Source organism: Helicobacter kayseriensis (genome assembly GCF_021300655.1).
In the GTDB taxonomy this organism is placed as follows: Bacteria; Campylobacterota; Campylobacteria; order Campylobacterales; family Helicobacteraceae; genus Helicobacter_G; species Helicobacter_G kayseriensis.
In genome coordinates, this window is the sequence record NZ_JAJTNB010000009.1 from 1 (window position 1) to 53,461 (window position 53,461).

At 38.0% G+C, this 53,461-nt stretch carries 54 protein-coding genes and 6 tRNA genes; 31 read left to right on the forward strand and 29 right to left on the reverse strand.

Features of this window, described 5'->3' with window-relative positions:
• Positions 1-845: cytochrome-c peroxidase (locus LW137_RS05925; protein ID WP_233034217.1), on the reverse strand; the 845-nt coding region annotated here is incomplete at its 3' end.
• Between the two features lie 189 nt (positions 846-1,034).
• Here LW137_RS05925 and LW137_RS05930 point away from each other — a divergent pair.
• The 19 genes from LW137_RS05930 (at position 1,035) to LW137_RS06020 (ending at position 19,543) form a co-directional block, all read left to right on the forward strand.
• Positions 1,035-1,859 carry a peptidyl-prolyl cis-trans isomerase gene (locus LW137_RS05930; protein ID WP_233034219.1) on the forward strand — a complete coding sequence of 275 codons (825 nt, stop codon included), beginning with the start codon at positions 1,035-1,037 and terminating at the stop codon, positions 1,857-1,859.
• 1 nt (position 1,860) lies between these two features.
• Positions 1,861-2,922, forward strand: coding sequence for a tetratricopeptide repeat protein (locus LW137_RS05935; protein ID WP_233034221.1), 1,062 nt, complete (start codon positions 1,861-1,863; stop codon positions 2,920-2,922).
• Positions 2,897-3,319: a ribonuclease HI gene (gene rnhA / locus LW137_RS05940; protein WP_233034223.1), complete on the forward strand. Its 423-nt coding sequence runs from the start codon at positions 2,897-2,899 to the stop codon at positions 3,317-3,319. Before LW137_RS05935 ends, rnhA begins: the two co-directional genes overlap by 26 nt.
• A 2-nt stretch (positions 3,320-3,321) precedes the next feature.
• Entirely contained in the window at positions 3,322-3,990 is a 669-nt protein-coding gene (rnc, locus tag LW137_RS05945) for a ribonuclease III (RefSeq protein ID WP_233034225.1), read from the forward strand.
• Entirely contained in the window at positions 3,987-5,027 is a 1,041-nt protein-coding gene (gene aroC / locus LW137_RS05950) for a chorismate synthase (RefSeq protein ID WP_233034227.1), read from the forward strand. Before rnc ends, aroC begins: the two co-directional genes overlap by 4 nt.
• Positions 5,028-5,053: 26 nt before the next feature.
• Entirely contained in the window at positions 5,054-5,383 is a 330-nt protein-coding gene (locus tag LW137_RS05955) for a DMT family transporter (RefSeq protein ID WP_283092253.1), read from the forward strand.
• Entirely contained in the window at positions 5,384-5,695 is a 312-nt protein-coding gene (locus LW137_RS05960) for an SMR family transporter (RefSeq protein WP_233034235.1), read from the forward strand.
• A gap of 8 nt (positions 5,696-5,703) precedes the next feature.
• On the forward strand, positions 5,704-6,720 hold the full coding sequence (ruvB, locus tag LW137_RS05965; protein ID WP_233034237.1) for a Holliday junction branch migration DNA helicase RuvB: 1,017 nt from the start codon (positions 5,704-5,706) through the stop codon (positions 6,718-6,720).
• A gap of 9 nt (positions 6,721-6,729) precedes the next feature.
• Positions 6,730-7,758: an AI-2E family transporter gene (locus LW137_RS05970; protein ID WP_233034239.1), complete on the forward strand. Its 1,029-nt coding sequence runs from the start codon at positions 6,730-6,732 to the stop codon at positions 7,756-7,758.
• A gap of 108 nt (positions 7,759-7,866) precedes the next feature.
• Positions 7,867-9,510 carry an L-lactate permease gene (locus LW137_RS05975; RefSeq protein WP_233034240.1) on the forward strand — a complete coding sequence of 548 codons (1,644 nt, stop codon included), beginning with the start codon at positions 7,867-7,869 and terminating at the stop codon, positions 9,508-9,510.
• Positions 9,511-9,522: 12 nt separating this feature from the next.
• The gene (locus LW137_RS05980; protein ID WP_233034242.1) at positions 9,523-10,251 is read left to right on the forward strand and encodes a (Fe-S)-binding protein; all 729 of its coding nucleotides are present in this window, start codon (positions 9,523-9,525) and stop codon (positions 10,249-10,251) included.
• An 11-nt stretch (positions 10,252-10,262) separates the two neighbouring features.
• Positions 10,263-11,684: a LutB/LldF family L-lactate oxidation iron-sulfur protein gene (locus tag LW137_RS05985; RefSeq protein WP_233034244.1), complete on the forward strand. Its 1,422-nt coding sequence runs from the start codon at positions 10,263-10,265 to the stop codon at positions 11,682-11,684.
• The gene (locus LW137_RS05990) at positions 11,677-12,300 is read left to right on the forward strand and encodes a LutC/YkgG family protein (protein WP_233034246.1); all 624 of its coding nucleotides are present in this window, start codon (positions 11,677-11,679) and stop codon (positions 12,298-12,300) included. Before LW137_RS05985 ends, LW137_RS05990 begins: the two co-directional genes overlap by 8 nt.
• A 90-nt stretch (positions 12,301-12,390) precedes the next feature.
• Positions 12,391-14,295 carry a methionine--tRNA ligase gene (gene metG, locus LW137_RS05995; protein WP_346344797.1) on the forward strand — a complete coding sequence of 635 codons (1,905 nt, stop codon included), beginning with the start codon at positions 12,391-12,393 and terminating at the stop codon, positions 14,293-14,295.
• A gap of 9 nt (positions 14,296-14,304) precedes the next feature.
• Entirely contained in the window at positions 14,305-15,297 is a 993-nt protein-coding gene (locus LW137_RS06000; protein ID WP_233034256.1) for a hypothetical protein, read from the forward strand.
• The gene (gene cmoB, locus LW137_RS06005; protein ID WP_233034258.1) at positions 15,290-16,174 is read left to right on the forward strand and encodes a tRNA 5-methoxyuridine(34)/uridine 5-oxyacetic acid(34) synthase CmoB; all 885 of its coding nucleotides are present in this window, start codon (positions 15,290-15,292) and stop codon (positions 16,172-16,174) included. The genes LW137_RS06000 and cmoB overlap by 8 nt, the downstream gene beginning before the upstream one ends.
• Positions 16,174-16,599, forward strand: coding sequence for a PaaI family thioesterase (locus LW137_RS06010; protein WP_233034260.1), 426 nt, complete (start codon positions 16,174-16,176; stop codon positions 16,597-16,599). Before cmoB ends, LW137_RS06010 begins: the two co-directional genes overlap by 1 nt.
• Positions 16,600-16,762: 163 nt before the next feature.
• Positions 16,763-18,184 (forward strand): aspartate ammonia-lyase, encoded by a 1,422-nt coding sequence (gene aspA / locus LW137_RS06015; RefSeq protein WP_233034261.1) that lies wholly within the window; start codon positions 16,763-16,765, stop codon positions 18,182-18,184.
• Positions 18,185-18,214: 30 nt separating this feature from the next.
• Complete coding sequence (locus LW137_RS06020) at positions 18,215-19,543, forward strand: anaerobic C4-dicarboxylate transporter (RefSeq protein WP_233034262.1); 1,329 nt, start codon at positions 18,215-18,217, stop codon at positions 19,541-19,543.
• A gap of 18 nt (positions 19,544-19,561) precedes the next feature.
• Here the strand turns inward: LW137_RS06020 and LW137_RS06025 are convergent, their stop codons facing one another.
• The 8 genes from LW137_RS06025 to fabD are packed head-to-tail and all read right to left on the reverse strand — an operon-like array spanning position 19,562 to position 25,763.
• Complete coding sequence (locus LW137_RS06025; protein ID WP_233034263.1) at positions 19,562-20,533, reverse strand: Gfo/Idh/MocA family protein; 972 nt, start codon at positions 20,531-20,533, stop codon at positions 19,562-19,564.
• Entirely contained in the window at positions 20,533-20,985 is a 453-nt protein-coding gene (locus LW137_RS06030; protein ID WP_233034264.1) for an acyltransferase, read from the reverse strand. Before LW137_RS06030 ends, LW137_RS06025 begins: the two co-directional genes overlap by 1 nt.
• Complete coding sequence (locus LW137_RS06035) at positions 20,982-22,568, reverse strand: N-6 DNA methylase (RefSeq protein WP_233034265.1); 1,587 nt, start codon at positions 22,566-22,568, stop codon at positions 20,982-20,984. Before LW137_RS06035 ends, LW137_RS06030 begins: the two co-directional genes overlap by 4 nt.
• A gap of 29 nt (positions 22,569-22,597) precedes the next feature.
• Positions 22,598-23,260: an outer membrane beta-barrel protein gene (locus LW137_RS06040; protein WP_233034266.1), complete on the reverse strand. Its 663-nt coding sequence runs from the start codon at positions 23,258-23,260 to the stop codon at positions 22,598-22,600.
• A gap of 30 nt (positions 23,261-23,290) precedes the next feature.
• Positions 23,291-23,719: a pilus assembly FimT family protein gene (locus tag LW137_RS06045; protein WP_233034267.1), complete on the reverse strand. Its 429-nt coding sequence runs from the start codon at positions 23,717-23,719 to the stop codon at positions 23,291-23,293.
• A complete protein-coding gene (locus tag LW137_RS06050; RefSeq protein ID WP_233034268.1) occupies positions 23,685-24,113 on the reverse strand; it encodes a type II secretion system protein in 429 nt (142 codons plus the stop codon). Before LW137_RS06050 ends, LW137_RS06045 begins: the two co-directional genes overlap by 35 nt.
• Positions 24,114-24,134: 21 nt before the next feature.
• Positions 24,135-24,824, reverse strand: a complete 690-nt coding sequence (locus LW137_RS06055; protein ID WP_233034269.1) for a 5'-methylthioadenosine/adenosylhomocysteine nucleosidase — start codon at positions 24,822-24,824, stop codon at positions 24,135-24,137.
• Positions 24,825-25,763, reverse strand: a complete 939-nt coding sequence (gene fabD, locus LW137_RS06060; protein WP_233034271.1) for an ACP S-malonyltransferase — start codon at positions 25,761-25,763, stop codon at positions 24,825-24,827. It lies immediately after the preceding gene.
• A gap of 137 nt (positions 25,764-25,900) precedes the next feature.
• On the opposite strand from fabD, the gene LW137_RS06065 reads away from it, so the two are divergent.
• Positions 25,901-25,991: transfer RNA gene (locus LW137_RS06065), tRNA-Ser, on the forward strand.
• Here LW137_RS06065 and LW137_RS06070 read toward each other — a convergent pair.
• Entirely contained in the window at positions 25,992-26,849 is an 858-nt protein-coding gene (locus LW137_RS06070) for a DMT family transporter (protein WP_233034273.1), read from the reverse strand. It abuts the tRNA gene before it with no gap.
• A 471-nt stretch (positions 26,850-27,320) separates the two neighbouring features.
• Here LW137_RS06070 and LW137_RS06075 point away from each other — a divergent pair, with 471 nt between their 5' ends.
• Positions 27,321-28,136 (forward strand): ADP-ribosyltransferase, encoded by an 816-nt coding sequence (locus LW137_RS06075; RefSeq protein ID WP_233034280.1) that lies wholly within the window; start codon positions 27,321-27,323, stop codon positions 28,134-28,136.
• A 62-nt stretch (positions 28,137-28,198) separates the two neighbouring features.
• On the opposite strand, the gene LW137_RS06080 is transcribed toward LW137_RS06075, so the two are convergent.
• From LW137_RS06080 to guaA, 4 genes are all read right to left on the reverse strand, one after another.
• Positions 28,199-28,846: a DNA-methyltransferase gene (locus LW137_RS06080; protein WP_233034281.1), complete on the reverse strand. Its 648-nt coding sequence runs from the start codon at positions 28,844-28,846 to the stop codon at positions 28,199-28,201.
• Between the two features lie 8 nt (positions 28,847-28,854).
• Positions 28,855-29,556 carry a hypothetical protein gene (locus LW137_RS06085; RefSeq protein ID WP_233034282.1) on the reverse strand — a complete coding sequence of 234 codons (702 nt, stop codon included), beginning with the start codon at positions 29,554-29,556 and terminating at the stop codon, positions 28,855-28,857.
• 115 nt (positions 29,557-29,671) lie between these two features.
• Positions 29,672-30,427, reverse strand: coding sequence for a DpnI domain-containing protein (locus LW137_RS06090; RefSeq protein ID WP_233034283.1), 756 nt, complete (start codon positions 30,425-30,427; stop codon positions 29,672-29,674).
• Positions 30,428-30,430: 3 nt separating this feature from the next.
• On the reverse strand, positions 30,431-31,975 hold the full coding sequence (gene guaA, locus LW137_RS06095; protein WP_233034284.1) for a glutamine-hydrolyzing GMP synthase: 1,545 nt from the start codon (positions 31,973-31,975) through the stop codon (positions 30,431-30,433).
• A gap of 233 nt (positions 31,976-32,208) precedes the next feature.
• On the opposite strand from guaA, the gene LW137_RS06100 reads away from it, so the two are divergent.
• Positions 32,209-33,267, forward strand: coding sequence for a type II asparaginase (locus LW137_RS06100; protein WP_233034287.1), 1,059 nt, complete (start codon positions 32,209-32,211; stop codon positions 33,265-33,267).
• Between the two features lie 20 nt (positions 33,268-33,287).
• On the opposite strand, the gene LW137_RS06105 is transcribed toward LW137_RS06100, so the two are convergent.
• From LW137_RS06105 to LW137_RS06175, 15 genes are all read right to left on the reverse strand, one after another.
• Positions 33,288-34,127: a hypothetical protein gene (locus LW137_RS06105; RefSeq protein ID WP_233034291.1), complete on the reverse strand. Its 840-nt coding sequence runs from the start codon at positions 34,125-34,127 to the stop codon at positions 33,288-33,290.
• 9 nt (positions 34,128-34,136) lie between these two features.
• On the reverse strand, positions 34,137-35,210 hold the full coding sequence (locus tag LW137_RS06110) for an N-acetylmuramoyl-L-alanine amidase family protein (protein ID WP_233034293.1): 1,074 nt from the start codon (positions 35,208-35,210) through the stop codon (positions 34,137-34,139).
• A gap of 33 nt (positions 35,211-35,243) precedes the next feature.
• Entirely contained in the window at positions 35,244-36,326 is a 1,083-nt protein-coding gene (locus LW137_RS06115; protein WP_233034295.1) for a nitronate monooxygenase, read from the reverse strand.
• A gap of 1 nt (position 36,327) precedes the next feature.
• On the reverse strand, positions 36,328-37,533 hold the full coding sequence (gene tyrS / locus LW137_RS06120; protein ID WP_233034297.1) for a tyrosine--tRNA ligase: 1,206 nt from the start codon (positions 37,531-37,533) through the stop codon (positions 36,328-36,330).
• A 13-nt stretch (positions 37,534-37,546) separates the two neighbouring features.
• Positions 37,547-39,670 carry a RelA/SpoT family protein gene (locus LW137_RS06125; protein ID WP_233034299.1) on the reverse strand — a complete coding sequence of 708 codons (2,124 nt, stop codon included), beginning with the start codon at positions 39,668-39,670 and terminating at the stop codon, positions 37,547-37,549.
• Position 39,671: 1 nt separating this feature from the next.
• Positions 39,672-39,896, reverse strand: coding sequence for a DNA-directed RNA polymerase subunit omega (locus LW137_RS06130; RefSeq protein WP_233034301.1), 225 nt, complete (start codon positions 39,894-39,896; stop codon positions 39,672-39,674).
• A 35-nt stretch (positions 39,897-39,931) separates the two neighbouring features.
• Positions 39,932-40,639, reverse strand: a complete 708-nt coding sequence (gene pyrH, locus LW137_RS06135; protein WP_233034302.1) for a UMP kinase — start codon at positions 40,637-40,639, stop codon at positions 39,932-39,934.
• A gap of 57 nt (positions 40,640-40,696) precedes the next feature.
• Positions 40,697-41,965, reverse strand: coding sequence for a sensor histidine kinase (locus LW137_RS06140; protein WP_233034303.1), 1,269 nt, complete (start codon positions 41,963-41,965; stop codon positions 40,697-40,699).
• Positions 41,958-42,599, reverse strand: coding sequence for a response regulator transcription factor (locus tag LW137_RS06145; protein ID WP_233034304.1), 642 nt, complete (start codon positions 42,597-42,599; stop codon positions 41,958-41,960). Before LW137_RS06145 ends, LW137_RS06140 begins: the two co-directional genes overlap by 8 nt.
• 25 nt (positions 42,600-42,624) lie before the next feature.
• Positions 42,625-43,164, reverse strand: coding sequence for a PepSY-associated TM helix domain-containing protein (locus LW137_RS06150; RefSeq protein ID WP_233034305.1), 540 nt, complete (start codon positions 43,162-43,164; stop codon positions 42,625-42,627).
• Between the two features lie 78 nt (positions 43,165-43,242).
• A tRNA-Glu gene (locus LW137_RS06155) sits at positions 43,243-43,318 on the reverse strand.
• A gap of 29 nt (positions 43,319-43,347) precedes the next feature.
• A tRNA-Asp gene (locus LW137_RS06160) sits at positions 43,348-43,424 on the reverse strand.
• A gap of 9 nt (positions 43,425-43,433) precedes the next feature.
• A tRNA-Val gene (locus LW137_RS06165) sits at positions 43,434-43,509 on the reverse strand.
• 32 nt (positions 43,510-43,541) lie between these two features.
• Positions 43,542-43,616: transfer RNA gene (locus LW137_RS06170), tRNA-Glu, on the reverse strand.
• A gap of 22 nt (positions 43,617-43,638) precedes the next feature.
• Positions 43,639-43,714, reverse strand: a tRNA-Lys gene (locus LW137_RS06175).
• 191 nt (positions 43,715-43,905) lie between these two features.
• On the opposite strand from LW137_RS06175, the gene LW137_RS06180 reads away from it, so the two are divergent.
• The 9 genes from LW137_RS06180 to LW137_RS06220 form a co-directional block, all read left to right on the forward strand.
• A complete protein-coding gene (locus tag LW137_RS06180; RefSeq protein WP_233034306.1) occupies positions 43,906-45,096 on the forward strand; it encodes a potassium/proton antiporter in 1,191 nt (396 codons plus the stop codon).
• Positions 45,097-45,153: 57 nt separating this feature from the next.
• Positions 45,154-45,981 (forward strand): flagellar hook-basal body protein, encoded by an 828-nt coding sequence (locus tag LW137_RS06185; protein ID WP_233034311.1) that lies wholly within the window; start codon positions 45,154-45,156, stop codon positions 45,979-45,981.
• Positions 45,982-45,999: 18 nt separating this feature from the next.
• The gene (gene flgG / locus LW137_RS06190) at positions 46,000-46,788 is read left to right on the forward strand and encodes a flagellar basal-body rod protein FlgG (protein ID WP_233034317.1); all 789 of its coding nucleotides are present in this window, start codon (positions 46,000-46,002) and stop codon (positions 46,786-46,788) included.
• A 179-nt stretch (positions 46,789-46,967) separates the two neighbouring features.
• Complete coding sequence (tssJ, locus tag LW137_RS06195; RefSeq protein ID WP_233034318.1) at positions 46,968-47,435, forward strand: type VI secretion system lipoprotein TssJ; 468 nt, start codon at positions 46,968-46,970, stop codon at positions 47,433-47,435.
• Positions 47,432-48,823 carry a type VI secretion system baseplate subunit TssK gene (gene tssK / locus LW137_RS06200; protein WP_233034319.1) on the forward strand — a complete coding sequence of 464 codons (1,392 nt, stop codon included), beginning with the start codon at positions 47,432-47,434 and terminating at the stop codon, positions 48,821-48,823. The genes tssJ and tssK overlap by 4 nt, the downstream gene beginning before the upstream one ends.
• Before the next feature lie 8 nt (positions 48,824-48,831).
• Positions 48,832-49,662 (forward strand): type IVB secretion system protein IcmH/DotU, encoded by an 831-nt coding sequence (gene icmH, locus LW137_RS06205; RefSeq protein ID WP_233034321.1) that lies wholly within the window; start codon positions 48,832-48,834, stop codon positions 49,660-49,662.
• 76 nt (positions 49,663-49,738) lie between these two features.
• Positions 49,739-50,248, forward strand: a complete 510-nt coding sequence (locus LW137_RS06210) for an Hcp family type VI secretion system effector (RefSeq protein WP_233034322.1) — start codon at positions 49,739-49,741, stop codon at positions 50,246-50,248.
• A 78-nt stretch (positions 50,249-50,326) separates the two neighbouring features.
• The gene (locus LW137_RS06215) at positions 50,327-52,702 is read left to right on the forward strand and encodes a type VI secretion system Vgr family protein (RefSeq protein WP_233034323.1); all 2,376 of its coding nucleotides are present in this window, start codon (positions 50,327-50,329) and stop codon (positions 52,700-52,702) included.
• A gap of 22 nt (positions 52,703-52,724) precedes the next feature.
• On the forward strand, positions 52,725-53,461 hold a 737-nt coding region (locus LW137_RS06220; RefSeq protein ID WP_233034324.1), incomplete at its 3' end, for a BspA family leucine-rich repeat surface protein.

The window sequence follows — 53,461 nt, forward strand, 5'->3', positions numbered from 1 at the left end:
GGCATCGTTTCTGCTACATTGCGCAATGTTGGAACTTTAATCAATCCATCTTGATCCCCCTTAAATCCTCCAATATCTGCAAATTTATATGGCTTTGCCACAGCAAAAGCTTGCATTGTTCCGCCAAGATTAACACCGCTATGACAGCTCGCACAACCCTTTTGAACAAAAAGTTCCAACCCTTCTTGCTCCTCTTTATTGAGAGCTTTAAGATTGCCCGACATAAATTCATCATAACGGCTTGGTGTCACAAGGCTAGCCTCAAAAATTGCAATTGTATTTGTGATTAACTCAAAATCAATTTTAATATCTTTACCATAAGCTTTTTGGAAGGCCTGCACGTATTCTGGAATTGAAGTAATTTTTTGTACCACTAAATCAGCAGGTGCAGACATTTCAACATCACTCTGGATTGGTCCTTGAGCCTGATCTCCAAGATTATGCACTCTTCCATCCCAAAATTGCACAGCATTAAAAATAGAGTTATAAACAGTAGGGGAATTTAACGCCAAGGGATTTGCTTTCCATCCATGTCCAATAGCCGCAGGCACAAGGTCGGCTCCTCCCAATGCTAGATTATGACAAGTGTTACAAGAAATAAGATTAGATGATGAAATCCGAGGATCAAAATAGATCATTTTTCCTAGCTCAATTTGCTCTTGCGTAAAAACTTTCTTTGCCTTAATTCCAAGCTCTTTAATTTTTTGAATTTGAAAATTTTTCAACTCTTTGCCCTTTGGCATTGCTTCAAGACCAGAATCTTTGGCCATTTTTAAAATTTGATTTGGACTTGTTGCAAATAAAGTCGCCATAAACAAAACCATAAATCCGATTAATCTTTTCATGTTCCCTCCTTATAAATATAAAGTATTCGATATTTAATGCCTTGCTAAAGCATATGATATTATATATCAAATAATAATTTTTATCTTATTGCTTTGGAATCAAATCTCAATTGCCACAGTCTATCGAGCATTATCATTAATTAAGATAAAATTATTTAAGGTTTTATTTTGTAATTATTAAGGATTGCTATGCGAATTATGCTCATTTTTTTGCTCCCTATCTTTCTTTGCTCTTCTAATATTATTGATGGCATTGCTTTTAAAGTCAATAATTACCCCATCACCCTTTTTGAGCTTACGCAACTCCAAAAAGAAAAAAACATCTCAAGAAGCGAAGCAAAACGCCTGCTAATCCTTAAGGCAATCAAACTCCAAGAAGCTGAACGCCTGCAAGTTTTTGCCGATGAGATTGCGATTGATAAGCAAATTGAGGCAGCAGCCTCTATGCAAGGGATCAGTCGCGATCAGTTTGTTGCAAATATGATCAGCAATGGCTACTCCTATGAAGAATTGCGACAATTTTATAAAGAACATGTTCAAGAGGAGCTTCTTACACAGAGAATTCTTTCAACAAATCTCAAGATCATAGATGAAAAAGAACTCAAAAAATACTATGATGAGCACACAAAAGAATTTACATTGCCTAAAGAAGTCATCGTTATTCAATATGCCGCACAAAATGAAAAAATGCTCGCTCAAGCGATTAACAACCCTCTAATCCAAACATCGGGGGTCAACAAAAGAGAAGAGCGCGTTTCTCTTTCTGGGATCAATCCACAGATTGCTCAAATGTTTGCTCAAACCAAAAAAGGCTCCTTTACGCCTATCATCAACAATGGTGGAGCATCACTTGCTTTTTATATTAAAGACAAAATCGGGAGCGTTTTAATGCCCTTTGATCAAATGAAACCAATGATCATGCAACAAATTATTCTTTCGCGTAAAGAATCAATCTTGCAAGAATATTTTGATCGGCTCATTACAAGTGCAGTGATTACAAATATCAGAGATTAAAATGAGCGACTTAAGTCACATATATCGTGATCCGCTTTTTGGAATCGCCGTTTTAATTGCAATTATTGCCTTTGCAATTTTAACCGACTACTATCGCAATCTTCATAGAAGACGCAAAAAAGAAAAGTCACTCAACGCTTTAGTGAAATCATATGAGCATAATGGATATTTTGATGGGATTGCAGAATTTCTAAAAGTTTCTAAAGACCCCATTCCAACCTTACTTTTGCTTGCAAAAGGACATGCTCAAAGCGGAGACAATCAACAGGCAATCAAGATCTATCTCACTCTCATCACGCAAACCAACGATGGCACTCAAAAATTAGAAATCCTAGAGCATCTAGGCGAAACCTATTTCCAAGCAGGCTTTCTGCACAAATCCAAAGAAATTTACCTAGAGATTCTCTCAAACAATCCAAGAAGCATCAATGCTCTCCTTAAGATTATTGAGCTTTATGAGATACTTGGTGAATACCAAAACGCACTTGATGCACTCAGTTGTCTAGAAGAAAATCTAGAAAACCCTTCCCAAAAAGAAAAAACTCAAATTACTCTATTGCAGCAATATCTTCAAACTCTTCAGCTCCTACAAGATCATCACAAAAGCGATGCTCAAAAAGCTCCAAAATTACTTGAGCTTCTCTCAAAACAGCCCCAACTTATGCGCTTAATTCTCACCCACTTCAAAACAACAAACCTTGCGTTATTTTGGGAGAGCTTTCCTTCTCAAAATTGGCAAAATTTCATTGATCTAATTTGGAATTTTTCTCTTGAACAAATCCCGCAGAAATTTGTCGCCCAATCCTCTGTAATAGAAGTTTTTCAAGCCAAAGGTTATTATCCAAGCAAAGGATGCTCAAACTTTGGTCTTGAAATTATGCGACTTTTCCATCAGCACTCTTCCATAAAGCTCCAATTAAGCTTTTCTTATAAATGCAAAGAGTGTCTCAATGAATTCCCATTTGATAATTTTAGATGCCCAACATGCGGAGCTTTGGGAATCATGGATTTAGTCTTAAAGCCTCAACAAGTACGCCATGAAAAAAATTTCTCTTTATTGTGATGGTTCCTCTCTTGGAAATCCTGGAAATGGTGGTTGGTGCGCTATCTTGCGCTATGAACAGCACGAAAGAGTCATTAGCGGAGGAGAAAAAAATGTGACAAACAATCAAATGGAGCTTAAAGCCGTTATTGAGGCACTCAAGATTCTCAAAGAGCCTTGTGATATAACGCTTTATAGCGATTCTCAATATGTGTGCAATGGAATAAATGCATGGCTACAAAATTGGATTCAAAAAAACTTCAAAAATGTCAAAAATCCGCATTTGTGGCAAGATTACCTCAAGTTAGCCCAATCTCACCAAATCAAAGCCCATTGGGTTAAGGGACATGCAGGCCATGCAGAAAATGAGCGATGTGATACAATCGCAAGATTAGAAGCAAGCAAACTAAAAGGATAAAGATGTTACAAAAACTCCAAGATACTATTTCCTATCATTTTAAAGACGCTTCTCTCCTAGAATGTGCCATGACACACAAAAGTTGCAAAAAACCTTTTAACAATGAACGATTGGAGTTTTTGGGAGATGCTGTTGTGGATTTAGTGATTGGCGAATATTTATTTGAACGCTTCCCTCACTATCAAGAGGGCAAACTCTCAAAAATTAGAGCTTCTATTGTTAGTGAAGAGGGATTGACAAAATTCGCAAAAGAAATTGGCCTTGATCAATGCATTTTTCTCTCCCCAGCAGAAGAAAGCAATCACGGGAGAGAAAAACCATCTATCTTGGCAGACGCATTTGAGGCACTTATGGGAGCGATTTTTTTGGAAGAAGGACTTATTGTGGTCAAAAGGATTATCAATCAACTCATCAAAATCACTTATGATCACATCAATTTTGAATTGATTATTTCTGACTACAAAACAAGTCTTCAAGAAGTTACTCAAGCTAGGTTTGGAGTTATTCCGGAGTATATCTTGATACAAGAAACAGGTCCAGATCACCAAAAAAGTTTTGAAATGGCAATCAAGATCGCTCAAAAAGAATATGCAAGAGCCATAGGAAGTAGCAAAAAACAAGCCCAGCAAGAATGCGCAAAACTCGCCTATGAAATTCTTCAAGCACAATGAACACCTTTGGCATCTCTCTTCGATTGACAACTTTTGGAGAATCTCATGGGATTGCCATAGGGGGAGTCTTGGATGGCATGCCCCCAAATCTAGAGATTGATTTTGAAAAAATCCAAACCCTCATTCAAAGGCGAAAAGGGGGGGAAAATACTTATGTTACTCCTAGATCTGAAGAGGATAAAGTTGAGTTTTTGAGCGGAATCTTTGAGGGGAAGACTACAGGATCACCTATTGCCTTTATCATTCACAATCACAACACGCAAAGTAAAGACTACCAAAGAGACATCTTGCGCCCCTCTCATGCGGACTTCACCTATTTTCATAAATACAAACACTATGATTATAGAGGAGGAGGAAGAAGCAGTGCAAGAGAAACCCTTGTCCGCGTTGTTGCTTCAGGACTTATATCCCCTATTCTTCAAGGGATTGAAGTCCAAAGTGGAATATATTCTATCGGCAAAGTGAAGGCAAAGCAGATTGACTTTTCTTATGCACAAACAAGTGAGATTTTTTCACTTGATCCTCAAATGGAAGATTCTCAAAAAGCCCTTATTCAAGAAATAAGATCTCAAGGAGATAGTATTGGGGGGGTTGTTTGGGCAAAAGCCAAAGGATCCAAACTGCTTGGACTAGGAGAACCCATCTATGGAAAACTTGATGCAAAACTTGCTGAAGCAATGATGGGAATCAATGGCGTCAAAGCTGTGGAAATTGGTGAGGGGATAGAATCTTCATACATGAAGGGATCAGAATACAATGATTGTATTACACCCCAAGGTTTTAAAAGCAATCACTCTGGAGGAATTTTGGGTGGCATAGGCAATGGTGATGAGATTTTAATCAAAGTCTATTTCAAACCCACAGCAAGCATCTCTCTTCCACAAAATTCCATCACCACATCCAACCAAGCCATCACACTCCAAATCAAAGGACGACATGATCCTTGTATTGCTATCAGAGGGAGCGTTGTAGTAGAGGCAATGATGAGATTAGTTATAGCAGATATGATCTTGCTTGCCAAAAAGGATTTTTGTTAGAATCGGCAAAAAGTATTGTGAAAAAGATGAGAGTAAAAAGCTGGTTTTTTTTATTGTTGGCAATTCTAACCGAAGTCCTTGCAACAAGCCTTCTTAAGTTATTTCATGGAGCTTGGTTTGGATACTTTGTGGTTTTTTCTTTAATTGGTGTTTCTTATTTTTTTATGGCCCTTTCTCTTAAAAGCATACCCGTAGGAGTGGCTTATGGGATATGGGAGGTATTAGGAGTTAGCTGTATTGTCTTGGTTGGCATATTTTTCTATGATGAGGCACTAAGTCCCTCCCAAATTGCTGGCCTCATTCTTGCGATTCTTGGAATCTTTTTGGTCAATCTCGGATATAAAGGTCATCACTAAATGCTGTATCTATATATTATTTTTTCTGCATTTCTAGACATTATTGCCAATATCCTCCTTGGTAAATCCAATGGATTTGCCAACAAAAAACTAGGATTTTTGGCCATCATTCTTGTATTTTTTGCCTTCTATATTCTTTCTCTTGCAATCACTCAAGGCGCTCATCTAAGCATTGCTTATGCCTCATGGGGTGCTTTGGGCGTCCTTGGAACAAGTCTTGGAGGGGCCATTATCCTAAAGCAAAACATGAATCTCATAGGATGGCTTGGTATGCTCTGCATCATTGCATCTGTTATTTTGCTTAATTTCTAGGATAAACAATGGAAAAAATCAGCTTAGATTCAAGGATTGTAGAAGTCGAAAAAATTTCTTTTGAAGAACAAAATGAAACTTCATTACGCCCAAGTGTATGGGAAGATTACATTGGACAAGAACAAATCAAAAAAAACCTTCAAATTTTTATCCAAGCCTCCAAGAAACGCCAAGAGTGTTTAGATCATATTTTATTTTTTGGACCTCCTGGACTTGGGAAAACAACGCTTAGTCATATTATTGCCTCAGAAATGGGTGCAGACATCAAAGTAACAGCTGCCCCTATGATCGAAAAAAGTGGAGATCTTGCCGCAATTTTAACCAACCTCAATCAAGGAGATATCTTATTTATCGATGAGATTCACAGACTAAGCCCAGCAATTGAGGAGATTCTCTATCCTGCCATGGAAGATTTTCGATTAGATATTATTATTGGCTCAGGGCCCGCAGCCCAAAGTGTCAAAATCGATATTGCACAATTCACACTCATTGGTGCAACAACGCGAGCAGGAATGCTAAGCAATCCCCTCAGAGATCGCTTTGGAATGAACTTTAGATTGCAATTTTACACACATCAAGAATTAGCTCAAATCCTCTCAAAAGCAAGCATAAAACTTGGGAAAGCACTTCATCCCAAAGGTGCGCAAGAGATTGCCAAACGCTCAAGAGGAACACCCCGTATCGCTCTTAGACTTCTCAAACGCGTAAGGGATTTTGCAGATGTTGCTGAAGAGCATGAAATTACCTTTGAGCGAGCCCAATTTGCTCTTACTGAGCTAGGGGTCAATGAATATGGCTTTGATGAGCTAGATTTACGCTATCTCAATATCTTGGCACAAAACCAAGGACGAGCCATTGGACTTAGTACGCTTTCTGCGGCAATGAGCGAAGATGAAAGTACCATTGAAGATGTGATTGAGCCCTATTTGCTTGCCAATGGATATTTTGAGCGCACAGCCAAAGGAAGGATGGCAACAGCCAAAACCCTTGGACTTTTTGGTAGCCATCAAGGAAGTTTATTTTAGGAGAAGATTTTGAAGCCAATTTATTTTTTTTGGATTATTTTTGTTGCTAGCGTTTATGCAATGGCGAATCTTTACAATGCCTTTTTACTCAATATGCTTATTGCTCTACTGCTTTGTGTTTCTACCTTTTTTCTCAAAAACTTTTTTGATCGATATCTCAAATTCAATTGGCTTTCTTCTCTTGCAAGCGTATTGGTTCTAGTGGTGCTTTTTGCCCTCCCTCTTTATTTTATTTTCAACGAAAGCCTAAATTTCATCACTCATCTTGATCAAAACAGCCTCAACCAATTTATCGAAGCTTCTAAGGCCAAAATTTTGCTTTGGTTAAGTGATTTTCCCGAAATCTCCTCAAGAATCAAACTCATTTTAAATGATTTTTCTGGTAGCTCCATTCTAAGCTATATTCTTTCAATGAGCACGAGTGTAGCGAAATGGAGCGTCGCACTTTTAACAAACTTAGGCTTTATTGTTATTTTTTTGTATTTTTTCTTTTATTACGCCAAGGCCTTCTCAGATTATATACTCAAACTTATTCCCCTCAGACTGGATCAAACAATGGGAATCTACAATGAGGTCAGCGGTGTTTTAAGTGTTGTATTTTTCACATCTATTTTTAATATTTTGCTTCAAGGCTTTTGCTTTGGGCTTATGAGTTTCTTTTTTGGATATGATGGACTTTTGCTTGGAATGCTTTATGGGATCGCTTCTCTTGTGCCTATTGTTGGAGGAGCCCTTGTTTGGATTCCCGTGGCGTTTTATCAGCTTTACTTGGGGGATGCAAATGGCGCAATCTTTATTGCGCTTTATGGGGCACTTTTTATTGGAATTGTGATTGATAATATTGTAAAACCTATTCTTATTTCGATTGTCAACCAACATATCATCAAAACATCAGTCAAAATCAATGAAATGCTTATCTTTTTCGCAATCCTTGCTGGGATCAATGTGTTTGGGTTTTCGGGCATCATTATTGGCCCTGCGGCCACGGCTCTTTTTATTGCTCTTTTAAGAATCTATGACAATAATTTCAAAAATTGATACAAAAATACACATTTTTATATTTTCTCTTATAAAATCTTTATTCTCAACTCGCCAAAATCTCTTTTTTGGATAAAAATAACCTAACTTTTTTTAGGAGGAACTTTTATGTTGCTTACATTTCTAGCATTTTTACCCATTATTGTCATTCTTGTCATGATGATAGGCTTTAGACAATCCTCAAGGCTTTCTTTAGGTATTGCGCTTGTTTTAAGCGCCATTATCGCTCTCTTTGCGTGGAAAATGAATATTGTAGATGTGAGTGCTTATATTCTCTTTGGTTTTCTAAAGGCTTTTGATATTTTAGTGATTGTTTTTGGAGCCATTTTGATTCTCAATACCCTCAAATTTAGCGGAGGAATGGATTCGATTAATCGTGCCTTTAGTGCCATCTCCACAGATCGTCGAGTGCAAGTCATCATCGTTGGATGGGCATTTGGAGCCTTTATCGAGGGGGCTGCAGGTTTTGGAACCCCAGCAGCACTTGCTGCACCTCTTCTAATCGGCTTAGGTTTTCCCGCACTTGCTGCGGCTATGAGTACGCTTATCATGAACTCAAGTCCAGTAAGTTTTGGTGCCGTGGGAACCCCAACAAATGGCATTCAAACCAGTATTGCTTCACTCATAGGGACAGAAAATGTTGCATCATATATGCAAGAGGTGACCATCATCACCGCTTTAATTCATTCTATTGCTGCAATGTTTATCCCTACACTTGTTGTTTTCTTGCTTGTTAAATTTTTTGGGAAAAATAGAAGTTTTAAAGATGCTCTTCCAATCCTACCCTTTTCACTTTTTGCCTCATTGATGTTTGTCATCCCTTATTTTCTGATTGCAAAATTTGGTGGATTTGAGATTCCCTCATTGGTAGGAGGGCTTATATGCTTAGGAATTCTTGTCTTTAGTGCAAAAATTGGATTTCTTACACCCAAGCATTCATGGGATTTTGACACTCAAAATAATTGGCCTAACTTTTGGATTGGCGAACACCAAAATGATCGTGCAAACCAAACAACTCAAAACACTAAGAAAATCAACATTTTCTTAGCTTGGATTCCCTATCTTCTTATTAGCCTCATTCTTGTTTTAACAAGAATCCCACAAATTGGGCTAAAAGACTATTTTTACTCACTTAAAATTTCATTTCCAGAAATTTTTGGGGTTCCAAACACCGCTTATAGTTTTGCTTATGGCTATCTTCCAGGAATCATCCCCTTTATTCTTATTGCGCTCCTTACAATCTTCTTGCATAAAATGCAATTCAATCAAGTTAAGCAAGCTTGGAAGGCAACATTTAAACAAGTTAGCGCAGCAGTCATTCCGCTATGTGCTGGGGTGGCGATTGTGCAACTCATGAATCAAACAGGAAATAATCCACAAGGGCTAGAATCAATGCTTAGAATGATGGCTCAGTTTTTTGCCAACATCTCAGGACAAGCCTATGTCATAGTCTCTCCTCTCATTGGCGTTCTTGGTGCCTTCTTTTCAGGATCCAATACAGTCTCAAACATCCTTTTTGCTCCACTTCAATTTGAGGCAGCTTCTCTTGTGGGGCTTAAAACACAAGTCATTATGGCGTTACAAAATGTTGGGGGCGCAGCAGGAAATATGATCTGTATCAACAATATCGTTGCGGTATGTGCCACTGTAGGCTTAATAGGAAAAGGAGAGCATCGTTTATTGACCTACAATATTGTGCCCTGCTTGTTTTATTGTATCATCGCAGTTGTGACAGCAAGTTTCTTACTATAAAAAGGAGAAAAAATGAAAGTCTATTTTTTTGGTACATGCCTTGGAAATATGGCTTATTCCAAAGCCCTTGTAAGCTCCATTAAACTTCTTCAGCACTATGGAGCACAAGTTATTTATAAAAAAGATCAAAGTTGCTGTGGTCAACCAAGTTTCAATTCCGGATACTACGAAGAAACACGCAAAGTAGCATTGGCCAATATCAATCTTTTTGATCAACCCTATCCCATTGTGATTCCATCTGGATCATGTGCAGGAATGATGATACATGATTATTTGGAGCTTTTTAAGGACACTCCTCACTTTGAGCGAGTGCAAGAGTTTAGTTCTAGAGTTTATGATCTTAGCGACTTCTTGCTCAATCATCTGAATGCCAACCTTTGTGATACTGGAGAAAAAACAACCGTAACATGGCACTCCAATTGTCATGCCCTAAGAGTTTCCAAATGCGTAGAAGCATCCAAAACACTTATTAGAATGCTTGAAAATGTAAATCTAGTTGAGCTTGAAAGAGAAGAGGAATGCTGTGGTTTTGGTGGAACTTTTAGTATCAAAGAGCCCGAAATTTCCAAAACAATGGTTGAGAAAAAAATACAAGACATTCTTAGTCGCAATGTTGAGTACATTATCAGCGGCGATGGAGGTTGTTTGCTCAATATCAGCGGAGCAATGAAAAAAATGGGGTGCGATGTGAAGCCTGCACATTTATATGAATTTCTAGCCCAACGCATTGGATTAGAATAAGGAGCAACATAATGGAAGCAAGAGAACTTATCACAGAAAAACTCAATGATTCTCAACTTAGAAAAAATCTTGACTTTGCGATGAGCTTATTGCAAACCAATCGCAAAAAACTTCTCAAAGATCGTTATGGAGATTGGGAGGCCCTTAGAGAAGAAGGAAGAAAGGTCAAACAAAATACCCTCTCAAGACTTCCTGAGCTTCTAGAAAGATTTGAAGAAAATGCCAAGAAAAATGGCATTCAAGTACATTGGGCAAGCGATGCCAAAGACGCCAACGACATCATTTACAACTTGGCAAAGAAGAACAATGTCACAAAAATCCTCAAGGGTAAATCTATGGCAAGTGAAGAGATTCACTTTAATGCCTACCTCAAGAAAAAGGGAATCCAAGCCATTGAGACAGACTTGGGAGAGATTATCATTCAACTCATTGATGAGCCTCCTGTGCATATTGTTGTGCCAGCAATTCACAAAAATCGCTACGAAATTGGTGAGATTTTTGAAAAGCATCTCAAAGTAGAACGCTTTAGCGAACCCAAAGATCTTAATGCTGTAGCTCGCACACATTTGCGTAAAGAATTTCAAGAATTTAAGATGGGGCTTTCTGGAGTGAACTTTGCTATTGCCAATGAGGGGGCAATTTGGCTTCTTGAAAATGAGGGCAATGGGCGAATGAGCACAACAGTTCCAGATATTCATATTGCAATTTGTGGAATTGAAAAAATCGTTGAAAGCTTTGATGATGCTGTGATCTTAGATACTCTTCTTATTCCTTCAGCCACAGGGCAAAGCATCACTTGCTACAACAATATTATCACCTCACCTAGAAAGGATGGGGATTTAGATGGTCCAAAAGAAGTGCATGTTATTCTTCTTGATCACCATCGTAGCGATATCCTTTCTCACAAGCATTATTCCAAAGCCTTAAGTTGCATTCGTTGTGGGACTTGCATGAATCATTGTCCAGTCTATGAAAAGGTCGGAGGACACGCCTATGGTGCAACATATCCTGGGCCTATTGGCGAAGTAATCTCTCCTCAAATTTTTGGAATCGATCGATATGGCTACATTCTCAATCTCTGTTCACTTTGCGGAAGATGCTCTGAAGTGTGTCCAGTCAAAATCCCTCTTGCTGAAATGATTAGAGACTTACGAAGCGAAAAAGCAGGGCAAGGAAGCGGAGAAGAGATTCTTGGAATTTCACGAATCAAGCCAAAAATGGCAGAGAAACTTGGATTTAAAATCTTTGCCTTTTTAGCCTCAACCCCTTGGGCTTGGAAATCGATGCTGTGGGGTGTCAAAGTTTTTGGACCCATAGGAAAGCCCCTTGCCCCACTACTCCCTATGATCAAACAATGGACTTCTTGCAGAGCTTATCCCACTCTTGATGCAAGTTTTCAATCTCAAAAATTAGAAGGAGTGATTTATGAGTAAAGCAAAAATTTTACACAACATCTCCAAGGCACTTGCTCACAACCCACTTCAAAACGAAAAAGCAACTTACAAAGATATCATTATCCCTGTAGAGCAAGATAAAATCAAAGAATACAAACGACTTCAAGAATTCAATAAGGCAGAGGTTTTTGAAACCATTGAAAGAGAGATTCCTCAAACCCTCCGGACAATCTTTCAAAAAGAACAAATTACACAGACACTCATCCCCTCAACACTAGAAAATCTTGAGTTCTCAATCCCTACCCTCACTTACAATAAACCCATGGAAGAACTAAAAAATGAGCTATTTACAATTGAATGTGGGGTTTTGGAAGCAGATTATGGGGTGGCGAACCTAGGCGTGGTTGCACTTACTTCAAGTCATATTCAGCCAAGGCTTCTTTCACTGATCACTCAGCATTGTATTATTTTGCTCAAAAAAGAAAGGATTTTAAATAATCTTTCTGAGGTTCTCTCAAATATCAAGATACAACATCCCAACATTTTGCCCAGCAATATTCTCTTTATTGCTGGCCCTTCTAGAACTGCAGATATTGAACTTCAAGTCGTATTTGGAGTGCATGGACCCCAAAAGGTCTATGTCATTCTATATTAAGCAACAAGGAGAGATTTTCTCTCCGAAATAATACACTCATCAAACTCTTCTATTAAAAAAACCACAAGGTTGCTAAAATTTCATACCTTAATTATGAAAACGAAAGATGAGAATATGAAAAGTTATATCACTACACCGATTTATTATGTCAATGATGTCCCTCATATTGGACATGCTTACACAACAATTATTGCTGATTTTCTCAAGAGATTCTACACCTTAGAGGGCAAAGAAACTTTCTTCCTTACAGGAACAGATGAGCATGGGCAAAAAATTGAACAATCTGCCCAATCTAGAGGAAAAACCCCTATGGAATATGCCACAGAGATCAGCCAAGTGTTTCGTTCGCTTTGGGATGAAATGGGCATTTCTTATGATCACTTCATTCGCACTACGGATTCTTATCATATTCAAGCAGTTCAAAAGGCTTTTAAACTAATGGAACAAAAGGGGGATATTTATTTGGGAGAATATGAAGGACACTATTGTGTTAGCTGTGAGAGTTTTTTTACCCAAACTCAGCTTAAGGAAAATGGAGGATGCCCAGATTGCGGAAAGCCCACACAACTCATTAAGGAAGAGAGCTACTTCTTTGCTCTCTCTAAATACCAAGATCAACTCCTCAAATGGTATCAAACCAATCCTATTCTCCCAAGCTATCGACAAAATGAAGTGATCAATTTTGTTTCTCAAGGCCTCAATGACCTCTCCATTACACGCACAACTTTTGATTGGGGTATTCCCATCCCCAATCAAACTAGAGAAAAACACCACATCATCTATGTCTGGCTTGATGCCCTAATGAATTATGTCAGTGCTCTAGGTTACGGACAAGCTGAGGAGAAAATGGATTTTTGGAAAGAAGCGATCCATCTTGTAGGAAAAGATATCTTAAGGTTTCATGCAGTCTATTGGCCTGCGTTTCTGCTTTCTCTCAATCTTCCTCTACCCAAAAAGATTTATGCCCATGGTTGGTGGCTCAATGAAGGACAAAAGATGAGCAAAAGCATCGGCAATGTCATCGATCCAAGAGAAACTTCCCGCAAATACGGAAATGATCTTTTTCGTTATTTTCTTCTAAGAGAAGTGCCATTTGGACAAGATGGGGATTTCAGTTTCAATGCCCTCATTGAACGCAACAATTCTGACTTAAGCAATGATTTGGGGAATCTTCTTAATCGCATCATTGGAATGAGCGAAAAATATTTTTCTCTTTCTTTAGAATCTTCTGTCGAAGAATATTTTCCCGAAGAAATTAAACAAATCCAAGACATCATCTCTTCTGCTCTACTTGAAATCCCTCAAGCACGTTTCAACCGCTATCTTGAAGAGGTTTGGAAGCTCTTTACATTGGGCAATGGCCTCATTAGCCAATATGAACCTTGGAATCTCATGAAACATCACAAAAAAGAAAAAACACAAGCACTGCTAACCTTGCTTTGCAATCTTCTTTATAAGGGAGCTATTTTAATTTCCCCAGCAATGCCTTCAAGTGCTCAGAAAATCTTTTTTGCTCTAGGACAAACAGAAGGATCAATCGCAGAGCTCCATCAAAATATTACAAAGTTCCAACTTCAAAAAATTGATCCTCTTTTCCCTAAGCTTGAAAAATCTGAGATCCAACCCTCGCAGCAAGTAGCACAAGCTCAACAAGAAAAAACCACTTCAACAATGATCAAAATAGACGATTTTTTACTCTCTGATTTAAGAGTTGGGGAAATCAAAGAAGCAAAAGCTGTAGAAGGTAGCGATAAGCTTCTTTGCTTTCAAGTAGATCTTGGCGAAGGAAGAAATCGCCAAATTGTTTCAGGAATTGCAAAATATTATAATCCCCAAGAGCTCATTGGCCAACAAGTTTGCGTTGTGGCGAATCTAAAGCCTGCAAAACTCATGGGGTTAATAAGTGAAGGAATGATTCTATCTGCCAAAGATGAGAATTCACTCAAGCTCATTACTCCTCAGGGCATATTGAAAAATGGAAGTAAAATTGGTTAAGGAAACAAATTGAGAGTCAACGAAGTTGTTGAAATCATTAATGGGCACCTCTTAAATGATCCAGAAATTTCCTCTTTTGGAAATATCACCTCTTCTCTTCAAAAGGTTTGTAGCGGGAGTCTTTTTATTGCCACAAACCAAGATGATGCCAAAGAGGCCATCAAATTGGGTGCTTATGGAATCTTGTTTGAAGATGGCGACTTACAAATCATTGATGATGAATGTGCATGGATTAGGGTTGATTCTCTTCAGGATGCTACCACACGCCTCATTCGCTACAAACTCCTCTCGCGCAATATCGCTTTTTTCTATCTTAAAAATATTGAATTTGAAATTGCAAAAGAGCTTGCAACAGACCCAACACTAAGCTTCTTAGATGGAGATCACAGCGAATTTCTAGAAATCACACAAAAGCAGGGAATCCAAAAAATCATAACCAACAACCCAACATTACTAGACATTCCGCTTGATTATACTTCTAGCATGATCCCAGATCACGAGCCATTCAAAATCATTTCTTGCACCCTTTTTGATAGTAAAATTTATTTTGATTCCAAACGCTACACTCTTTCTCTACCAAGCATTTTCTTAGGATATCTCTCTTCTGTGATCACTCTTTTTCTCAATGAGGAAATTTATTTTTCTTTAGGAAATTTTGAGAGTATTCCTTATTTGCAACCCATTTTTATCACCTCCAAGGGTATTCGTTGCCCCTATGGGCAAAGCGGTCGCGTTTTGCTTGCAGAAAAACGCCAAGATCATTTCCAATATTATGCTGACTATATTAAAGAAAATGCAAAATGGGCCAAAATCTGCCTCTTTGTCCCCTCAACAAAAAGTGATCTTTTTCCAGAATGTATGACTTATGAAGATGCGGATTCTCTTCTAGAATCTCTAGAAAAATACTCGTTCAACTTCGCTCTCATTTTGGGGATAGATACCGCCTTTTTAGTCAATCATCTTCCAACCTCCCAAGAAGAAAAGAGTCTATTCAATGACTAATCAGCACCACAAACTGCAGGCCAAAAACATTGCTCCACTTCTTCAAGCCATCTCCTCCCTCCCCAAAATCAAAAATCAAGTTTCTTTTTTAGATGCAATCACAATCACCCCATCCTCGCCCATTTCCCCACAAACCAAACAAGCCATTATTGAACTTGCCCAAAATCTAAAACCTTGGAGAAAAGGGCCTTTCAGTATTGATGATCTTTTTATTGATAGTGAGTGGCAAAGCTTTAAAAAATTTAACCTCATCTCACCCCATCTCAACATTCAAGATAAAGATGTTGCCGATATTGGATGCAACAATGGATATTATCTATTCAAAATGATTCCCTATTCTCCTAAAAGCCTCACAGGATTTGACCCTTATGCACTTTTTAAATGTCAATTTGACTTCATCAATCATTTCATGCAAAGCCAAATCACTTTTGAACTTTTAGGGATTGAAGACTTGCCCGCATATCCTAAGCTATTTGATGTCATCTTGTGTATGGGTGTTTTGTATCATCGCACCGATCCCGTCATGACACTCAAACACCTATCAAGAGCTCTAAAACCTCAAGGTGAGGTGATTTTGGATACCTTGATCTTAAAAAGTGAAGAAGATATTGCGCTATGCCCACCCAAAAGTTATGCAAAAATGAGCAATGCATATTTTATTCCAAGCATTAAAGCCCTTGAGGGATGGTGTGAAAGGGCGGGATTTATAGAATTTGAATGTTTTGCAACAGTTCAAACCAACACAGCAGAACAAAGAAAAACATCATGGATAGATAGTCTAAGCTTGGAAAATTTCTTAGATCCCAATGATTCCAACAAAACAGTTGAGGGATATCAAGCCCCAATCAGAGGATATTTTAAGTTAAGGAGAAAATAATGGATCATCTATCTCAGTCAGTACAGGTTGATCTATCTGTATGCAATGCGCTCAAGCCCGAACTTTGTGGAACAATCCTCAAACATACACAAGAGGAGCTCATCACATCCTTTTATCCCTCGCAACAAATGATTAGCGATGAAACCAATCTTATTCACTCTGGCTTTATTTTTAATGCTGCCAATTATGCAGCAATGTGTCTTGTCAATCAGCCAAATGCCCTAACAATCAAAGCTGATGTTCAGTTTTTGGCACCCATTGAATTTGAACAAGAGATGCTTTTTTTGGCAAGCATCAAGCAATCTAACAATAAAAAATACGAAATCTTAGTCAAGGGAACCTTGCTTGATATCAAAGTTTTTGAGGCGATTTTTCACATTTCTATTTTTGACAAGCAATTGTTTAAGCTCAATTTCAAGTCATAGTAACTATTAACAATCTATAAAAAGTTATTTTTCAAAGAAGAAAGAATAGAAGATGTAACATTTCGTATATTTTCAATAATCAAGAATGCAAAAAAGTCTTCTTGTTTTTCTTTTTAGCCTATAAAGCTCTAAGATTAAATCAAATCAGCACAAAGGAGAAAAAATGAAAAGAATTGAACATGATTTCTTGGGAGACTTAGAAATTGCAGAAGATGTGTATTATGGTGTGCAAACTTTTAGAGCTTTGGAAAACTTTGACATTTCTCATGATAAATTAAAAAATTTTCCCAGCTTCATTATTGCGCTAGCGCAAGTCAAAAAAGCTGCAGCCCTTGCCAACTACGAACTTGGACTGCTTAGCAGTGATCTCAAAAACTACATTTGCCAAGCTTGTGATCTAGTTATGAGTGGAAAATACAATGACCAATTTGTTGTCGATATGATTCAAGGTGGAGCTGGAACAAGTACAAATATGAATGCAAATGAAGTTATTGCCAACATCGCCCTTGAGCTAATGGGACACAAAAAAGGACAATATCAATACTGCCACCCAAATGATCATGTCAATCTAAGCCAATCAACCAACGATGCTTACCCTACGGCAATGAGAATTGCAATTTATGACAAACTTACACATCTTGCGGAGATGATGAAGTTTTTGCAAGCATCTTATGATCGCAAAGCAGAAGAATTCAAAGACATCCTCAAAATGGGAAGAACTCAACTTCAAGATGCTGTTCCCATGACCCTTGGAGCAGAATTTAAAACATTTTCAATTATGATCGGGGAGGATATTGATCGCGTCTTAGAAGCAAGAAACCTGATTCGAGAGATCAATCTAGGTGGAACAGCAATTGGAACAGGAATGAATTCGCATCCTGATTATGCAAAAGTTGTCGAAAAGAAACTTCAAGAAGTGACAGGCAAACCCTTTATTACTGCAGGAAATCTCATTGAAGCCACACAAGATAATGGTGCTTACGTCCAAGTTAGCGGTGTTTTAAAGCGTGTGGCAGTTAAACTTTCAAAGGTTTGCAATGACCTTAGACTTTTGAGCTCTGGTCCACGAGCAGGAATTGGCGAAATTACACTTCCAAAGATGCAGCCTGGTAGCACAATTATGCCTGGAAAAGTCAATCCCGTGATCCCCGAAGTAGTCAATCAAGTGTGCTTTATGGTCATTGGAAATGATGTTACTGTATCTTTTGCTGCAGAAGCTGGACAACTTCAACTCAATGTTATGGAGCCAGTTTTGGCATATGCTCTCTTTAACTCAATGGAGATGTTAAGCAAAGCAATGAGAACTCTTGCAAGCAAATGCATTGATGGAATCACAGCCAATAAAGAAGTATGCAAAAATTATGTCTTTGGATCAATTGGGATTGTTACTGCACTCAATCCCTACATTGGCTATGAAAAATCTGCTTGGATTGCTACAGAAGCACTCAAAACAGGTAAAGGGGTGCGTGAAATCGTTTTAGAACAAGGATTGCTCACTCAAAACCAACTTGATGAAATCTTCAAACCAGAAAATATGCTCAAACCCCATATGACGAATGAAGATAAACAAAAAATGCAAAAATAATAAGCTCAAAAGTAAAACCAAGGAGAAAAGATGATTGCTTTAGAGATTATTGTGTTGCTGGGCACCATTTTTATTGGTGTCCGAATTGGGGGCATTGGTATAGGATATGCAGGTGGAGTAGGAGTTGTTGTCCTTACACTTTTGTTGGGATTACAGCCAGGTTCCATTCCTACAGATGTCATTTTGATCATTGCATCAGTTATTGCAGCAATTTCTGCAATGCAGGTAGCTGGTGGTATGGACTATTTAGTTGATCTAGCTGAAAAGATTTTGCGCAAAAATCCACGATATATCAACTATCTAGCACCACTCATCACATACACACTCACACTTTTTGCCGGAACGGGGCACACAGCATTTTCTATGATGCCCGTCATTATCGATGTGGCCAAAAGCACAAATATCAAACCATCAGCCCCATTAAGCATTGCTGTTGTTGCATCTCAAATTGCCATCACAGCCTCACCTATCTCAGCTGCTGTTGTATATATGACAGGTATTTTAGAACCCCTAGGAATGAGTTATTTAAGCCTGCTTGGGATTTGGATTTTGACTACTTTCTGTGGATGCATGATTACAGCATTCCTTGTTAGCACCTTTAGCTCACTTGATTTGAGCAAAGACAAAACCTATCAAGAGCGACTTGCTCAAGGCTTAGTTTCCAAACCCAAAGGCCACAATCAAAGAAACATTACTTCAAGCGCCAAGCTTTCTGTTGGCTTTTTTCTTATTGGAGTTTTGTTTGTTGTCGCCTATGCCTGCGCAATTTCAAACAATATTAAACTAATCGATCCAGTTGTCTTGCCACGAGATGGAGCAATCATTAGCTTTATGCTTGTTGTTGCATCTTTGATTGTTTTATTTTGCAAAGTCAAACCAGCTCAAATACCCGATTCGAGTGTTTTTAAAAGCGGAATGGTTGCCTGTATTTGTGTCTTGGGCGTTGCGTGGTTGGGCGATACTTTTGTCAAAGCGCATATTGAAGGAATCAAAACCTATGCTTCAGCAATGGTTACTGATTATCCATTTCTTCTGGCTGTTGGACTGATCTTTGGATCAATGCTTCTTTATTCTCAAGCAGCAACAGCCAAAGCTTTAATGCCCGCTGTTATAGTTGCTCTTGGGATTGATTCTGGAAATATAGAAAATGCCTATATTGTCGTTGCTTCTTTTGCAGCAGTCAGTGCGTTATTTGTTTTGCCAACTTATCCAACTCTTTTGGGTGCTGTACAAATGGATGATACAGGCTCAACTAAAATTGGAAAATATGTCTTCAATCACTCTTTTATGATTCCAGGACTTCTGTCAATTGGGATTAGCGTGGCTTTAGGCTTTATTTTGGCTCCACTTATGCTCTAACCCTAAAAATGGGGTGGGCTATGCTTTTGAGATAATCTCCAAGGCTTCAATAACCCTCAAAACATGATCGCGATTAGAAGGTCCATTTTGCAGGATCATATGATAAAAGGTCTCAATAGAGGCATCTAAAGACATATAACTAGGAAGATTTGGCACCTCTTCTTGCCCTAATCGATATTCCACCATTTTTGCAAAAAGAGTATCTTTATCAAACTCATCTTTAATCACAACTCCTGCATCATAGATTCGAATCTTATCTCGTTGCACATCATCATAAACCGCACTTTTCTTGCTTCCCCCAATAATCATTTCTCGCACCTTAATAGGACTAAGCCAAGATACGCTAATTGTGGCTATGATTCCACTTTCTAACTCAATGCTAATATTGGCCAAAGCATCATTGGGATAGCTTTGATACTTCTTGCTAAAAGTGCTCACTTTTTTAATTTCAAGTCCAACAAGGGCATCAATAATACTCAAATCATGGATCGCTAAATCCCAAATCACATCTACATTGCTCTGAAAAAGCCCGAGATTAATGCGCCTTGAGTGAATATAAACAAGCTCTCCAAAGCTTTCAATATTGCTTTTTAAGTAGCCAACCGCAGGAGAATAAAGAAAAACATGATCGCAATGAATCTTGAGATTTCTTTGGCTTGCAAGCTCATAAAGCTCATAAGCCTCTTTCAGATTTGTCGTTAATGGCTTTTCGACAAAAAGGTGTTTTTCTGCCATAATTGCCTTTTTGGCAAGCTGATAATGCGTTTGAGGGGGAGTAATGATGAAAATCGCCTCAATTGCATCATTTTTCAAAATCTCCTCATAGCTTGAGTAAATTTTGAATTGATACAGCTTTTGAGCCTCTTTAATACGCGAGATATCTTCATCAAAAATTGTCTCAATCTCAAACAAACCCCATTTATCTAAACTTTTTGCAATATTGATTCCCCAATAACCATACCCAATAATGGCACATTTGATTTTTTTCATCACAAATCCCTTATTTTTCTCGCAGGATTTCCTGCATAAATTCCTCTTTGTGCAATATCTTTTGTTACCACACTTCCAGCGCCAATCACTACACCATCACAAATTCTCACAGGCAAGATTGTTGCATTAGATCCGATGCTAACCTGATTGCCAATCTTTGTCGCCCTCCATTCAGAGCTACTCTTGGAGGGATACCCCTCTGCAAATAAATCATTTACAAACATCACTCCATGCCCTACAAAGCAATCTTTGCCAATCTCAACAAGAGAGCAAATAAAACTATGGCTTTGTATCCTGCTTCTTGCACCAATCTTGACACCGGCTTGGATCTCCGTGAAAGGACCGACAAACACCTCATCTCCCAATTCACATTCATATAAATTGCAAGGCTCAATGATCTTTACCCCCTTTCCACTTCTCACATCGCGTATTTGAGATTGTAAAGCTTTCATATCAAATCCTTCAAATGAGTGATTTCATCTTGGATGGAACGCAACTTGGAAGATAATTTTTCAATTTCACCAAAATAAGAAATATGACGGGAAAGATTAGAGGGTAAAACAAAATTTTTAAGTTTCTTAATCTCCAGACAATCTGTGCAAATCTCACACAATTTTTGATATCCCACAGAGCTAAAAAGATAGGTATAAATCCCCAAAGCATTCTGTGGGTCTTGAGCCCTTACAACAATCACCCCCATATTTGCGACACATAAATGAGATAATTTTGGAGAAAGAATTGTAACCTTAGGAAAGCTTCCCCTCCAAGAAATCAAAATATCATAAGGCTTTAACGCATATTCCATAACCTTCTGAATCTGCCCCTCAAGTCTCAAATGATCAAAATGATTACTAAAGCCAAGAGACTCAAAATCACTAGACCCAATCTCAAAAAATTCAATTTTCTCATCTTTTGAGCATCCATAAACTCTTTTGCCCTTAAAGATTTGAGCAATTTGAGAAAGCCTCACGCCCTCTTCGCTTTGCGAGTTTTCAAACATCTCGTCAATCTCATTGAGTGTTTTTGAATAGCAAGTTAGTTTTCTTTGTGAGTAGAGATCAACAATTTCCTCAATATGAGTTAGTCGATGATATCTTCCATCCTTTTGATAGAAGTGTTTTTTGCTTGCATCAATATAGAGAATCTTGTCTGTTTTTTTCCCAACAATCACAATGCAAAAATCATGATTTTGATAGGGAAAAATATTCTTTGGCAGATCAATAATGCACTCCAATCTCCCCAAAAGCTTCTCTTGAAATTTAGATTCAAGATTTTTAAAGATTCCCTTACGCAAAATAAACACACCACGCGTTTTAAGATGTACAAGCGCATGAAAAAAGAACACCAATTCAGGATAGTTTTTGGATACAAATCCACGAAATCGCTCATCTTCTTTGATGTAATTTGTGCCAAGATGAGAGTGCAGCGGAGGATTGCAGATAATCTTATCAAACTGCAAAAACCCATCAATATCCTTAAATGCAGGTTGTTTGAGGACATCATTGCACATTAGAGTCGCTTCTGTTTGATTGAGCTTGCAGATCAGAGAGGCTATCTTGACAAATCGCTCATCTAGCTCCTCTCCATATATACTCACCCCTTTTGGAATCTGCAAAAAAAGACTTCCAAGCCCAAAACAAGGATTATATAGACTTTCTCCTTCCTGTAAATCTGCAAGAGCATTAAGCAGGATGCTCACTTCAAGAGGAGTTGTATAAAAGAAAAGCTTGTTGTTGGTTTTCTTTTGAGTAATAAGGTCAAAAAAAAGCCCAAGATTCTGCAATGGTGTTTCTTGCACAACTCTAAGCACTTTAGCAAGATTGAGATGAGGATTGGGAGGTGTTGCTTGGACATATTGATTGAGCGCAGAGAGATAGCTCTCATAAATTTTTTGACGCCTTTGTGCCTTCTGAAGCAGAGAGGGGATCTGATGATTTTGCTTTAAAATAAAGCATTCTAAAAGAATGCAGATAGATTCAAATAAATCTATCTGATACCTCTTGAGATATTCAAAGCAGTCTAGAATCTTTTTCACTTATTTTCCAACTCAAACAAGTCAAAAGATTAGAAACGCTCCATTACAAAATCAAGCGTGAAATAATAAGGTGAAGATTTTCTATAATTGATTCCATCACCAGCAACTTGAGTCATTGGAGTCACGGGAAGCTTTGCCATCAATTCAAGACCATATTTTTGATCAAACATAACTCTAGCACCTACATTAAAGCGAAATTCAAAATCTACAAAATTATTTTCCGTAGGCCCATAAACAGTCTTATAGCGACCGCCATATTCTCCCGCTACAAGCCCCATTCCTACCCCTCCCACAACAGCAAATTCAATATTCCTACTTGCAAAAACATTAACAACAGCATCCGCATTAAGAGTATGAGATCCTGAAAGAATATAGAATCCTTCAATTGGTGCTCTCCCCTCGCTCTCACCAGGATTGAAATTGACATCTAAATTGTAGTAATAACGCAAGCCAATCATCTTCGTAAAATAATAATACCCACCAACTTTTGCCGAAACAACAAATGAAGCATAGCTTTGATCTTCACTGTAGGACAAATTATTTTGAATCCCTGCAAACTTCATCGCATTTGCACCTACACCAAGACCAGCGCCAAAGAAAAATCCTGATTTTGTCTCAGGCTTATTTTCAATCACCTGTAACTGAGCAAAGCAACCCACAACAACAGCACATATCAAAAACAACTTTCTCACAAATCTCTCCTTATAAAAAATTAAATTTTATTATTTTTTGAGTTGCTTCCCCCAAAAATTTCGACACAACTGATTGGAAAGCTGGCAATAAATTTTAGGCTTAGATGAAAAATCTTTTGGAGTGATCACAAACTCAAGTGCTTTTGTGTCAAAATGAGCAACTAACCTATGATCCTTGAGCTCAAAATAGCATCTAGGATCATCTCTTTTGGTCAATTCTTGCAACACTAAATCAATCTTGGGTGCCTGATTTTCAGTAATAGAGCGAGCATAATGCATCAAAAACTCTTGATTTGCTTTTTGCAAGCGGTTTCTAAGATGATATAAACACAGACTTTCTTGAATAAAGAATCTTGGGAAAGCACAAAATGCAATGATTCCCAAAATTGCGATTACAATCACCAACTCCAATAAACTAAACCCTCTATTGAGCGAAAAGAGGGATGATTTTCTCTTCATAATCTTTATAGAGCCTTTGGCACAATGGAGTATCAACTTGCGCAATTTGTACATGCAAATTTTTTCCATCAACAAACTCAAACACAACGCAATCATTTTGAGTATCAATTGCCCCATTTTTGGCAAGCTTGATTCCATTTCCAACAGAAATCCAGCGCGACTTGCTCAAGCCTGCCACCTCAATCATATAGTTTCCCTGAATGTCAGAGGGCATCAAATTCCTCACAAACACATCACGCTGAATTGCGCTAATGGCTTGATTGAGATCGCTTTGGATACTGATACTTTGTGCATCTCCACGCGTTAAAGAAAATTTTGGAATCGCAATAGAGGCCAAGATCCCCAAAATCGCAATCACAAAAACAAGCTCAAGCATACTAAAGGCCTTTCTCATTCTTCCCTCCTCCTTGCAAACTTACAGCCCTTTTTTAAGCATTGCCTCTACAAAATCTGCGCTGATTTTTGCACTTGATTCCAAAAACTCATCAAAGCTCACATCTGCCTCACCATCTGCACTATCGCTAATAGATCTCAAAATACAAAAAGGAATTTTAAGCAAATGGCACACATTTGCCACACTTGCACCCTCCATTTCCACAGCATCTGCTCCAAAAGTCTCAATCAGCCATTTTTTCTTTTCAGCACTTGCAATAAAGCTATCTCCACTTGCAATAATCCCCTCATGCAGCCCAATCCCCATTTCTTGAGCCACCGTCTTGGCCAAAGCATTGAGCTTCTGATCTGCCTGGATATACACACTACTTTCAGGGATAAACCCCAAAGGATGACCAAAAGCGCTGATATCAACGTCATATTGGCACAGCTTATTTGCAATCACCAAATCTCCCACCTTAAGCTTTGGACTCAATCCGCCAGCTACTCCACTAAAAATCAATTTCTCTGCTCCAAAATGTAAAATCATTGTGCTAGCACTTAGGGCAGAATGAACCTTACCAATTTTGCTATAAGCCAAGATGATCTCATATCCCTCAGCCTTCACAAGATAATAAGTATTTCCTCCCACCTCCTGCACAGAATAATGAGGATATTTCTCTAAAAATGGCGTGATCTCCTCCCTCATCGCACTCAAAATTGCAACTTTCATCTATACCCCCTCACTTAAAATTTCAATGCTCTCTTTAAGAGTTTGAGAATCCGAAATGCTTAGCGTTGGCTTTGTGCTCAAACGTTTGTTTAGCCCCTTAAGCACATTTCCATGCCCAAACTCAATATATCCATCAACACCCTCATCGATTTTTCTAATTCCTTGTTTGTAAAACACAGGAGCAATTAGTTGTTGGCTGAGGAGCTTTTTTGCATCTTGCTTAGTTGAATAAAGTTCATTTGTAGCATTAGAAAGAATAGGACTACAAAAAGAATCTATTAACATCTCTTCAAGCAAGCCCTCAAACTCTCCCCTCATTTCCTCCAGCATTGGACAATGGCTTGCTACAGACATTGGCAAAAGCATTGCACGCTTGGCTCCAAGGGCTTTGATCTCTGCTTCACTTTCACTCAAATCTTTTTTCCTGCCTGCCAAAACAATCTGTCCATCTCCATTATAGTTGGCACACCAAATCTCACGTCCTCTTTCTCTTGCTTGTTTGCTCCATGATTCTAAAATCTCATCTTCCAAGCCCACAATCACCATCATTCCAGCATCTTTTCCTTCACAAACCTGAGTCATCATTTTCCCTCTAAGATGCGTAAGCTTAATGCCATTCTCAAAACTCAAGCCTCCAGCAATACTTACAGCACTCAGCTCACCCAATGAATGCCCCAATCCTAGTTGAAAGGAAAGAGGAAATTCACTTTGAAAAATTTTGTGTGCGATATAGCTCACTAAAAAAATAGAGGGCTGTGTCCATTGTGTTTGATTGATCTCATCATTTTCCTCAAACAAAAGCTTTGTCATATCTTTTTGCAAAAGATCACTTGCTTGCTCAAAACATTCCTTTGCAATCGAAAAAGAACGATAAAAATCTCCCCCCATTCCTTGGGCTTGACTTCCTTGCCCTGGAAAAATAAAAGCGTATTTTTTCATCAATTTTCCACCTTTGATAAAGTTAGAGCTGGAAGTCTAGCACAAAGTTATTTAAAACAATTTTTTTGAAAAATCTGTCATTTTTTAGGAAAAAAACGGTAGAATTCCAATCCTCTCAACTAGATGAGAGATTGGTTGGACCGGTGGGTGAGTTGGCTGAAACCACATCCCTGCTAAGGATGCGTAGCCGCAAGGTTACCGAGGGTTCGAATCCCTCCCTGTCCGCCATTATTTTTTCTTCTGAGCTAAGTAAACCCCAAAGATAATGACAAAGATTCCCAACATTTCAATCCAACCCAATTTTTCTTGCAAAAACACATATCCCATAGTTGCCGCTACAACAGGAGAAAACAAGAGAAGAAGAGAAGAAACTTGAGCAGGGATTTTTCCCATAATATATCCAAAAAACCCTTGTCCCAAAATCTGCCCACACACTACAATAGCAAGCATAATCCCCCATGTTTTAGCATCTTGAGGGATAGAAAATCCTTCAAGATGCCACCCCAAGCCTAGCAAAACAAGACTTGAACCTAGTGAAGCAAAGAAAAACAGATGCATTGTGCTGTATTTCTTACGCAATCCAAACACAAGGGCTAGAAAAACACTATAGCAAACCATACTGATAAAAGCAAAAAGATCGCCTAAGGGCGTGGCAACACTCTCTCCGCCTTTCCCTTTCACTAACATCACAACACCCAAAAACGAAACACAAGCACCAACAATAAATCCCGACTTGACCTTTTCTCCAAAAAATATCGCTCCAATTGGCACTAGGATAAAGCACACCAAAGAGGCAAAAAGATTCACATTAGCCACACTTGTGCGATGAAGTGCAAGATTAAAAAACACTAAATCAAGCCCAAATAACACTCCGGCAAACACCATTAGTGCCATATCTCTCCAAGGAGTTTTGAAGATATTTGTTTTTTTTAAAGCAAGCAATCCAAAAATGGGCATTGCCAAAGCCACGCGATAAAAACCCACCATAATTGGAGAGAGATCAATCATCTTTACAAGGACACTTGCATAAATAATAAATGATTCGGCCAAAAGCGCAAGAAATACAAATCTCCATTCAAATGCCATAACTTTCCTTCCAAAACATGAGAATCTTAAAATGACTGGGAATTTAAAGGCGTATCTTAGCACTTACATTCTTGCTTTGAGAATGGAAACAAAATGTCAAACTTTAATCACCAATATCACAAAGGCTGCATCTATTATCATCTAGCAATAAAATAAGTCCAACAAATATTCCTCTCAATAATTAACACACCTCTTATTGAAAGCTCAAGATACCAATATCAAAAGCCTTGCGCAATCTTTGTGTCAGTTATTTTGCAACAAAAATTTCTTAGACACACAGCAACAGAGCCACATATACGATAATATCTTTCCACATACACAAAAACCACAAAGATCTCTTCAAATACGCAAACTACAACTAAGTTTCTTTAGAAAAATTAGGAAAATATTTTTATCAATTCTCTAAAAGAGATGAAATCTATTAAATAAAAAATAATATTTATAAATACTATATAGATTTTGGAGTTTATCATGAAGAAAGTTTTCTGTATCACATTGATTGCAATACTTCAGGGTTTTTGTTTTGCTGGAAATATTGCAGATTTTAATACGACTGGTTATAAAAAATTTTATAGTGGAAATGAGGCAATTACTTGGTGGAGTAATCTCTACAATGGATTGAAACTTAGTGAGGAAGAGAAAAAAACAATCTATAGCTATACCTATGGAAATTTTGTTGTCATCAATAACAAATTGCGTTCAGGAGATCCTCTATCTTCACTAAGTAGCGAACAAAAACAGATGGTTGCAATCCTTGATAAAGCCCTATCAAAAACAATTATTTTTGAAGACACTCTCACTTATCGATATGAAGATCTTTCATTTCTTTCAAGATTGCTTGGGCAAGATGTTGTTTTTAGCCACATTTATAAAGATGGAAAATTTCTAGATTCTGCTAAAAGCTACCTTGATCCCATAAAAAGCAAAAGATACCAAGACTATGGCTTTATGTCTACCACTCTTATTAGAAATAGTGTTTTTCAACATCGCATCGTAGAATTAGCCATCAAAGTTCCAAAATATTCTCTTGCAATGTTTGTATCTATCAAGGGTTTAGCTGCGTTTTCTACTCAATATGAATTGCTTTTTCCAAGAGATAGAATCTTGACAATTGAAGACTATAAAATATCTGAGGATAGGAAAAAGATCAGCATTCTTGTTGCAATGGATGGACCCTGCTATTTGGGAAAACCTTGCATCATGAAAAAAGCAGATAATCTAAGACAACCACCCAAAGAAAATAAGCTTAACATCAGCACTAAGCAAGAAAAAAGTGGGCAAAATTAGACCGATGACAAAAACAGGGGTGGATAGCTTCTCAGACTTCAAAACCAAGTAAAATCATTGGATTAATTAGATAGGTTGGTTCCTATAAAATTCCTTCCTAGTTCCTTACAGCACTCAAACACGCTAAAGCTCCCAGCTGCAGGATCTAGCACGATATCCCCTTCTTTTGTGCATGATTGTATGAGTGCTTTTTGCAAGCCTTTGGGTTTGCTATGAGGATGGAGCTTGATCTCCTCTTGAGGGAGCTTCTCACTCCAGACATCGCGGATATTATGAAGATTCCAAGTGCCTTTGGCTTTGATGGGTTTTTTTTGCAAGACTAGCAAATACTCACTTTGTCGCCTTGTGCGATAACCCATCCCCATCTTGCCCTTATCCCAAGTGATGAGATCCACGCTCTGAAAACTTGTCCCCTCTAGCCATTCCCGCACACCCTCACAAAGATGAAACTTATCAATCCAAAGCATCAAATAACTGCTTGGCTTTAACACCCTGTGAATTTCTATGATAAAAGCAATAATGGTTTCTTCACTCATTTGCACAAGCTCCGATCTGCCCTTTTGCCTCTCTCCCTCATTGCCATATTTCATCTTGTCCAACACCCCACGATATTGAGGATCAAAGAAAGCCAAGGCAACACTTTCATTTTCAATCTGTGAAAGAAGTTTTAATCCACAAAAATCAAGCTTTTGATTTAGCAAATTATTCATGCCAAGTCTTACTCCAATTTACTTTTTAAAATATTTCTAATTGCCTCAATCTTTAAAATCTCATCAATGAAAAAATGAAAATTTTGATTACATGCTTTTTGTCTTTCCGAGTTAATTTCATTCTTATCTAAACCCAAGTACATACAAAATTCACTTCCCGTGATTGCATCTTTCTCTTCGATATGCCCCTTAAATCCCTCAACAATTTTTTTATGTTCTTCTTGATTAAACATACATACCCCAATCCTTGAAACCCAAGGATATGCAAGTTTTCCATTTAATGCATCCGAATATTTTTTTAGATTTAACACTTCACCTTGAGCCTTTTTGGTGTCAAAGTTATCTCCGTCTTTTAATTCAAGAACAATGCATTTTTGATTGAGCGAATCAACAATGAGAAAATCAGGTTCAGTAGGTTTTTCTAAGTTAAGATAAGGAGTTACATACTTCTTAAGATTCTTTTTTGAGACAATCCAAGCTCCACCACTAAGTGTTGCATTAAAAATATTGGGTATTTCATTTACGCTAAGTTGCGAAGCGATTTCAGAAATCGCATTCTCCAAATATGTTCCTGCGCTTATTGAGGTTGCATGAATGCGACTAATTAACGCCCCCAATTCATTATCCCCAAAAAGCCGAGAATAAGCCCCATCACTTCTCCCCTCTTTACTTTTTGAAATCAATAACTTATCAAACTCACTTTTTTTCATTTTTATCCTTACTAAATTATAAAAAATTAGTAACCATCAATAGATACCAACCTCAATATCTAAAAAATTATTGATATACCTATCTAGGTAAGCTTGAATATCATTAGAAATAAAATTATCTTAAACAATAAACTCCATTTCCAAGGAAATCTAGATATCCCCTATCTCTCAAAAATTGTACTTGTTGGCGAATTTTGGCTTGAATATTATTATTTTGAGGGTACTTTTGTTGTAACTCTTTCCCATAAACATACAAATCAGATAATGAAAAAACATTCTTTTTTAACTTCTCAATACAATGCATAATATCAAAAATCCATCCTTTAGATTTTTGAGTTTCAACGAAAACAATATTTTGATACTTTTTTAAAATCCTCTCTCGACTCTCTATCTTGTAGTTCTGGATGTAAAAGAGTTTTCCGCTCTCGGGAATCTGATCCAATAAGATATTGCATCCAACCCACCCTGCTCTTTTTGCTGTTAGAGCTAAAGGTTTTCTCTGTTCAATAATCCGAGGTGTAAAAAAGAAATTTGGAATGGCAAAAAAATTTTTAATCCTCATCTTAGAATCATAATTAAGAAAGAAGAAATCAGGATTTGTATTTGATGTAATTCTAGAAATCATTGTCGTATAAGCACCATCATTGATTTTTGCCCCCACTTTTCCATTTTTTGCTTTGAGTTCAAAAATCTTTCCACAATATTTGCAATAAAAATCTGCAACGGGAGAATTGTTGGGGCATTGCCCCAAAGCACCTGCACATTGAGGACAAAAACCATAATCCTCTACCCATTTTTCAGTCACATTCCTAATGATTTGTGACTTATTTTTATATCCCTTCCCAACACTTAAATCAAGAGTTTGCAACATTTCCTACTCCCACTCAATTGTACCTGGGGGTTTAGAAGTGATATCATACACTACGCGATTGATTCCCTCTACTTCATTGATGATGCGATTAGAGATAGATTCCAAAAGCTCATGAGGAAGATGGGCAAAAGTCGCTGTCATCCCATCTAGAGCTTCCACTGCACGCACGCAGATCGTATTATCATACGTGCGATTATCTCCCATCACTCCTACGCTCTTAACATTTAAAAGCACGCAAAAGGCCTGCCACACCTTATCATAGCATCCACTCCTATGCAACTCTTCCAAAAAGATCGTATCTGCCTTGCGCAATAGCTCCAAATCCTTGCTATTGACTTCACCCATGATACGGATAGCAAGCCCAGGTCCAGGGAAGGGATGTCGCATAAGCATCGATTCGGGCATCCCAAGCTCTCTTCCAAGCGCCCTCACCTCATCTTTAAATAGCTCTCTAAGTGGCTCGATAAGCTCAAATTTCATCCAATCAGGCAATCCCCCCACATTGTGATGAGATTTGATGGTTTTACTTGGCCCTTTGACACTCACAGATTCGATCACATCAGGATAGAGCGTGCCTTGAGCAAGGAATCTAATCTCTCCATTGCTATTATGCTTCTTAGCTTCAGCTTCAAATACTTCAATAAAAGTTTCTCCGATGATTTTGCGCTTCATTTCAGGATCTCGTACACCCTTAAGTTTGCCTAGGAAAATCTCACTTGCATCCACAGTAATCAGTGGCACACCAAGATTTTCTCTAAACATCTCCTCCACCGCTTCTCTCTCACCGGCTCGAAGCAATCCATGATCAACAAACACAGGGATCACCCTCTCACCAATCGCACGATAAAGCAATGTCGCCACCACACTAGAATCCACCCCACCACTCACCGCACAAAGCACCTTACCATCTTTGGCGATCTCTTTGAGTTTGACAATCTCTGTTTCTGCAAAGTGATGCATATTCCACTCTGTGTTTGCTCCACAGATTTTGACTGCAAAGTTTTTGAGCATCTCCCCTCCGCACTCGCTATGCACGACTTCTGGATGAAACTGCAGGGCATAGATTTTCCGCTCCTGATGAGCAATCGCGCAATAATGCGTATTGCCACTTTTTGCAAGTTCTATAAAGCCTTGTGGGATTTTCTCGACTTTATCTGCATGACTCATCCATACAATGCTCTCTTGCTTCACCCCCTCAAAGATTCCTCCCCCACTCATTAATTCAAGTGTAGCTTTGCCAAACTCTTGATGTTCCGCCCTCACAACACTCCCACCAAAAAAATCAGCGATATATTGCATTCCATAACAGATTCCAAGTACAGGGATTCCAAGATCAAATACACCACAATCAGGCTTATATGCCCCCTCTTCATACACACTTGCCGGACCCCCGCTCAAAATAATCCCCTTAGGTTGCTTAGCTCTAATACTCTCTAGACTTTCAAAATAGGGGACGATCTCGGTATAAACACCAAATTCACGCAATCTTCTTGCGATGAGTTGTGTATATTGACTCCCAAAATCCAATACCAAAATTTCAATCTGCATCCATTTCACCTTTGGAAAAAAATAATGTTGTAATTTTAATTTGTCCTTAGGGGTTTTTGGAATCTTTTAAAAGAAATTTTCCAAACATTTTTTCACATTTCACAAAAACTCATCCATATTGTGTTACAAAATATCCTCTAGTTCATTTCATTGATTACTTTTTTAAATCCCCCCAAACAAAAACCCTCTACCTTAAGATACAACTTCCTTGATTTCAACACAAAGGAACACAAATGAAAGCCAAAACAATCATACTCTATCTCCTTTTAGGAGCAAGCCTTCTATTTGGAAAACCCACAATCTACATTCTTGCTACAGGAGGGACGATTGCTGGAGCAGGAACAGGCAAAGATGCAACTACCTCAAGCTATGATTCTGGAAAAGTGCTAATTCAAACCATATTACAAGCCCTCCCTGCCGATGAGATCAGTCAATATGCCAATCTCAAGAGCGAACAAATTCTCCAAAAGGGAAGTCAAGATATCACTCCATCTGATTGGATCACAATCGCAAAGCGTGTCAATGATCTCCTTCAGCAAAAAGACATCGATGGGATTGTCATCACGCACGGGACAGACACTATTGAAGAAACTGCGATGTTTTTGCAACTTGTCATCAAAAGCAACAAGCCTGTTGTCTTAGTTGGAGCAATGCGACCATCCACTGCAATCAGTGCAGATGGACCTAAGAATCTTTTTGATGGGATCGTTTTGGCAAGCTCTCAAGAATCTAGAGGAAAAGGGGTTATGGTGACAGCCAATGGAAATATCTTCAGCGCTTCAGACATAACCAAATCCAATCCCGTGCATCTAGATACATTTAAACCCGCAAATATTGGAATCTTGGGCTATATGTGGAATAATCAACCCTATTTTTTAAGAACATCTAATCAACTCCACACACTCAATAGCCAATTTGACATCTCCTCCATTACTTCTCTCCCGCGCGTTGATATTATTTATGGTTATGCGGGACTAGATGAAAAGGCAGTGGAGGCGAGCATTCATTCTGGAGCAAAAGGGATCATCATCGCTGGTGTAGGAAATGGAAACATCAGCACAAGTGCGCAAGAAGTCCTCATTCAAGCAAGCAAAATGGGAATCAAAGTCGTTCGAGCGGGCAGGATGATCTATGGTCCTGTGACACAATGGGGAGAAGTGGATGATGAAAAATATGGCTTTATTACCTCATGGTGGCACACTCCACAAGCTGCAAGAATTATTTTAATGCTTGCGCTACAAAATGGCTTTACAGAGGTCCAAAGCATTCAAAAACTTATGCTCCAATATTAGCCCAAGGAACTTCCTAAGGGCTACCTCTCCCTCCAAGCAACAAAACTTATCATCCATTCCGCACACCACGCCACAAAACCAAGCATAAAAAAAGCATATCGCGCATTAAAATTTGCATCATGAATTAAAGAAGAAGAAAGGGTAAAGACACAGATTCCCAAACCCAAAAAAACTAGGTTGCAAACTTCAAAAAATCCCAGATTGCATCGCCTTTCCTTCAAAACCAATCCAAGCAAAACTAGAATACTCCCCAAAGCAATCAAATCAAGATAAAAGATCCAATGCTCCTTATGAAAATAGCTCTGCAATGCGCATCCCATCAAAATATAGATCATAACATTCAAAGATGGACTCAACCTTTGCAAAACCCTCCCCAGAGGATGTAAGCTATTGGGAAAATATCTCAAGAGCACACATCCCAAAGGAATGAGTAAAAAAAAGATATAAAAAAATCCACAAACCATCATCTCTCCCAAATGATCCCAAAACACTTCCTCAAAACTTCTCAAATGCTCTTGTATTAAAACCAACTCCAAAAGAGAATGACTTTCTTGTTTCTCAAAGAGGCTAAATACAAATAGATATACAAACAAAAGGCAGAGTCCCAAAATGATCCACATTTCACAAGATTCCCGCTGGTCTCTAGAATCTCCATTGATCAATGCATACAGACAAATCAAAAACCCCAAACAATATAAGAAATGCAAAAAAAGATCAAAAATACGTCCATCTTGGCTAAAAAGCAAAAAAAGCTGAGAAAATGTCACTGAAAACTGCGAAACGATCAAAGACAAAACAACCAACACAAAAAAGCAAAAGAATAAATATGCAAAAAATGGAGCAACAATCTTTTTTATCAAATTTACACCTTATGGGTTTTTGGCAAAATACCCAGCAATTCCATCTGCAATACCCTTTGCAAGAAGTTTTTGATATTCTCGATGAGTGATTCTTCTTCCCTCTTGTGGATGAGAGATATAGCCTATCTCAATCAAAACTGATGGCATCAACGCCCCAGCTAATACCCAAAAAGGTCCCTCTCTCACTCCTCCATCCAAAACTTGAGCATAATCTTGACGCAACGCATTTAAGATCCCCCCTTGGATATCAATTGCAAGCTTATTAGATGCAATCAAGCGATGCGCATTGATAAAGTTTAGAAAGGTTTGTTTTGAGAAATAATTCATCACCTCAATGCTGTCTTTATTTTCTTTTTCTGCCACTCTCCTTGCTCGCTCACTTCGTGCCGTTGAAAGAAAGTAGGTTTCGACACCATTGGCTGTTTTTGAGGAAGTTTTTGGGACAGAATTTGCATGGATTGAAACAAACAAATCCGCCCTTTGATCATTGGCAAAATTTGTCCTCTCTCTCAATCCTAGATACTTATCAGCATCCCTTGTCATATAAACTGCATAGCCTCTCTTAATAAGCTCATCTTTTAAAAGTCTTGCTACAGCCAAAGTTACAACCTTCTCACAAACCCGCAAAACACCAAGAGCTCCACAATCCCTCCCCCCATGTCCTGCATCAATCACGATACGCTTTTTAGGTCTTGCCTGTTGGATCTTCCCTGCTTGCTTAGCTTGCTTTGGGGTTACAGGCTCCTTTTGAATCTTTTGCTTTGATTTTAATTCAATATAGAGATTTTTTTGGGAAAACCGAATCTGATAGTGCCTTTGCTGGATAGCCTGCAGTATGATACGCGCAGTTGTTTTATTGTATTGGGCAATCTGTATGCGAGCCTTATTGGGAAAATTGTAATTTTTCTTTTGTGTTGTCAAAATTCCCTTGATATCGACAATGCTTCGATTGGCAGAAAGACTATATTGTTTAAGATCACTTGAAGTTACCTCGCGATTGAAAGTAACCTTGATGTGTCCCTCTCCAAAGGGGACAACCTGAAGTATTTTGAGTGCTTGAGTTTTAGCACAAATGACAGACAAAAAAACAAAAAAGAAAGCAATGAAAGATTTCACTTACTTCACTAGCTCACTGAATAGTTCTTTCACAGAAATAATTTTTTTGATTCTATGACCATTGGCTCCTGTAAAGAAAAGTCCATTTTGCATATCCCCCTTATATCCTGCACCCAAAGAATCTGCGATGCAATACCCCACAGCCTTTGCTTCAACTCCTCTATTGCAAGGACTCACACAATTGCTAACACATCTTATTTTTGGAGCATTTCCCTCTTTGAGGCGTTGCAAAACTCCTGTTTTGATCGCTCTTGCAGGATATCCCACAGGAGATTTAACAAGCTCAATATCCTCCTCATTGATCTTTGGCATAATCTCACGATAAGCTTTTGCATCACATTCAAAAGTTCCCAAAAATCTTGTTGCCATCTGCACACCACTTGCTCCAAGGGCCAAAAATCGATTAATATCCATTCGATCCCAAATCCCTCCAGCAGCGATAATAGGGATATTTCCCCACTTTTTTGCTTCTTCCAAAACCTGTGGGACGATATTTTCAAGCTTATTTTCTTCCTTAAAGCAATCCTCATAAGAAAAGCCTTGATGCCCTCCGCTCAAAGGACCTTCCACAACAACCGCATCAGGAATCTTCTTATGCTTTGATTCCCAACGCTTACACAAAATCCTCAAAGCCTTCGCCGATGAAACAATGGGCACCAAAGCCACATCAGGAAAGTTTTTTGTAAATTCAGGCATTGACAAAGGGAGTCCGGCTCCAGTTACAATCAAATTGGCACCAGCCTCACACGCATCCCTTACAACACGCCCATAATCATTGATTGCATATAAAATATTGGCTCCCAAAGGACTTTGACCGCAAATCTTTCTTGCGTTTTTGAAAATTTCATTCAATGCTTTTTTTGAATAAAAATTGAGTGTTTCAAAAGGTTTTGATGCTACCAGCTTCTCAACAAATTCCATTTGTTTGTAGTATCCTGTCCCTACACAGCTAATAATCCCTAATCCCCCTTCTTTTGAAACATTTCCGGCTAGATTATCCCAGCTAATCCCAACCCCCATACCTCCCTGAAAAATAGGATATTTAATCGTGTGTTTCCCAATTTTTAATGGCCCAAACTGCATTCTAATCCTTAATAATAATTTTTGAAAATTTTCTCTTTCCAATTTGAAAAATATATTCACCCTTTTGCATTTTCAAATCTATATCTAAAACTTTTTCTTGATTGATTCTAAAACCTCCTGATTGAATATCTCTTCGAGCTTGAGAGGTAGAAGATGACATTTGACACTCTTTCAAAATAGCACAAACCCACTCTCCCTCTTTAAAAACAAAAGAGGGAATATCACTTGGAATCTCATTTTGGCTAAAAACTTGATCAAAGCTCTCTTTGGCTTCTTTTGAAGCACGTTCTCCATGATAACGCTCCACAATCTCCAAAGCCAAGACTTCCTTAGCGTGCTTAGGATGAAAACTACCTTCCTTCACGCCTCTTTTGATTTCTTCAATCTCATCTAAGTTCTTTGTGCTCAAAAGCTCATAATACTTCCACATCAATTCATCAGAAATACTCAAAAGTTTGGCATACATTTCTTTTGGAGCCTCTACAATCCCCACATAATTCCCCAAACTCTTGCTCATCTTTTGAACCCCATCCAACCCCTCCAATAAAGGCATAAGAAGTACAGATTGCTCTTTTTTGATTCCATATGCCTTCTGCAAAGTTCTCCCCATCAAAAGATTGAACTTCTGATCATTCCCGCCTAGTTCTATATCACTTTGAAGCACAACAGAATCATAACCTTGAAGCAAAGGATAAATAAATTCCACCAAAGAAATAGGCTTGCCTGCCTTGTAGCGTTTTGTAAAATCATCGCGCTCAAGCATTCGTGCTACAGAGAACTTTGAAGTCAATTCAATCATTCCAGCACTTCCAAGATTGTTTAACCAAAAAGAGTTGAAACAGATTTCTGTCAGATTAGAATCTAAAATCTTAAAAACCTGATCGCGATATGTTTGGGCATTGATTCTTACCTCTTCTTCACTTAAAGGCTTACGTGTTTCATTTTTGCCTGTTGGATCACCAATACGGGCTGTAAAATCTCCAATCAAAAATTTGACAAAACCACCGTGTTTTTGAAGAGTCGCAAGCTTTTGAAGCAAAACAGTATGACCCAAATGCAAATCGGGTGCAGTTGGATCAAATCCCGCCTTAACGACAAATCGCTCTCCAGTCTCATAAAATCGCTTCACCAATGTTTCAATATAATCTAGGGCAATAATCTCATTTGTCCCGCGACAAATATCTCTCAATGCGTTTTGAACCTGCATCTTTTTCTCCAAATTACCGATAAGCATCTTTTAAATTTTGGAATTCTACAATTTTATATTTACTGGATATCCCATTTTTCAGCTCTTTGGCGATTTTAGAATCAACTTCTACATCTACCTCAAAATGTGTCAAAAATTGATCTTGATAACCCTTATAAAAAATCCCTGTCAGATTGCACCCATATTTTGCCAAATCCGTCAAAAATCGCGCAAGAGCCCCTCGCGTATCTTCCAAAATGATAACAATTTTATATTTAGCCCCAATCTTGCCTGTCCAATCTACAAAAACCATCTTTGTATTTTCTTGAATTTTCGCCTTTTCACAAAGCTTATGATGAATAAGCACCTTTTGATTTTCCAAGATTCCCATTACCTCATCGCCCTGTTTAGGATAGCAACAATAATCATACAAAATACCATCAATAGGCTTATGGCTTAAAATTTTGAGATTATCAATCTCATATTCTTGAAGCTCCCAATTCAAATAACGCAAACGCGACAACAAAGATCCACTTTTATAAAAATATTCCACCAATTTTTTGCTTGCATCTTTTATCTCAGCTTCGCTAAGGATTGCATTGGGGTTGATCCAGTTTTTTGAGAGTGCTGATTGGATTTGAGCATAGGTTTTGCCAAAAAAAGTCTTCAAAATTTGCATCACAATCAAAAGATTAATTTCTCTCAATTTGTTTTGACAACTAATTCTGATTCTATTCTTTGCCTTAGAAGTCTTGACAAGATCAATCCAAGAACAACGCATTCCGCTTGTCTCCCCCGTCACAATACGCACAATATCTCCATTTTTCAATCGTTCTAGCAAATTAGCCTTTTGATGATTGACATATGCTCCTATCGCACTCTCTCCAAGCTCTGTATGAACAGCATAGGCAAAATCAAGCACAACAGACCCTGCAGGAAGTGAATAAACATCTCCTCGAGGAGAAAAAACAGCAATATCTTCGCGATACAAATCACTTTTTACAAGTTCATAAAACTCTCCAATATCTTGATCTTTGTATTCAATATTGCTTAGCCAATCAAGAGAAATTTGATTCCCCATCTTGTACTTCCAATGTGCGGCCAATCCAAACTCTGCACTTTTTTGCATATCAAATGTGCGAATCTGCACTTCAAAAATTGAACGCTTATCAAAGACGGTCGTATGGATTGTCTGATATCCATTTTCTTTAGGGATTGCAATATAGTCCTTAAACCTTGAAGTAATGGGCTTAAAGTGCAAATGCACAAGCCCCAAAACACGATAACAATCAATTGAATTTTGCACAATGATTCGAATAGCAAGTAAGTCTAGTATCTCTTCGACCCCCACGCCCTTACGCTGCATTTTGAGATAAATCGAATAAGGACGCTTAAGGCGACTTTGGATCTGAAAACTCTCCTCTTGAAATCCTTCAAGCACAAGAAGATTCTTCATTTTTTGCACAAATTCTTCTAGTTTCCCCTTCAAAATCAAATGATTTTCACCCAGAAATGCCTGAATCTTATTGTGCTCCTCACGCAAGAGATAATAAAAACTGCGATCTTCTAAAGCATTTTTGATTGAAGAGATTCCCAGTCGATAGGCAATTGGCGCATATACAACAAGAGTCTCCTCAGAAATTTTTCTTTGCTTTTGCTCACTTAGCGCATCAAGAGTAAGCATATTATGCAAACGATCACAGATTTTGACAAAAATTGCCCTCACATCCTTAATAGAGGCGAGCAAAACCTTGCGAAAAGAAGAAGCCTGAGCCAAGATTTTTGCATCCTGAATCCCCTTGGGAATATTCTCCTCTCTTAGCTCAACAATCTTGGTCAATGCATCAACAATTTGAGCCACCTCATCGCCAAACTCACATCTCACTTCATCAAGAGAAAAATGCGTATCCTCTACCACATCATGCAAAAGAGCAGAGCAAATCATCGCCTCATCGCCCCCATAATAAGCCACAATACAAGCAACACAAATAGGATGCACTGCATAAGGCTCGCCACTTTTGCGATATTGCTCTTTGTGAGCACCAATTGAAAATTCAAGTGCTTTTTGGATTCGTGAAGTAACGGGGGTTAAAGAATGAAGTTTTTGCAAAGAAGAGGAAATTTCTTTGCAAGAAGTGACAAATGAAAAAAGATCCAACTTATCGTCTCAAGTTTGCATCAATACCTGTAAATGCAATTTTATCTTGGGCAATTTCCATCATTGCAATATCTGCAAGCTTGTGAATCTTGAGATCAACACCATCTACAAGAGGCTTTGCTCCATTGCTAAGCTCTTTTGTTCTTGCAAAAACAAGATTGGATAAAACATAGCGATCGTTCCCAGTTTTCTCTAATGCTTTCGCTGCTATTTCTTCTGTTCTCATTTTTTTCCTTTTTTCTTTGAATTTTAACAAAAAGTTTATTTGACTATCGAACAATACCCATCTTGTCCTTTGATAATCTTCAAAAGATTCCCACGCTTAAACATATTGCAAACCACAATAGGCAATCGATTATCCTTAGCCAAAGCAATCGCTGTATCATCCATCACCTTAATATGATCTTTAAGCGCATCATCATAGCTTAGCTCTTGCAACATCACAGCATCACTATATTTTTTGGGATCCTTATCATACACACCATCAACTTTTGTCGCCTTGATCACCATATCAGCCTCAATCTCTACTGCCCTTAAAATGGCCGCTGTATCTGTCGTAAAATAAGGATTCCCTGTTCCTGCACTAAAAATCACCACGCGCCCCTTTTGAAGGTGTCTAATTGCGCGTCTATAAATATAAGTCTCACAAACCTCTTTAATCTCTACCGCACTCTGAACTCTTGTATCAATTCCAATATGCTCAAGCGCTTCTTGCATGGCAATTGCATTAATCACGGTCGCAAGCATCCCCATATAATCTCCACTTGTTCGTTTAATCACCCCAGCCTCACTTGCGCTCACCCCACGGATAATGTTTCCCCCGCCAATCACAATCCCCACTTCAATCCCCTCTTTTTTCAAAAGCTCAATTTCTTGAGCAATAAAGCTCAAAATCTCACTATCAATTCCAAATCCCTCTCCACCTGCCAAAGCCTCGCCAGAAAATTTTACCAACACTCGTTTGCTCATGAATTTGTTCCTTTCAAAAATAACAAAGAGAATTTTAAAGCAAATTTCAATTCTTAATTAAGAGTTTTGCGTTTTCCATCTCAAAACAAATCTGCTTCCTTTTTGATATTCACTCTCTACTTCAAGAGCAATTTCAAATTCATCACAAATTTTTTTTACGATACTTAACCCCAGCCCAAATCCACCTCCGCTGTGCTCCAATCGCTCATAACGATGAAAAATCTTTTCCAAATCTTTGGCCCTGATTCCATATCCACTATCTTGTATTGCAAGAAGAGGACCCCTTTCATCCTCTCCTACAAAGATTTGGACTTCTCCTCCTTTTGGCGTGTATTTGTAAGCATTGCTCAAAAGATTATCCAAAACCAAGGTCATTGCTTTTTGATCAATCATTGTTCTCATAGGAGAAAGTGTTTTGACGATCTCAATACGCTTTTGCTCAAACAAAAAGGAGAAAAAATCAAGTCGCTCCATTACAAGCTCTTCTATTTTGACATTCCCAATCTCTTGTTTGGGATTCCCAAATGAGCTATACACCAAACTATGATAAATATTCTCAATTGTTTTTGCAGAAATTTGAATATAGCGAAGTTTTTTCTTCTCTTCTTGGGGAATCTTATCTTGATTGATACGCTCAATACTCATCTGCAAAACACTTAAGGGAGTATTGATCTCATGCGTTGTATCTTTAATAAACTCATCTAAATCGTGAATTTTTTGATACAGTGGGCGCAAAGATAAGCGCACCAAGAAATATCCTACAGTCCCCATCATCAAAATAGCACATCCAAAAATACCCCAAACTTTGAGACGCAGATTCCACAATAACCCCTCGATATTCCCCCCATCAATCACTACCCTAAAGGCTTTATCCGCCCCCTTATTCCCTCTCCCAAAAGATGACACATAGTATCCATCAAAAGAAGTGTCCAAAAACTCTGGGATTCCATATGAATTCAGCACCACATGATTGTTGATAATAAAGATTCCATTTTCTTGTGGGATTTCATCTGGAGAAAACTTCATATTGTCATACACCAGCTCGCCATTCTCTCCAAAAACCATAATCCGACGCTTTCTATCCAAAGAAATCTCTTGCAAAACTGATTTTTGAGACTCAAGATTCTGCAAATTGGCATATTCCTCGCGTTTTGCCAAGACATTGATGAGTCTTTTAGCTAGCTTGTCAATCTTATAAAACGACTGAGTTTTGATTGCATTCACCTCGCCAAAATACCATGTTCCAAAAATTACACTCAAGAAAAATGCGGTGCTAACTAAATAAAGAGACAAGATCTGCAACGTTGTTTTTTTGACCTCATTCATAGCAATATCCATAGCCTCTCTTGGTTTTAATTCTGTCCTTACCAATATAGATCCGCAAATTTTTAATATAGACACGCAAAGATAGAAAGCTTGGCTCCTCATAACCCCACAAACGATAAGAAATATCCTCTAAAGTCAAATATTTCCCCCTATTCTCAATCAAATATGCAAGAAGCTCATTTTCTTTGTTTGTCAAAGGCAATAGCTCTTGATCGCGATATAAAAGCTTTTGAACACAATCAAAATACACACCCCCGCCAAACTCAATCCAATACGAATTTTCTTTTTTGAGCAATTTTTGAATACGCAAAAACAACTCTTCAAGCTCAAAGGGTTTTTTTAGATAATCATCACATCCACTCTCATAGCCTTCTTGTAAATCGCCAATAGCATTGAGTGAGGTTGTAAAAATTGTGGGTGTCTGAATCTTGTGCTCACGCAAATGGCGCAAGAGAGAAAAGCCATCTCCCAATGGAACTTTGACATCAAAAATAAAAAGCTCGTATTGTTGATTAAGCGCCTTTTCTAGTGCCTCATCAGCGTCATTTACACATTCAACTTCAAACCCCCTAGAGACAAGAAATTCTTCCATTATTTCCATAAGAAAAACATCATCTTCTAAAAGCAAAATCATTCTCTTCCCCAATTTTCTCAATCAATTATTGCAAACTCAAATAGCCCACAATACAAGCAACAAAAAATCCTAAAAACATAACACTCAAAGCCTGTTTTCTTCGTTTATTACAAAACTTTGTCATCACAAGTCCAGAAAAATAAAAAACAAGCATCGAAAAAGCAAAGCCATAAGCCAATACATCAAAATACCATTTTGCTTTTCCCTTATGCAACATAATCAAATTTCCCAAAAGACTTCTTTTGATAATCTCTACCTTAAGCCCATCTTTATCACTTTGAATACTCGCACTATAGCTCGCACTCCCCATGATTAAAGTGTTATTTTTTCCTTTTTTGAGCTCGGTTTGTAAAATAGGCTTCAAATGATTTTCAGATAGCCACCGATTGATCACATTGGGAATCTCACTTTTTGGAATCATTGGGGAGGAAAAACTCCAAACTTTTGCACCACTATCCTGATTGAATCCACTCAAATAAAAAGCACCTGTCACGGCATATAACAATGCCAAAGGCAAAAAGAATAAGCTTAAATTGATATGGATGGTTCGAAACACTTTTCCCATCTTGTCTCCTTGTTTAAAAATTGGAAGCCATAATCATTATCAAAATTTGTAAATTTTTTATGAAATTATGAAAATTGGTGGCGACCCCTAGAAGATTTGAACTTCTGTGTCTACCTAGAAAGGGTAGTATCCTTGGCCACTAGATGAAGGGGTCAAACAAAAAATATGGGGAAATCAAAGAAGTGGCGGAGCGGACGGGGCTCGAACCCGCGACCCCCTGCGTGACAGGCAGGTATTCTAACCAACTGAACTACCGCTCCAAATCAAAGTGGTGGTCGCTACAAGACTCGAACTTGTGACATCTACCTTGTAAGGGTAGCGCTCTACCAACTGAGCTAAGCGACCAACTTTGAAGAAAAATTATCTGAAGTCAAAAGTGGTGACCCCTAGGGGACTCGAACCCCTGTAGCCACCGTGAAAGGGTGGTATCCTAACCGCTAGATGAAGGGGCCACTGCATTTAACTATCAATAAATGGTGACCCGTGTTGGATTCGAACCAACGGCCCACTCCTTAAAAGGGAGTTGCTCTACCAGCTGAGCTAACGGGTCATCTCATAGCTAAATACTGAAAACCAAAAGCGGGATTATAATCACAAAAATTCTAAAAGTCAATATATTTTCAAAATTTTTTTATTGAAATTTTAAAAAACACACATTTTCTCAAGATTTTTATTTCATCAATACAATTCTTTCTCAAAAACAATCAATCCATATAACATTGATTTAGCAAAGGGGACAAAATGAATTTGGAATTTTATCTTATCGGAATTGGAGCAATCTTATTTATAAGCATTTTTTCAAGCAAGCTTTCGACTAAATTTGGCATTCCTCTTCTTTTGATCTTTTTGATTCTTGGGATGCTTATGGGGAGTGAGGGGATTTTGGGAATTGAATTTGACAACCCCCAAACAGCTCAAATTATAGGAACGATTGCACTTTTGTTTATTTTATATGATGGAGGATTATCTACGAATTATTCTCACATCAAACCTATTCTTCTTGAGGGTTCTCTTCTTGCAACCTTTGGCGTATTGATTACTGCTTTGGCAATTGCATTTTGTGCGCACTTATTTCTTGATTTTACGCTTTTAGAATCATTTCTTTTGGGCGCAATTGTCTCATCAACAGACGCAGCCGCAGTCTTTTCGATCCTCAGAGCCAAGAAACTTGCACTCAAAAACAATATTGGCAATGTCTTAGAATTAGAATCTGGAAGCAATGACCCTATGGCTATTTTTCTAACACTAACCATTCTCAATCTAATTGGAATCCAAAATTGGGAAGAATTCTCGTTTTGGATGCTTGCTTGGGAATTTATTTTGCAATTTGCGCTTGGGATTGGACTTGGTTTTCTCTTTGGAATCCTTTTTCCTAAAATTTGCCATTTTGCCAAAATCAGTCATGCCAATCTTTATGCACTCCTTAGTGTTGCTTGGCTTCTCCTAATGTATGGCTTTACCTCAAGCATTGGAGGCAATGGCTTTTTATGTATTTATATTGCAGGCATTCTCATTCATCGCAGTGATTTCCCCTTCAAACAAAATGTCTTGGATTTTCACGATACCCTTGCTTGGATGATGCAAATTATTGTCTTTTTGGTATTAGGACTTCTTGTATTTCCTTCAGAACTTTTCAATGAAGCGATTCCTGCGCTGATCCTAACCTTTCTTCTTATCTTTTTTGCACGCCCTCTTGGCGTCTTTTTATCTCTCATTAAGAGCCGTTACAATTTCAAAGAAAAATGTTTTATTTCTTGGGTTGGATTAAGGGGTGCTGTGCCTATTGTGCTTGCCACATATCCCTATCTTGAAGGACTTCAAAAATCACACCAAATCTTTAATATCGTTTTTTTCATGGTATTTATTTCTGTTTTTATTCAGGGCATGACACTTTCACCTCTAGCTAATAAACTCAAAATCATAGAGGAGTAGTGGAACACCAATTGCTTCTTTTGCAAAAACAATTCTAAATTTATACGGAGCAAAGGAATGCAAAGCGGTTACTACAGCGCAACAGGGGGGATGGTGACACAATTTAATCGACTCGATATGATTGCCAACAATCTTGCCAATCTCAATACCAATAGCTACAAAAGGGACGATGTCGCTATTGGCGATTTCACAAGGATTCTTAAGGGAGAGCAAGATGAACTTCCTATCGAAAATCACACAAAAGAGGCTGCTAATTTCTGGAATCGAGCAATGGATAAAGTCCCACTAATAACAGAACAATATACCGACCAAAGAGTTGGAACATTGATGCAGACAGACAACGAACTAGATTTTGCCCTCAAAAATGAAAATGCTTTTTTTGCTATTCAAACTCCCGATGGCATTCGCTACACACGAGATGGGAGTTTCAATATCGATTCTGAGGGGAATCTAGTCACCAAAGAGGGCTTTAAAGTCCTCAGTCGCAATTGGATTGATCATGAAGGAGGTATCACTCTCAACCCTTCAATGCAGGCTATTTTTAGCCCTAGTGGAAATATCACAATGAGAACCCCTGAGGGAGAAATCATCGAAGCAGGATCTGTAGGAATCGTATCTTTTGCCAACCCCAAATATCTCAAAAAAACAGGTAGCGGACTTTATGAATATGTCGGTAAAGATTTATCCAAGGACAGATTTCTCTATCAAAACAATGATGATGTTTTGGCTCAAGGCTTTATCGAGAAGAGCAATGTAAATGCTGTGCTTGAAATGACTAGCCTCATAGAAACAAATCGACTTGTAGATATGTATCAAAAAGTGATGAAAACCCATATGGATGATCTCAATTCCGAAGCCATCCAAAAACTAGCCGTTAGAGCATAACCAAATAAAGGAGAAAAAATGATTCGAGCACTACATACAGCCACAACAGGAATGCTAGGACAGCAAATGCAAATTGATACAACATCAAACAATATTGCCAATGTCAATACAGTAGGATACAAAAAACAACGCGCAGAATTTAGCGATCTCCTCTATCAAACAATGCAATATGCCGGCACAAACACAAGTGATAATACTGTTTCTCCTACGGGGATTGAAGTCGGACTTGGAGTTCGCCCTATCGCAATTTCTAAAATGTTCTCACAAGGAAGCTTGAAGGAAACAGAAAACAACCTTGATGTTGCTATTGCAGGAAAAGGATTTTTCCAAATTCAGCTCCCAGATGGAAATATTGGCTATACACGTAGTGGAAACTTCAAAGTCGATTCCACTGGAGCAATCGTGGATAGTAATGGATATCGACTGATCCCAGAAATTACAATCCCTGAAGGAACAACCCAAATTAGCATTGGAGGCGATGGAACAGTCAGTGCAGTTCAAGGAAATCAAACAGATGTAGAAGTATTGGGACAAATTGAGATTGTCAATTTTGTCAATCCTGCAGGACTCCATTCTCTAGGGGATAATCTCTATCTCAATACCAATGCCTCAGGCGATCCTATTGCAGGTGTAGCTGGTCAAGGTGGTCTTGGGCAACTCAAGCAAGGTTTTATTGAGCTAAGCAATGTAAAGCTTGTTGAAGAAATGACAGATCTTATCACTGGACAAAGGGCATATGAAGCAAACTCCAAAAGCATCCAAACAGCCGATGCAATGCTCCAAACAGTCAATCAACTCAAACGATAATCTCAAAAAATAAAAAGGTGGGGGAAATATTTTAGATCTTATTTGCCTTATTATTTTTATCAAACCGCCCATCAATGGCAGACAAATCCCAAGCTTCCCCTAGCTTCTAGAAAATTATTTGTCCATTTTTTTCACAATAAAGTAAAATTATTTGAGATCTTTACTCTAGGGTGACTGTAATGCAAAAAATAAATTTTATTGCTCTGATTTTGATTTCGCTATATTTTTCTGGTTGCTACAGCTCAAAACAAATCCTTGTTAGAAACGACAAAGATTCCAATCTCAATCTCAACGCCGATGCAGTTCCAATCACCATTTTCCTTTATCAACTCAAAGATACTGCAAAATTTAAAGATGCTTCCGCCATCGATCTAATTGAGCGATCAGATGCCATACTAGGCAAAGACAAAATTGATGCAACACGGATGCAAATTGCACCAGATAATGAAAAAATCATTGCAACAATCAATAAAAATGAAGTTCCCTACCTTGGATTTCTTGTCATCTACAATAGAATGAGCAAAAAGAAAAAGATTAAATCCCTCATAGAAAGTGATGAAATTTCAAAAGATTTGCTTGAATTGCAAATCACAAAAAAAGGGATCTTTATTGTTGGTAAAAATAAAAACGAGGAGCTCATTCAATGATCAATCATCTTAAAATCGCTTGGAGCAATGGAATCAACATTGATCGAGTTCATTTTGAACAACAAGAGCGATATTTCGAACACACCATAAACTACAAAACAATTCAAACACAAGACAATCTCTTTGGAATATTGCACTGCTCTTTCAATCAAGAAATGTTACGACAAGGCAAGATTGCCCTTGATTATATCAGCGGAGTTGCTCAAGATGGTAGCGTCTTTAATGCCCCAAACGATGATAGATTACCCGATCCCCTTGAAGTCAATCCTAGCATTATGCAAGATAGCATTGTAGCCCTAAAGATTCCAATCAGTGTAGATACGATTGCAGACATGTCGATTCAAAACTCACTTCCAGATACACGCTACATCGTATCAACAACTCCGATTGGCTCCAAAGTTTTTGATGATACCAATACAAACTTCTTTATGAGCAACGAAGAAAAAGCACTTCATTCTTCCACTTCTCAAGAGCAAATCAATGTTTTCACAGCCTCTCTTAGACTTTCATTGGGGTTTTTGGGCTCAAAAAATTCAAACGAACTTGAGATTCCAATCTGCAAAATCAAAACCATTGGCCTTAATGGAAACATCACGCTTGATGAGAAGTTCATCCCCACAACACTCAACATCTCCACACACCCTATCATCACAAATTTTTTAGAAGAAATTGTTTATTCAACCAATCAATATTACACACAACTTGTCGAGGGGATTAAAGATGTAAGCAAAGCAAAAACATCGATTGATTTTTCAAGCTTTGCTGCCCTTGGTGTGCTAAAAAAATGGAATATTCTTTTTAGTTATCTCAAACATAAAACCAAGATTCACCCAGAATTTTTCTATCAAAAACTCATCGAATTTCAAGCCGATCTTTATGGAATCAACTTTAAACTAGAAGAAAAAGATTTCATTGCCTACAACCACCTTGACATCAGCTCAAGCATTATTACTCTCATTGATCACACAAAGTTTTTATTTTCTCAAATTGCAACCCCCAAATATATCAGCGCCACAACGACATCAAATGGACACGGATTCTATCTCTGCTCCTTTGATAATCTCTCTATCATTCAACAATCCAGTATTTATTTTGCTATTTCTAGCCCAAAAGGCACTGCCTTTATCCAACAACATTTTCAATCACAAAGCAAAGTCACATCTGAGGCAATGATTCGACAAAAAATTAGCTCTCAATCAGACGGGATTGGCATTGAAATGCTTTCGATTGTCCCACCTATTCTTCCCCACCTAAATGATTTTGTTTATTATAAAATTGACAAAAATGATCCTTTGTATCATGAAATATTGGGAGATTCAAGAATCGCTTTTTATATTTCCAACATCATCGATGATCCAGAAATCAAAATGTGGGCAATCCCAGATTAAGGAATACAATGAATAAAACACACAACAAGGAAGAACAACCCTCCCTTCTTCAAGAATTAAAAATTCAAGGGCTTAACAATAACCCTGCCCTAGATCATTCCCTTCAGCTTCTTGTTCTTGGCCAAAGACTTTCCAAAATCTCCTATCTTGATGAAGAAAAAATCTCTCAAATTAGGGAGCAAATGGCCAATGAGATAGTATCTCTAACAACCACACTTGCAACGCTGAAGATTTATGATGAAATCGATATTGCAAGGCTTAAATTTTGCCTTTGTGTTTTTCTTGATGGCCTTTTAATGCAAAATGAAGTTTTTCTTCAAAGTTCCTATGTCAACAATACCCTGACATTGCGCTATTTTAAAGAGTTAAGTGATGGAAAAAAATTTTTTTCTATTATGGATAAATGGCTAGAAAACCCATTAAAAAACAAAGACATGCTAGAAGTCATCTATGCATGTCTTTTATTGGGATACAAGGGGCATTTTGCAGTAGATAAAAAACATGAAGAACAAATCGCTTTTCTATGCGAAAATATCGCCTCTAGCATCACTCCGACACTTAACACCAATGATATGGTCGCCTTTGAATATGCCTACAGAAATCAAGAAAATCAAACTTTTTGGCAAAAATACTTATCGGTTTTTACAAAGATTCTCCTCTTTGTCGTTCCTGTTGTGTCAATTCTTTGTATATATCTCTTTGAGTTTATTACAATCCAAAAAGATATTTTTCAAACTTCATCAACACTTAAATCTCAAATCGACTCATACAAAAAGAGCAAAGAAGCGCAAAGCATGGAACATAAAAATAATGGCCTTGTCATTCAAAAAGATTCTTAAAAAAATTTTTTCTCTTTTTGTAAAACTTGGTTACAATGAAAAAACACATTATCACATTAAAAATAAGGAGTCACACATGGCGCAACCAGCTTATATCAGAATCGAGGGATCTAAACAGGGGCTAATCACAAGCGGAGCAACGACTGAAGCAAGTATTGGAAACCGCTTCCAAGAAGGACATGAAGATGAAGTCATGGCTCAAGAAATCGAACATGAAATCAAAGTTCCTGTAGATCCACAAAGTGGGCAACCTAGCGGACAGAGAGTTCATACTCCTTTTATTTTTACTTGCTCTCTCAACAAGGCCGTTCCCCTTCTTTACAATGCACTTACAACAGGAGAGAAGTTACCAAAAGTAGAAGTGCACTGGTTTAGAACTTCATCTTCTGGGGGACCTGAGCATTATTTCACAACAATTCTTGAAGATGCGATCATTACAAACATTTCACTTGTTATGCCAAACGCCCAAGACCAAACCAATAATGACAAAACAGAACTATTTAAAGTTTCTCTCAACTACAGAAAAATCACTTGGGAACATACTGCTGGAGGAACAAGCGGATCAGATGATTGGAGAAAGGCTTAAAATTTCCAAATATCGCTAGCAATAGAAGCCCAAGCTTTTATTGCTCTATATTAGAAATCCAATTCTAAAGGTTCTTTAATGTCCTCTACCCTAACTCTTTCTCTTCCAAATTCTACTTCTACACTTACCTTTAATCTTATTTCTGCTCAAATCACTGAAAGCTTTGATGATATTCTAAGGGCAGAATGTGAAGTATATTATGAAGGTATTCAAGATCATCTTATTGAAGTTTTGAGCGAGATTCAAGATTTCTTTTATGCATCACTAGCTCTTTCCTCCCCTATTTCCACAAAACGCGTTGATCGTCTAGATCAAAAGTTTTTTCTTGTTGGAGAGAGATTTGACTTTATACAAAAAAGCATACAGACAGAAAAGACACTCAACCAAAGATTCTTTTTTTCTTTTGTGTTACATTCTCCGCTTTATTTACTTAAACACAGCATAAGTTCTCGTATTTTCTATCAAAAAAGTGTAGCGGATATCATATTGGGCATTTTGTCTTCATATGCCCCAATAATGCAAAAAGAGATCGATCCCACTCATTTGCAAGGAGATTATTCAGTATGTGAATATATGACTCAATACAAAGAAAGTGACCTAGATTTCATTCAAAGAATTTGTTTTAACTCAGGAATTTTTTTACTTGAAAAAGACGACAAAATCTACTTATGCGACACTCCATTTATCTCTCAAGGTGAAAATGCATCAGCAAGTTACGAATCTTTAGCAGACAAGCACTCCCATCCCTATAAAGACAATCCCAACAACCCCTTGGGTGAGGAATACCTCAATCATCTTACTTTTTCTCATCACCTCTCTTGCAAAACTAACCTTTTTTCCTCTTTCAATCCATTCACTCCCTCCTCTTTACAAACTTCAACCTCCCCCTCCCTGCACTCCAAAAATTCAAGCTTCTCCTCGCTCCAACATCATATAAGCCACAATCCATCTCTAACATCCTATGAAGAAAGACACTCTCATCTTTCTGCGCTTAGAAAACAAATGGAGGGGTATATCTTTGGGATTCAAAGCAACATTATTGCTCTAAAGCTAGGCGATGAAATAACGATCAACAATCTCTCATCCCTACCACTTCCAGAATGGCTCAAAGACAAAGAAGGAAGATATAAAATCATCTCACTGACACATCACTTTCAGGATAAAGCAAATCTTGCCTCCACCTTTGGAGATGACACCCAGGCAAGCTCTTATCACAATATCCTCACACTTTTGCCCTCAGACATTCCGTTCTTTACTCAACCTATCGAAAAACCCATTGCTTATGGAGGGCTATTGGGGCTTGTTGTAGGAGAAAATGAAGAAAATATCCTAGAAAACATACAAGAGCAAAAAAATACAATCCATACCGATTCTCAAGGAAGGATTCGAGTTGCTTTTGCATACTCTCTTACCCAATCTGATTTGGATCAAAAACGATTTGCGCAAGACCATTCATCCAATCTCAATCAATCCCTAAGCACCTGCTATCTTAGAGTGCTCAGTCCTTCTGCAAGCGAAAACTCAGGATTCTTTGCACTTCCCAGGATTGGAAATGAGGTTTTGATCCAATTTCTAGAAGGTGATTGCGATAAACCTATCATCGCTGGCAGTCTATACAACTCCTCATCTCCTCTTCCGCACTCTCTTGGCGAAGGTTATCACTATACAAGCATCAGCGCTTCTTCTCTTGGGAAAGAAAATGCAAGCAAAAGAAGCGAACTCGTATTTAAAACACAGCACAATCAAGAGGAAGTCTATCTTTATGCACAGAAAGACTATCTAGAAAATATCCAAAACAATTATTCACAATCAATCAAACAACATAAATCCATCACTATCCAAGGGACCCATACAGAACACATAGGACTTGCCTATATTCAAAACATCGGCGGATTGCGAGATATCAATATAGGTGCAGAAAGTATGGAAAATGTCGTTCTCTCAAAAGACACGCAAGTGGGAGGAAGTTGCACGTTTAATGTAGGTGCAGAATACAAATTGAGAGTATCTCAAGAGGTTTATGAAAATATAGGTGGAGACAAAGAAATTAGCATTGGAGGAAATCTAGATTCTAAGATCGAGGGAGACAAGATAGAAGAAATCTCAGGAAATATGGATGAAAGAATTAAAGGAGAATACAGAATACTCACACAAAATAATATGGATTTTGACTCTCAAGCTCAAATTCATTTTAAAGCCAAGGACAATATTGACTTGCAATCTGAAAATCTTTCGATCCTCAACAGCAACTCAACAAATCTTGAAACAAAAGCATTAGGAATCTTTGCAGAATCTGGAATAAATCTAGAAGACAATCAACAGATCAATGTCCAAGTCAAAGAAAGCACCATCCAAATCAAGTCAGATACAGTCATCCTTAAAGCTGGAGGAGTGGAAGTCATCATTGGCAAGGATGGCCTTGTTGTCAAAGGGGGAGAGATCAAAAGCGAATAAACCACAAAACAAAGGGGCTTTTATGTATCCAAAATCTCTATTTATTTCATTCTTATTTTTAGGGATGATTCCTCTTTTTGCAGAGTTGAAATATTTTCCTAAGGATAAGGAAGAACTGATTGCTTTAGTGACAGATGAGAAGATTAAGTTAGATGAGATTGATACAAGCAAGATTACAGATATGAGTTATTTGTTTTGTGAGGCAAGGGATGGGACAAGAGCTAGAAGCTATCTTCCAGAATGCAGAGCTACAGATCGAAAGAGTTATAAGGGGATTGAGAAATGGGATACTTCTCATGTAGAGACAATGGAAAAAATGTTTTGGGAGAATGAAAGATTTAATGAGCCTATTGGGGATTGGGATGTAAGTAATGTCAAAGATATAAATAGAATGTTTGCGGGAGCCACTTCTTTCAATCAACCCCTTGAAAAATGGGATGTAAGGAATGTGAAGAATATGGGGGGGATGTTTATTGCCACTCCTTTCAATCAACCTCTTGAAAAATGGGATGTAAGGAATGTAAAAAAAATGGATGCAATGTTTGCAAGAGCGACTGCTTTCAACCAACCCCTTGAGAAATGGGATGTGAGTAGGGTGGAGGATATGCACAGAATGTTTGCAGAAACACCCTTTAACCAACCTCTTGGGAAGTGGGATGTAAGTCAAGTGGAGAATATGGCTTATATGTTTGCAGATGCAAAATCTTTCAATCAAGATCTTAGTTCTTGGGATGTAAGGAATGTCAAAGATATGTCAGA

What these genes read in the sequence shown, in the direction of transcription:
- LW137_RS06150 (WP_233034305.1), bottom strand. Translation starts at nt 43,164, where the DNA reads ATGGGAAAAGTGTTTCGAACCATCCATATCAATTTAAGCTTATTCTTT.
- LW137_RS06180 (WP_233034306.1), top strand. Translation starts at nt 43,906, where the DNA reads ATGAATTTGGAATTTTATCTTATCGGAATTGGAGCAATCTTATTTATA.
- guaA (WP_233034284.1), bottom strand. Translation starts at nt 31,975, where the DNA reads ATGCAGATTGAAATTTTGGTATTGGATTTTGGGAGTCAATATACACAA.
- LW137_RS06130 (WP_233034301.1), bottom strand. Translation starts at nt 39,896, where the DNA reads ATGAGAACAGAAGAAATAGCAGCGAAAGCATTAGAGAAAACTGGGAAC.
- LW137_RS06030 (WP_233034264.1), bottom strand. Translation starts at nt 20,985, where the DNA reads ATGAAAGCTTTACAATCTCAAATACGCGATGTGAGAAGTGGAAAGGGG.
- LW137_RS06215 (WP_233034323.1), top strand. Translation starts at nt 50,327, where the DNA reads ATGTCCTCTACCCTAACTCTTTCTCTTCCAAATTCTACTTCTACACTT.
- LW137_RS06210 (WP_233034322.1), top strand. Translation starts at nt 49,739, where the DNA reads ATGGCGCAACCAGCTTATATCAGAATCGAGGGATCTAAACAGGGGCTA.
- LW137_RS06055 (WP_233034269.1), bottom strand. Translation starts at nt 24,824, where the DNA reads ATGAAAGTTGCAATTTTGAGTGCGATGAGGGAGGAGATCACGCCATTT.
- fabD (WP_233034271.1), bottom strand. Translation starts at nt 25,763, where the DNA reads ATGAAAAAATACGCTTTTATTTTTCCAGGGCAAGGAAGTCAAGCCCAA.
- LW137_RS06115 (WP_233034295.1), bottom strand. Translation starts at nt 36,326, where the DNA reads ATGCAGTTTGGGCCATTAAAAATTGGGAAACACACGATTAAATATCCT.
- LW137_RS05975 (WP_233034240.1), top strand. Translation starts at nt 7,867, where the DNA reads ATGTTGCTTACATTTCTAGCATTTTTACCCATTATTGTCATTCTTGTC.
- LW137_RS06010 (WP_233034260.1), top strand. Translation starts at nt 16,174, where the DNA reads ATGGATCATCTATCTCAGTCAGTACAGGTTGATCTATCTGTATGCAAT.
- LW137_RS06185 (WP_233034311.1), top strand. Translation starts at nt 45,154, where the DNA reads ATGCAAAGCGGTTACTACAGCGCAACAGGGGGGATGGTGACACAATTT.
- LW137_RS05930 (WP_233034219.1), top strand. Translation starts at nt 1,035, where the DNA reads ATGCGAATTATGCTCATTTTTTTGCTCCCTATCTTTCTTTGCTCTTCT.
- cmoB (WP_233034258.1), top strand. Translation starts at nt 15,290, where the DNA reads ATGACTAATCAGCACCACAAACTGCAGGCCAAAAACATTGCTCCACTT.
- LW137_RS05935 (WP_233034221.1), top strand. Translation starts at nt 1,861, where the DNA reads ATGAGCGACTTAAGTCACATATATCGTGATCCGCTTTTTGGAATCGCC.
- LW137_RS06080 (WP_233034281.1), bottom strand. Translation starts at nt 28,846, where the DNA reads ATGAATAATTTGCTAAATCAAAAGCTTGATTTTTGTGGATTAAAACTT.
- LW137_RS06070 (WP_233034273.1), bottom strand. Translation starts at nt 26,849, where the DNA reads ATGGCATTTGAATGGAGATTTGTATTTCTTGCGCTTTTGGCCGAATCA.
- rnc (WP_233034225.1), top strand. Translation starts at nt 3,322, where the DNA reads ATGTTACAAAAACTCCAAGATACTATTTCCTATCATTTTAAAGACGCT.
- aroC (WP_233034227.1), top strand. Translation starts at nt 3,987, where the DNA reads ATGAACACCTTTGGCATCTCTCTTCGATTGACAACTTTTGGAGAATCT.
- LW137_RS05985 (WP_233034244.1), top strand. Translation starts at nt 10,263, where the DNA reads ATGGAAGCAAGAGAACTTATCACAGAAAAACTCAATGATTCTCAACTT.
- flgG (WP_233034317.1), top strand. Translation starts at nt 46,000, where the DNA reads ATGATTCGAGCACTACATACAGCCACAACAGGAATGCTAGGACAGCAA.
- LW137_RS06020 (WP_233034262.1), top strand. Translation starts at nt 18,215, where the DNA reads ATGATTGCTTTAGAGATTATTGTGTTGCTGGGCACCATTTTTATTGGT.
- LW137_RS05990 (WP_233034246.1), top strand. Translation starts at nt 11,677, where the DNA reads ATGAGTAAAGCAAAAATTTTACACAACATCTCCAAGGCACTTGCTCAC.
- tssK (WP_233034319.1), top strand. Translation starts at nt 47,432, where the DNA reads ATGATCAATCATCTTAAAATCGCTTGGAGCAATGGAATCAACATTGAT.
- LW137_RS06075 (WP_233034280.1), top strand. Translation starts at nt 27,321, where the DNA reads ATGAAGAAAGTTTTCTGTATCACATTGATTGCAATACTTCAGGGTTTT.
- tssJ (WP_233034318.1), top strand. Translation starts at nt 46,968, where the DNA reads ATGCAAAAAATAAATTTTATTGCTCTGATTTTGATTTCGCTATATTTT.
- LW137_RS05960 (WP_233034235.1), top strand. Translation starts at nt 5,384, where the DNA reads ATGCTGTATCTATATATTATTTTTTCTGCATTTCTAGACATTATTGCC.
- LW137_RS06085 (WP_233034282.1), bottom strand. Translation starts at nt 29,556, where the DNA reads ATGAAAAAAAGTGAGTTTGATAAGTTATTGATTTCAAAAAGTAAAGAG.
- LW137_RS06140 (WP_233034303.1), bottom strand. Translation starts at nt 41,965, where the DNA reads ATGAATGAGGTCAAAAAAACAACGTTGCAGATCTTGTCTCTTTATTTA.
- LW137_RS06045 (WP_233034267.1), bottom strand. Translation starts at nt 23,719, where the DNA reads ATGAAGAGAAAATCATCCCTCTTTTCGCTCAATAGAGGGTTTAGTTTA.
- tyrS (WP_233034297.1), bottom strand. Translation starts at nt 37,533, where the DNA reads ATGCAGGTTCAAAACGCATTGAGAGATATTTGTCGCGGGACAAATGAG.
- aspA (WP_233034261.1), top strand. Translation starts at nt 16,763, where the DNA reads ATGAAAAGAATTGAACATGATTTCTTGGGAGACTTAGAAATTGCAGAA.
- LW137_RS05980 (WP_233034242.1), top strand. Translation starts at nt 9,523, where the DNA reads ATGAAAGTCTATTTTTTTGGTACATGCCTTGGAAATATGGCTTATTCC.
- LW137_RS06145 (WP_233034304.1), bottom strand. Translation starts at nt 42,599, where the DNA reads ATGATTTTGCTTTTAGAAGATGATGTTTTTCTTATGGAAATAATGGAA.
- LW137_RS05955 (WP_283092253.1), top strand. Translation starts at nt 5,054, where the DNA reads ATGAGAGTAAAAAGCTGGTTTTTTTTATTGTTGGCAATTCTAACCGAA.
- icmH (WP_233034321.1), top strand. Translation starts at nt 48,832, where the DNA reads ATGAATAAAACACACAACAAGGAAGAACAACCCTCCCTTCTTCAAGAA.
- ruvB (WP_233034237.1), top strand. Translation starts at nt 5,704, where the DNA reads ATGGAAAAAATCAGCTTAGATTCAAGGATTGTAGAAGTCGAAAAAATT.
- LW137_RS06025 (WP_233034263.1), bottom strand. Translation starts at nt 20,533, where the DNA reads ATGAAAAAAATCAAATGTGCCATTATTGGGTATGGTTATTGGGGAATC.
- LW137_RS06090 (WP_233034283.1), bottom strand. Translation starts at nt 30,427, where the DNA reads ATGTTGCAAACTCTTGATTTAAGTGTTGGGAAGGGATATAAAAATAAG.
- LW137_RS06100 (WP_233034287.1), top strand. Translation starts at nt 32,209, where the DNA reads ATGAAAGCCAAAACAATCATACTCTATCTCCTTTTAGGAGCAAGCCTT.
- LW137_RS06050 (WP_233034268.1), bottom strand. Translation starts at nt 24,113, where the DNA reads ATGAGAAAGGCCTTTAGTATGCTTGAGCTTGTTTTTGTGATTGCGATT.
- pyrH (WP_233034302.1), bottom strand. Translation starts at nt 40,639, where the DNA reads ATGAGCAAACGAGTGTTGGTAAAATTTTCTGGCGAGGCTTTGGCAGGT.
- rnhA (WP_233034223.1), top strand. Translation starts at nt 2,897, where the DNA reads ATGAAAAAAATTTCTCTTTATTGTGATGGTTCCTCTCTTGGAAATCCT.